This is a genomic window from Halorubrum tebenquichense DSM 14210 (assembly GCF_000337415.1).
In the GTDB taxonomy this organism is placed as follows: Archaea; Halobacteriota; Halobacteria; order Halobacteriales; family Haloferacaceae; genus Halorubrum; species Halorubrum tebenquichense.
Genome location: NZ_AOJD01000021.1, coordinates 1 through 55,494, shown reverse-complemented (window position 1 = coordinate 55,494; position 55,494 = coordinate 1). Strand labels below are relative to the sequence as shown.

At 70.5% G+C, this 55,494-nt stretch carries 57 protein-coding genes and 1 tRNA gene (1 of these 58 only partly in view); 28 read left to right on the top strand and 30 right to left on the bottom strand.

Features of this window, described 5'->3' with window-relative positions:
• The 4 genes from C472_RS02225 to C472_RS02210 all read right to left on the bottom strand — a co-directional run.
• On the bottom strand, nt 1-186 hold the beginning of the coding sequence (locus C472_RS02225) for a succinylglutamate desuccinylase/aspartoacylase domain-containing protein (protein WP_006628156.1). It extends 750 nt beyond the left edge of the window; the window shows 186 of its 936 coding nt (coding positions 1-186); it begins with the start codon at nt 184-186; its stop codon lies beyond the left edge, outside the window.
• A gap of 95 nt (nt 187-281) precedes the next feature.
• Nucleotides 282-1,904: a lipopolysaccharide biosynthesis protein gene (locus C472_RS02220; RefSeq protein WP_006628155.1), complete on the bottom strand. Its 1,623-nt coding sequence runs from the start codon at nt 1,902-1,904 to the stop codon at nt 282-284.
• Between the two features lie 90 nt (nt 1,905-1,994).
• A complete protein-coding gene (locus tag C472_RS02215; protein ID WP_006628154.1) occupies nt 1,995-2,981 on the bottom strand; it encodes an aldo/keto reductase in 987 nt (328 codons plus the stop codon).
• A 497-nt stretch (nt 2,982-3,478) separates the two neighbouring features.
• Complete coding sequence (locus tag C472_RS02210; protein WP_006628153.1) at nt 3,479-4,564, bottom strand: pyridoxal-phosphate-dependent aminotransferase family protein; 1,086 nt, start codon at nt 4,562-4,564, stop codon at nt 3,479-3,481.
• Between the two features lie 124 nt (nt 4,565-4,688).
• On the opposite strand from C472_RS02210, the gene C472_RS02205 reads away from it, so the two are divergent.
• The 3 genes from C472_RS02205 to C472_RS02195 all read left to right on the top strand — a co-directional run bounded on the left by C472_RS02205 (nt 4,689) and on the right by C472_RS02195 (nt 6,984).
• Entirely contained in the window at nt 4,689-5,285 is a 597-nt protein-coding gene (locus C472_RS02205) for a metal-dependent hydrolase (RefSeq protein WP_193788336.1), read from the top strand.
• 101 nt (nt 5,286-5,386) lie between these two features.
• Nucleotides 5,387-6,415, top strand: a complete 1,029-nt coding sequence (gene thyA / locus C472_RS02200) for a thymidylate synthase (RefSeq protein ID WP_006628151.1) — start codon at nt 5,387-5,389, stop codon at nt 6,413-6,415.
• Nucleotides 6,415-6,984, top strand: a complete 570-nt coding sequence (locus C472_RS02195; protein WP_006628150.1) for a dihydrofolate reductase — start codon at nt 6,415-6,417, stop codon at nt 6,982-6,984. The genes thyA and C472_RS02195 overlap by 1 nt, the downstream gene beginning before the upstream one ends.
• Nucleotides 6,985-6,993: 9 nt before the next feature.
• Here C472_RS02195 and C472_RS02190 read toward each other — a convergent pair whose 3' ends face one another.
• Nucleotides 6,994-7,410 (bottom strand): thiol-disulfide oxidoreductase DCC family protein, encoded by a 417-nt coding sequence (locus tag C472_RS02190; protein WP_006628149.1) that lies wholly within the window; start codon nt 7,408-7,410, stop codon nt 6,994-6,996.
• A gap of 148 nt (nt 7,411-7,558) precedes the next feature.
• Here C472_RS02190 and C472_RS02185 point away from each other — a divergent pair, with 148 nt between their 5' ends.
• Nucleotides 7,559-9,190 (top strand): HTTM domain-containing protein, encoded by a 1,632-nt coding sequence (locus tag C472_RS02185; protein ID WP_006628148.1) that lies wholly within the window; start codon nt 7,559-7,561, stop codon nt 9,188-9,190.
• Between the two features lie 82 nt (nt 9,191-9,272).
• Here the strand turns inward: C472_RS02185 and C472_RS02180 are convergent, their stop codons facing one another.
• Together C472_RS02180 and C472_RS02175 are read right to left on the bottom strand one after the other, a co-directional pair.
• A complete protein-coding gene (locus tag C472_RS02180; protein ID WP_006628147.1) occupies nt 9,273-10,154 on the bottom strand; it encodes a homoserine kinase in 882 nt (293 codons plus the stop codon).
• Nucleotides 10,155-10,325: 171 nt separating this feature from the next.
• Nucleotides 10,326-10,577 (bottom strand): hypothetical protein, encoded by a 252-nt coding sequence (locus C472_RS02175; protein WP_006628146.1) that lies wholly within the window; start codon nt 10,575-10,577, stop codon nt 10,326-10,328.
• Between the two features lie 125 nt (nt 10,578-10,702).
• On the opposite strand from C472_RS02175, the gene C472_RS02170 reads away from it, so the two are divergent.
• From C472_RS02170 to C472_RS02160, 3 genes are all read left to right on the top strand, one after another.
• Nucleotides 10,703-11,977: a TIGR00341 family protein gene (locus C472_RS02170; protein ID WP_049906215.1), complete on the top strand. Its 1,275-nt coding sequence runs from the start codon at nt 10,703-10,705 to the stop codon at nt 11,975-11,977.
• A gap of 132 nt (nt 11,978-12,109) precedes the next feature.
• Entirely contained in the window at nt 12,110-14,338 is a 2,229-nt protein-coding gene (locus C472_RS02165; RefSeq protein ID WP_049906206.1) for a formate/nitrite transporter family protein, read from the top strand.
• A 58-nt stretch (nt 14,339-14,396) separates the two neighbouring features.
• Nucleotides 14,397-15,149, top strand: a complete 753-nt coding sequence (locus tag C472_RS02160; RefSeq protein WP_006628143.1) for an SIMPL domain-containing protein — start codon at nt 14,397-14,399, stop codon at nt 15,147-15,149.
• A 74-nt stretch (nt 15,150-15,223) separates the two neighbouring features.
• Here the strand turns inward: C472_RS02160 and C472_RS02155 are convergent, their stop codons facing one another.
• Nucleotides 15,224-16,207, bottom strand: coding sequence for an NOG1 family protein (locus C472_RS02155; RefSeq protein ID WP_006628142.1), 984 nt, complete (start codon nt 16,205-16,207; stop codon nt 15,224-15,226).
• A gap of 199 nt (nt 16,208-16,406) precedes the next feature.
• Here C472_RS02155 and arcD point away from each other — a divergent pair, with 199 nt between their 5' ends.
• From arcD to C472_RS02140, 3 genes are all read left to right on the top strand, one after another.
• Nucleotides 16,407-17,870, top strand: coding sequence for an arginine/ornithine antiporter ArcD (gene arcD / locus C472_RS02150; RefSeq protein ID WP_006628141.1), 1,464 nt, complete (start codon nt 16,407-16,409; stop codon nt 17,868-17,870).
• A gap of 244 nt (nt 17,871-18,114) precedes the next feature.
• Nucleotides 18,115-18,636: a DUF2240 family protein gene (locus tag C472_RS02145; protein WP_006628140.1), complete on the top strand. Its 522-nt coding sequence runs from the start codon at nt 18,115-18,117 to the stop codon at nt 18,634-18,636.
• Nucleotides 18,637-19,068, top strand: a complete 432-nt coding sequence (locus C472_RS02140) for a hypothetical protein (protein ID WP_006628139.1) — start codon at nt 18,637-18,639, stop codon at nt 19,066-19,068. It begins immediately after the preceding gene.
• A gap of 60 nt (nt 19,069-19,128) precedes the next feature.
• Here the strand turns inward: C472_RS02140 and C472_RS02135 are convergent, their stop codons facing one another.
• Entirely contained in the window at nt 19,129-21,036 is a 1,908-nt protein-coding gene (locus C472_RS02135) for a methyl-accepting chemotaxis protein (protein ID WP_006628138.1), read from the bottom strand.
• A 237-nt stretch (nt 21,037-21,273) separates the two neighbouring features.
• On the opposite strand from C472_RS02135, the gene C472_RS02130 reads away from it, so the two are divergent.
• Entirely contained in the window at nt 21,274-22,566 is a 1,293-nt protein-coding gene (locus C472_RS02130) for a DNA double-strand break repair nuclease NurA (RefSeq protein ID WP_006628137.1), read from the top strand.
• A 30-nt stretch (nt 22,567-22,596) separates the two neighbouring features.
• Here C472_RS02130 and C472_RS02125 read toward each other — a convergent pair whose 3' ends face one another.
• From C472_RS02125 to C472_RS02090, 8 genes are all read right to left on the bottom strand, one after another.
• Nucleotides 22,597-23,331 carry a CPBP family intramembrane glutamic endopeptidase gene (locus tag C472_RS02125; RefSeq protein WP_006628136.1) on the bottom strand — a complete coding sequence of 245 codons (735 nt, stop codon included), beginning with the start codon at nt 23,329-23,331 and terminating at the stop codon, nt 22,597-22,599.
• 116 nt (nt 23,332-23,447) lie between these two features.
• Complete coding sequence (locus C472_RS02120) at nt 23,448-24,734, bottom strand: hypothetical protein (RefSeq protein WP_006628135.1); 1,287 nt, start codon at nt 24,732-24,734, stop codon at nt 23,448-23,450.
• 47 nt (nt 24,735-24,781) lie between these two features.
• A complete protein-coding gene (locus C472_RS02115; protein ID WP_006628134.1) occupies nt 24,782-25,891 on the bottom strand; it encodes a DoxX family protein in 1,110 nt (369 codons plus the stop codon).
• A 92-nt stretch (nt 25,892-25,983) separates the two neighbouring features.
• Nucleotides 25,984-26,544: a class I SAM-dependent methyltransferase gene (locus C472_RS02110; RefSeq protein WP_006628133.1), complete on the bottom strand. Its 561-nt coding sequence runs from the start codon at nt 26,542-26,544 to the stop codon at nt 25,984-25,986.
• An 89-nt stretch (nt 26,545-26,633) separates the two neighbouring features.
• On the bottom strand, nt 26,634-27,776 hold the full coding sequence (locus C472_RS02105) for an aminotransferase class V-fold PLP-dependent enzyme (protein ID WP_006628132.1): 1,143 nt from the start codon (nt 27,774-27,776) through the stop codon (nt 26,634-26,636).
• A 151-nt stretch (nt 27,777-27,927) separates the two neighbouring features.
• Nucleotides 27,928-28,212, bottom strand: a complete 285-nt coding sequence (locus C472_RS02100; RefSeq protein ID WP_006628131.1) for a translation initiation factor eIF-1A — start codon at nt 28,210-28,212, stop codon at nt 27,928-27,930.
• A gap of 85 nt (nt 28,213-28,297) precedes the next feature.
• Nucleotides 28,298-29,014 (bottom strand): AAA family ATPase, encoded by a 717-nt coding sequence (locus tag C472_RS02095; protein WP_006628130.1) that lies wholly within the window; start codon nt 29,012-29,014, stop codon nt 28,298-28,300.
• A 389-nt stretch (nt 29,015-29,403) separates the two neighbouring features.
• Nucleotides 29,404-29,478, bottom strand: a tRNA-Val gene (locus tag C472_RS02090).
• 245 nt (nt 29,479-29,723) lie between these two features.
• On the opposite strand from C472_RS02090, the gene C472_RS02085 reads away from it, so the two are divergent.
• The gene (locus C472_RS02085; protein WP_006628129.1) at nt 29,724-30,851 is read left to right on the top strand and encodes a M24 family metallopeptidase; all 1,128 of its coding nucleotides are present in this window, start codon (nt 29,724-29,726) and stop codon (nt 30,849-30,851) included.
• Between the two features lie 39 nt (nt 30,852-30,890).
• Here C472_RS02085 and C472_RS02080 read toward each other — a convergent pair whose 3' ends face one another.
• On the bottom strand, nt 30,891-32,279 hold the full coding sequence (locus C472_RS02080; RefSeq protein ID WP_006628128.1) for an NAD(P)/FAD-dependent oxidoreductase: 1,389 nt from the start codon (nt 32,277-32,279) through the stop codon (nt 30,891-30,893).
• 145 nt (nt 32,280-32,424) lie between these two features.
• On the opposite strand from C472_RS02080, the gene C472_RS02075 reads away from it, so the two are divergent.
• Nucleotides 32,425-33,780: a sodium-dependent transporter gene (locus C472_RS02075; RefSeq protein WP_006628127.1), complete on the top strand. Its 1,356-nt coding sequence runs from the start codon at nt 32,425-32,427 to the stop codon at nt 33,778-33,780.
• A 33-nt stretch (nt 33,781-33,813) separates the two neighbouring features.
• Here C472_RS02075 and C472_RS02070 read toward each other — a convergent pair whose 3' ends face one another.
• The 4 genes from C472_RS02070 to C472_RS02055 form a co-directional block, all read right to left on the bottom strand.
• Nucleotides 33,814-34,470 (bottom strand): AIM24 family protein, encoded by a 657-nt coding sequence (locus C472_RS02070; protein ID WP_006628126.1) that lies wholly within the window; start codon nt 34,468-34,470, stop codon nt 33,814-33,816.
• Nucleotides 34,471-34,597: 127 nt separating this feature from the next.
• A complete protein-coding gene (locus C472_RS02065) occupies nt 34,598-35,263 on the bottom strand; it encodes a cytochrome c biogenesis protein CcdA (protein WP_006628125.1) in 666 nt (221 codons plus the stop codon).
• Between the two features lie 34 nt (nt 35,264-35,297).
• Nucleotides 35,298-35,894 (bottom strand): TlpA family protein disulfide reductase, encoded by a 597-nt coding sequence (locus C472_RS02060; RefSeq protein WP_049906203.1) that lies wholly within the window; start codon nt 35,892-35,894, stop codon nt 35,298-35,300.
• Complete coding sequence (locus C472_RS02055; RefSeq protein ID WP_006628123.1) at nt 35,891-36,616, bottom strand: SCO family protein; 726 nt, start codon at nt 36,614-36,616, stop codon at nt 35,891-35,893. Before C472_RS02055 ends, C472_RS02060 begins: the two co-directional genes overlap by 4 nt.
• A gap of 208 nt (nt 36,617-36,824) precedes the next feature.
• Between C472_RS02055 and C472_RS02050 the strand changes: the two genes are divergently transcribed.
• On the top strand, nt 36,825-37,031 hold the full coding sequence (locus C472_RS02050) for a cold-shock protein (protein WP_004595330.1): 207 nt from the start codon (nt 36,825-36,827) through the stop codon (nt 37,029-37,031).
• A gap of 219 nt (nt 37,032-37,250) precedes the next feature.
• Nucleotides 37,251-37,964: a DNA repair and recombination protein RadB gene (gene radB / locus C472_RS02045; protein ID WP_006628122.1), complete on the top strand. Its 714-nt coding sequence runs from the start codon at nt 37,251-37,253 to the stop codon at nt 37,962-37,964.
• A 166-nt stretch (nt 37,965-38,130) separates the two neighbouring features.
• On the opposite strand, the gene C472_RS02040 is transcribed toward radB, so the two are convergent.
• A complete protein-coding gene (locus C472_RS02040) occupies nt 38,131-39,270 on the bottom strand; it encodes a CBS domain-containing protein (protein WP_006628121.1) in 1,140 nt (379 codons plus the stop codon).
• A gap of 126 nt (nt 39,271-39,396) precedes the next feature.
• Here C472_RS02040 and C472_RS17430 point away from each other — a divergent pair, with 126 nt between their 5' ends.
• The 3 genes from C472_RS17430 to C472_RS02030 all read left to right on the top strand — a co-directional run bounded on the left by C472_RS17430 (nt 39,397) and on the right by C472_RS02030 (nt 41,160).
• Nucleotides 39,397-39,537: a hypothetical protein gene (locus tag C472_RS17430; RefSeq protein WP_162832659.1), complete on the top strand. Its 141-nt coding sequence runs from the start codon at nt 39,397-39,399 to the stop codon at nt 39,535-39,537.
• A gap of 78 nt (nt 39,538-39,615) precedes the next feature.
• The gene (locus C472_RS02035) at nt 39,616-40,308 is read left to right on the top strand and encodes an HAD family hydrolase (protein ID WP_006628120.1); all 693 of its coding nucleotides are present in this window, start codon (nt 39,616-39,618) and stop codon (nt 40,306-40,308) included.
• A 72-nt stretch (nt 40,309-40,380) separates the two neighbouring features.
• Nucleotides 40,381-41,160 (top strand): hypothetical protein, encoded by a 780-nt coding sequence (locus C472_RS02030; protein WP_006628119.1) that lies wholly within the window; start codon nt 40,381-40,383, stop codon nt 41,158-41,160.
• Between the two features lies 1 nt (nt 41,161).
• On the opposite strand, the gene C472_RS02025 is transcribed toward C472_RS02030, so the two are convergent.
• The gene (locus C472_RS02025) at nt 41,162-41,719 is read right to left on the bottom strand and encodes a hypothetical protein (protein ID WP_006628118.1); all 558 of its coding nucleotides are present in this window, start codon (nt 41,717-41,719) and stop codon (nt 41,162-41,164) included.
• 247 nt (nt 41,720-41,966) lie between these two features.
• On the opposite strand from C472_RS02025, the gene C472_RS02020 reads away from it, so the two are divergent.
• Together C472_RS02020 and C472_RS02015 are read left to right on the top strand one after the other, a co-directional pair.
• Entirely contained in the window at nt 41,967-42,758 is a 792-nt protein-coding gene (locus tag C472_RS02020) for an aldo/keto reductase (RefSeq protein ID WP_006628117.1), read from the top strand.
• 107 nt (nt 42,759-42,865) lie between these two features.
• Nucleotides 42,866-43,759, top strand: coding sequence for a bifunctional 5,10-methylene-tetrahydrofolate dehydrogenase/5,10-methylene-tetrahydrofolate cyclohydrolase (locus C472_RS02015; protein WP_006628116.1), 894 nt, complete (start codon nt 42,866-42,868; stop codon nt 43,757-43,759).
• Between the two features lie 451 nt (nt 43,760-44,210).
• On the opposite strand, the gene C472_RS02010 is transcribed toward C472_RS02015, so the two are convergent.
• Nucleotides 44,211-45,620 carry a bifunctional metallophosphatase/5'-nucleotidase gene (locus C472_RS02010; protein ID WP_006628115.1) on the bottom strand — a complete coding sequence of 470 codons (1,410 nt, stop codon included), beginning with the start codon at nt 45,618-45,620 and terminating at the stop codon, nt 44,211-44,213.
• 288 nt (nt 45,621-45,908) lie between these two features.
• Here C472_RS02010 and rpl7ae point away from each other — a divergent pair, with 288 nt between their 5' ends.
• Genes rpl7ae through ndk form a run of 4 tightly spaced genes read left to right on the top strand, consistent with a single transcriptional unit; the run spans nt 45,909 to nt 47,176 of the window.
• Complete coding sequence (gene rpl7ae / locus C472_RS02005) at nt 45,909-46,271, top strand: 50S ribosomal protein L7Ae (protein ID WP_006628114.1); 363 nt, start codon at nt 45,909-45,911, stop codon at nt 46,269-46,271.
• Nucleotides 46,272-46,277: 6 nt separating this feature from the next.
• Nucleotides 46,278-46,502, top strand: a complete 225-nt coding sequence (locus tag C472_RS02000) for a 30S ribosomal protein S28e (protein ID WP_004595321.1) — start codon at nt 46,278-46,280, stop codon at nt 46,500-46,502.
• Nucleotides 46,503-46,505: 3 nt separating this feature from the next.
• Nucleotides 46,506-46,700 (top strand): 50S ribosomal protein L24e, encoded by a 195-nt coding sequence (locus C472_RS01995; protein WP_006628113.1) that lies wholly within the window; start codon nt 46,506-46,508, stop codon nt 46,698-46,700.
• Nucleotides 46,697-47,176: a nucleoside-diphosphate kinase gene (gene ndk / locus C472_RS01990; protein WP_006628112.1), complete on the top strand. Its 480-nt coding sequence runs from the start codon at nt 46,697-46,699 to the stop codon at nt 47,174-47,176. The genes C472_RS01995 and ndk overlap by 4 nt, the downstream gene beginning before the upstream one ends.
• A gap of 160 nt (nt 47,177-47,336) precedes the next feature.
• Here the strand turns inward: ndk and C472_RS01985 are convergent, their stop codons facing one another.
• The 4 genes from C472_RS01985 to C472_RS01975 form a co-directional block, all read right to left on the bottom strand.
• A complete protein-coding gene (locus C472_RS01985; protein ID WP_006628111.1) occupies nt 47,337-48,593 on the bottom strand; it encodes an outer membrane protein assembly factor BamB family protein in 1,257 nt (418 codons plus the stop codon).
• Nucleotides 48,594-48,699: 106 nt separating this feature from the next.
• Complete coding sequence (locus C472_RS01980; protein ID WP_006628110.1) at nt 48,700-49,422, bottom strand: carbonic anhydrase; 723 nt, start codon at nt 49,420-49,422, stop codon at nt 48,700-48,702.
• Nucleotides 49,423-49,530: 108 nt separating this feature from the next.
• Nucleotides 49,531-49,665, bottom strand: a complete 135-nt coding sequence (locus C472_RS17960) for a hypothetical protein (protein ID WP_006628109.1) — start codon at nt 49,663-49,665, stop codon at nt 49,531-49,533.
• A gap of 70 nt (nt 49,666-49,735) precedes the next feature.
• The gene (locus tag C472_RS01975) at nt 49,736-51,367 is read right to left on the bottom strand and encodes an ABC transporter substrate-binding protein (protein WP_006628108.1); all 1,632 of its coding nucleotides are present in this window, start codon (nt 51,365-51,367) and stop codon (nt 49,736-49,738) included.
• A gap of 143 nt (nt 51,368-51,510) precedes the next feature.
• Between C472_RS01975 and phoU the strand changes: the two genes are divergently transcribed.
• Together phoU and C472_RS01965 are read left to right on the top strand one after the other, a co-directional pair.
• Complete coding sequence (phoU, locus tag C472_RS01970; RefSeq protein ID WP_006628107.1) at nt 51,511-52,185, top strand: phosphate signaling complex protein PhoU; 675 nt, start codon at nt 51,511-51,513, stop codon at nt 52,183-52,185.
• Between the two features lie 115 nt (nt 52,186-52,300).
• Nucleotides 52,301-52,645: a hypothetical protein gene (locus C472_RS01965; protein WP_006628106.1), complete on the top strand. Its 345-nt coding sequence runs from the start codon at nt 52,301-52,303 to the stop codon at nt 52,643-52,645.
• Nucleotides 52,646-52,654: 9 nt separating this feature from the next.
• Here the strand turns inward: C472_RS01965 and C472_RS01960 are convergent, their stop codons facing one another.
• On the bottom strand, nt 52,655-53,050 hold the full coding sequence (locus tag C472_RS01960; protein WP_006628105.1) for an ArsR/SmtB family transcription factor: 396 nt from the start codon (nt 53,048-53,050) through the stop codon (nt 52,655-52,657).
• 439 nt (nt 53,051-53,489) lie between these two features.
• On the opposite strand from C472_RS01960, the gene arsD reads away from it, so the two are divergent.
• Both arsD and arsA read left to right on the top strand, forming a co-directional pair.
• On the top strand, nt 53,490-53,819 hold the full coding sequence (gene arsD / locus C472_RS01955) for an arsenite efflux transporter metallochaperone ArsD (protein WP_006628104.1): 330 nt from the start codon (nt 53,490-53,492) through the stop codon (nt 53,817-53,819).
• A gap of 3 nt (nt 53,820-53,822) precedes the next feature.
• A partial coding sequence (arsA, locus tag C472_RS01950) for an arsenical pump-driving ATPase (protein ID WP_006628103.1) occupies nt 53,823-55,494 on the top strand: 1,672 nt, incomplete at its 3' end.

Here is a 55,494-nt window from a genome sequence, read left to right as displayed (position 1 = left end):
CCCCTCCGATTCCGCCTCGCCGTCGGTCGTTCCGTCGCCGGCGGTCCGCTCGTCGCCGCCCTCGACCGGACCGATTTCGTCCGCGAGGCGTCTCACTATCCGCACGCCGGCGGGCTCGTCGCCGTGGATCCCGCCGACGATCGCGACGCGGGCCGACCCCGCCGACCCGCGGTCGATCGTTTGCATACACACCTTACGTCGCGGTCGGCTCATAAATCGTCGCGGTCCGCGGCCGGCGGCCGCTCGCCGCTCACCGGTCGCCGGCGAGCCTCCGGACGACGCTACCCGAACCGCTCCGCGAGTGCGGCCCGGTACCGCCCCGCCAGCCGCCGGGCGACGAACCGGTCGCGGGGGTCGACCCCGAGGACCGCGAGCGACGCCGCGTACGCGGCGAGCCCGACCGGAGCGCCGGCGAGGACCGCGGTCGCCCCGTCGAGCGGCGCGCGGACGGCGTACATCGCGCCGACGGCGACGCCGCCGGCCGCGAGCGGCGGGAGGAAGGTTCGGTCGAACGGCCACAGCCCCTCGAAGTGTCGCAGGAGCACGACCTGAATCCCGTTCTGAACCGCGATGGCGAGCGACGTGCCGAGCGCGGCCCCGACGAGCCCGTACCGGACGACGAACGCGTACGTCAAGCCGACGTTGAGGACCGCGAGCAGCCAGTCGAGCGCCATCCGAGCGTACTGGTGGTCGGTCATCATGAGGAGCCACCCTGTCGCGCCGACCGCGCTCCCGACGAACACGCCGCCGAGGTAGACGACGAGCGGCAGGTAGCCGGCGACGTACGGGTCGCCGAACAGCCCCAGTATCTCTCGGCCGAACACCGCGATCACGGCGATGACGGGGACGACCGCGGTGACGATCTGTCGCGTGACGGAGCCGTACACGGCGTTGAGCGTCTCGGTCCGGTCGCTCGCGTACAGCTCCGAGGCGACCGGCGGGAGGAGTTGGTTGAAGGAGAGCAGGGGGATCCACGCGACCGCGATCACCACGAGGACGACGTTGTACACCCCGGCCGCGGTCGCCGTCAGCAGCGCGCCGACGAGCAGCACGTCGACGCGGTTCTGGAACACCTTGCCGAGGCTGCTCATCGCGACGGGGGCCGCGTGGTCGTAGAACCGCCGCGCCTCCCCCCGAACGCCCCGGATCGACGGTCTGACGCCGGTGACCGACGCGGACAGCGGGACGGCGGCCGCGGCGAGCACCGCGGTCGCGGCGACGATCGCGCCCGCGACGCCGACGACCGAGTAGCCGAGCGCGAGCGCCGCGAGCGCGCCGACGAGCCGGACGCCGGGACGGAGCAGCTTGTTGAAGAGGATCTCGCCGCGGGCCGACCCGACCGCGCGGAACAGCGCGGACGCGACCATCACCACGCCGAGCAGCCCGACGAGGACCCCGAACGCGCGCATCGTGCCCGGGAACGCCGGCTCCGTCACTGTCCGGGCGTTAATCGCCGGCGCTGCGACCCAGACCCCGGCGGCGAACGCGACTCCGAACCCGACCGTCGTCGCGTACGCGAGGCCGGCGACGGCGCTCCGCCGCCCCGGATCGTCCGCGTACTCGGGGAGGTAGCGCTGGATGGCGGGGACGCTCCCGAACGTCACGAGCCGGGAGCACAACTGCGCGATCCGCCACGCCAGCGCGTAGACGCCGTAGGCGGTCGGCCCGAGTCCCCGCGTCAGGACGAACTCGGTCGCGGCCGTCAGCGCCCGCTGGCCCGCGACCCCGCCCGAGGTGAGCACCGCCCCGTGGGCGATGGTCTCCAAGGCCTCGCGCTCGTCGTCGGGGATCGGACCGCTCGCGCGGCTCTCCGAGGCCGAGTCGCCCGCGCGGTCGGCGGACTCCCCGTCGCGCTCGCGCCCCTCGTCGGGATCCGTCGTGCTGTCGTCGCCGTCGCGCTCCACGGTCGTCTCTGCCGATCCGGTCGCGATCGCGCGGAAAAAGGGACGCGTTTCGCCGCCGCGGTCGCCGGGGATCTTCTCCCGGCCCCCGCCTCACCAGCGCTGGTGGACGTGCTCGCGGACGTGTTCGTCGTACACGTCGGCCGCGGCCTCGCGTTCGGCCTCGGAGAGGGGGTCGGCCTCGCTCGCGGCCGCGTTCGACCGGACGTGTTCGGGCGTCGTCGACCCCGGGATCACGGTCGAGACCGCGTCGTGGTCGAGGATCCAGCGCAGCGCGAACTCCGGCAGCGGCCGGTCGTCGGGCAGGCGCTCGCCGAGCGCGTCGACCGCGTCGAGGCCCGCCTCGAAGGGGACGCCGGCGAACGTCTCGCCCACGTCGAACGCCTCGCCCTCGCGGTTGAAGTTCCGGTGGTCGTCCTCGGGGAACTCGTCGTCGCGCGAGAGCGCGCCGGTCAGCAGCCCGGAGGCGAGCGGGACTCGACAGATCACGCCCACGTCGCGGGCGGCGGCCTCCTGCAGGAACAGCTCCGCGGGACGCTGCCGGAAGGGGTTGAAGATGATCTGGACCGTCTCCACGCCGGGGTACTCCATCGCTTTGAGCCCCTCCTCGACGCGCTCGACGCTGACGCCGTAGCTCGCGATCCGCCCCTCGTCGGCGAGCGTCGCCAGCGCGTCGAACGTCTCCGGCCGGTAGTAGACGTCCGTCGGCGGGCAGTGGAGCTGGACGAGATCCAGCGTCTCCATTCCGAGATTCTCGCGCGACCGATTCACGAACCGGCGGAGGTTCTCCTCCGTGTACCGCTCCGCCTCGTGCGGGTCGAGCCGGCGGCCCGCCTTCGTCGCGACCGTCACGTCGCCGGCCGCGACCTCGTCCGCGAGCGTCTCGCCGACGATCCGCTCGGACCGGCCGTCGCCGTACACGTCGGCGGTGTCGAAGAAGTCGATCCCGGCGTCGCGGGCGGCCTCGACCGCCGCGACCGCCTCCGCTTCGGTGACCTCGCCCCAGTCGCCGCCGATCTGCCAGGCCCCGTAGCCGACCTCGCTAACGCCGCCGACGCCGCCGAGTTCTCGGTGGTTCATGCGCCGATCTGACCGGGGTGGGGACAAGGGCGTTCCGGAGGCGGCATCCGAGTTTCGACGCCCACTCCCCGCCTCTCGACACCGTTCTCGATCGCGGTGGCGCGTGCCTGTGAGCGTGCCGCCGAAGGCGGCCGCGAGCAGCACGCGCGAGGGAGTCGCTGGCGGTCGAGCGACGCGAAGACCGCCAGCGACGAGGCTGGGGAGGCGTGAGGCTGTGGTGCTGTGGCGGGGCGGGACTCGAAGGGGCAGTCGCGAGGCGGACAGAGGCGACGCAAGCACCGCAGCGAAGGAGCGGTAGCGACTGAGCGAGGAGCGCAGCGAGCGTCTGTCCGCCTCGCGACTGGGGCTTCGGTAGTCGTGTCCGCGTTGGTAACTACGTATCACCGAGCGACTGGGGCTTCGGTAGTCGTGTCCGCGTTGGTAACTACGTATCACCGAGCGACTGGGGCTTCGGCGGTCTCGCTCGTGTCCTCGGAGAGAGTCGCGTCAACCCAGAGTCACAAAACCGCTTCCAGGGCGTCCATCGTCTCGTCGACGCGGTCGACGCGGGCGTTGTGGCCCATGTGGCCGACCCTGAGGATGTCCTCGGCACCCTCACCCAGCCCCGTCGCGAGCAGCACGCCGTGTTCCTCGCGCAGACGCTCCTGTAGCACCGCGGCCCGCCCCGGGACCTCGAAGGCGGTCACGGTCGGCGAACTGCGCTCCGGGTCCGGCACCGTCTCCAGCCCCAACTCCGCGCCGCGCTCGCGACACCGCCTCGCCGCCGTCTCGTGTCGCTCCTGCACCGCGTCGAGTCCCTCGTCCAGCCACAGGTCGAGCGCCGCGTCGAGCGCGACGACCTCGGTCGTCAGGTGCGTGTACGGGAACCCGTCGCTCACGTCGCGGAACGGGAGGAAGTTCGCGTACAGCGAGTGCGGGTCGCGGGCCTCCATCGCGGCCCACGCGCGGTCGCTCACCGCGGCCGTCGCCAGCCCCGGCGGGGCGCTGAGACACTTCTGTGACGCGCCGAGGCAGACGTCGATCCGGTCGGTCGGCACCGGGACGCCGCCGAGCGAGGAGACGGCGTCGACCACCGTGAGTATCTCTCCGTCCGCGGCCTCCAGACGGTCGAGCGCGGCCCCCACGTCGTTGAGCGTCCCCGTCGGCGTCTCGCAGTGGACCACCGTCGCGAGGTCGAAGTCGGCGTCGTCGGCCGCCAGCGCCTCGTCGAGCGCGTCGAGCGGGAGCGGCTCGTCGCGGGGCGCGTCGACGAGCGTCGCCTCGCCGCCGTACGACTCGACGAAGTCGGCGAACCCCTCGCCGTACAGTCCGTTCGACAGGCACAGCACCTCGGTTCCGGGCTCGACGAGCGAGGCGACCGCCGCCTCCAGTCCGAGGATTCCCTCGCCGCCGAGGACGACCACGTCGCGGCCGCCGTCGGCGGCGGAGACGTCGAGGTCGACGCCGTAGACCGTCGCGAGCCGGTCCGTGACCCGGTCGTAAATCTCCCGGAACCGCGGGTCCACGTCGGGGTTGATCAGCTCGCGGGACATCGCCTCGCGCACCGGTTCGGGGACCGCGGTCGGTCCCGGCGTCATGAGCATACGCCCCCGTTCGGCCGGGCGAACATAAACGGAGCGCGGGGACCGCGCCCGCGACGGCCCCTCTCCGAGGACCGCGTCGCTCGACACCCTCATAAGTTCCTGTCGCCTGCGTTCCGATACGATGATGCTCCCGACCCACGTGCTGGCGGGGATGCTGCTCGCGGCCCCGCTGGTGCGGACGGCACCGGAGCTGGCCCCTGTGGGGTTCGCCGCGGGGTTCCTCGGCGGGCTGCTCCCCGACCTCGACATGTACACCGGCCACCGGCGGACGCTCCACTACCCGGTCTACTACTCCGTCCTCTCGGTCCCGGCGCTCCTCGCGGCCGTGCTGGCCACCTCGGCGGCCACCGTGGCCGCCGCCCTCTTCCTCCTCGGCGCGGCGGTCCACAGCGTCGCCGACATGTACGGCGGCGGGCTGGAGCTGCGGCCGTGGGAGGGGAACTCCGACCGCGCGGTGTACGACCACCATCGCGGGACGTGGATCGCCCCGCGCCGCGGCGTCAGATACGACGGCGCGGTCGAGGACCTCGCGCTCTCCGCCGGGCTGTCGGTCCCCCTCCTCCTCTTAGTCGAGCCGCCGCTCCGCGCGGTCGTGATCGGCACGCTCGCGGTCGCGCTCGTGTACACCGTCCTCCGCCGACGCCTCGCCGAGATCGCGGCGCTCCTGATCCCGGTTCTCCCGGACGCGCTCGACCCGTACCTCCCCGAGCGGTATCGGTGAATCGTCGCCGGCTGGATCAACGTTATTAGGTGTCCCGACTCGTTTCATCCGACAACAGTCCGCGCCGGCGACCGGACCGGTCCCGGCGCGCGCACCCCACCATGCAACAGTACCTCGACCTCGTCGACGACGCGCTCTCGACCGGCACGTACAAGCCGAACCGGACCGGCGTCGACACCGTCGCGACGTTCAGCGGGCAGTACACGATCGACCTCGCGGAGGGCTTCCCGCTCCTGACCACGAAGAAGATGGACGGCTACCGGTGGAACTCGCTCATCCACGAGGTGCTGTGGTACCTCTCCGGCGAGGAGCACATCCGGAACCTCCGCGAGGAGACGAAGATCTGGGACGCGTGGGCCGACGAGGAGGGGAAGCTCGACACCGCGTACGGCCGGTTCTGGCGACGATACCCAGTCCCGGACGAGGACGCCGCGCTCCCCGGCGAGACGTGGCCCGACGACGCGCAGCGCTGGGTCACGGTAGAGGAGGCCGACGACGGGACGGAACGCCGCACGTTCGACCAGATCCAGTACGTCCTCGACACCTTAGCGGAGAACCCGCACTCGCGCCGGATGGTCGTGAACGCGTGGCACCCGGCGAACGCCGCGGTGTCGACGCTGCCGCCCTGTCACTACACCTTCGTGGTGAACGTCCAGGACGGCCGGCTCAACCTCCACCTCACCCAGCGCTCGGGCGACATCGCGCTCGGCGTCCCGTTCAACATCGCGGCGTACGCTCTCCTCGCGAACGCGCTCGCGCAGCGGACCGGCTTCGAGGTCGGCGAGTTCGGCCACACCGTCGTCGACGCCCACGTCTACTGCGGCCGCGGCGACCGCGGGAAGTGGTACGCCAACAACCTCCGATACGTCCAAGAGCGGCTCGCGAACGTCGAGAGCAAGGAGGGGTACCTCGACGTGAAAAGTTGGGTCGAGCGCACCGCGCCCGACGAGCCGAACGGGCAGGAGGGGTACGACCACGTCCCCGGCCTGCTCGAACAGCTCTCGCGGACGCCCCGCGACCGCCCGCGGATCGAGATCGCCGACGAGCCGCTCGACGAGCTGACCTACGACGACGTCGAACTCGTCGACTACGACTCCGCGGACGGCATCTCGTTCGCGGTCGCGGAGTGATGGCGGGCGACGGAGACGACGGGGACGACGCGGTCGACCCGGACGCCGAGTCGGCCCCCGACCTCGTCCTCGTCGCCGCGGTCGCCGAGAACGGCGTCATCGGCGGTGACGACGGGATGCCGTGGCACTACCCCGCGGACCTGGCGCACTTCAAGCGGGTCACGACCGACCACCCGGTGATCGTCGGCCGGACGACCTACGAGGGGATCGCCGAGCGGATCGGCGGCCCGCTCCCCGACCGAACCAGCGTCGTGGTGACGACCCGACCGATGGACGACGCCGACCTCCCGGACGGCGCGGTCGTCGCCAACGACCTCGACGAGGCGCTCGCCCGCGCGACCGCGGACGCCGCCGCCCGCGGCGTCGACGCCGTCTACGTCATCGGCGGCGCGACGGTGTACGAGCAGTTCCTCGATACCGCCGACCGGATGGTGATAACCGAGATCCCCGAACGTCCCGACGGCGACGTTCGCTTCCCCGAGTGGGACGCCGAGTCGTGGACCGAGGTCGACCGCGAGACGGAGGGGGACCTCGCGTTCGTCACCTACGAGCGACGCGGCGCGGACTGACCGCCGCCATCACTCGACGAACCGCGACTCCACGTTCCCCGACGGGATCATACACCGGTCTTTCTTGCCGAACCACTGGTACCGATGCTCGGCGACGAAGTCGTATACGCGGTCGCGGACCGGCGCGGGGACGTATCGGAACGGGGAGAGCAGCCGGTAGCGGCCGCCGAGCCCGGCCGCGATCCGGATGACCGCCGCCGACTTCACGTAGCTCTCGCCGTCCTCGATCAGGACGATCGACTCGATCTCGTCCGTCGGGAGCCCGTGTTCGGCCAGCAGCTCCCGTCCGACATCGGACTGGAGGGAGGCGAACCGGTACTTCCCCTCCGGGTCGCGGGGGACGACGAACTGTACGAACCCGCTACAGAGGTTACAGACGCCGTCGAAGAGGATGACCGCGGCGTCCTCCGGGATGTCCCCGTCCATCACCTGTAACCGTACGCCGCCGCCGCAGTTCAGGATTCCGGTGCGATCGGGCCGCGTCCCGCGCCCGGACGGACCGACTCGGTCCGGCGTGCGGAAAGCTTATTCCGATATCTGTCCGTCCCTCCCTACGAGGCCTCATCACACGCACATGGCTCGAACCCCCTCTCTCGCGACCGTCCGGTCGCGGTTCTCGGCCGTCGTTCGACGGGTCTCGGCGGCGGTCGCCGCGCGGAGTTCGGTCGATCCGCGCGCGCTCGCCGCCTTCCGGACCGGGCTCGGTGCCGTGCTGATCGCCGATCTGCTCCGTCGCTCGCGGTCGCTCTCCGCCTTCTACACCGACTACGGCGTGCTGCCGCGGCGCGCGCTGTTCGCCGACTACTCGGAGGTGTACTCGCTCCACGCGCTCTCGGGCGAACCGTGGGCCGTCGCGTCGCTGTTCGCTGTCGCGGGCGTCGTCGCCCTCGCGCTGGCCGTCGGCTACCGGACGCGGCTCGCGACGGCCGTCTCGTGGCTGCTGCTCCTCTCTCTCCAGGTCCGGAACCCGATGGTGTTGAACGCGGGCGACGCCCTGCTACCGATGCTGCTCTTCTGGGGTATCTTCCTCCCACTCGGAGCGCGCTGGTCGGTCGACGCGGTCAGGCGAGCGGACGCCGACGAGGCGGCGTCGGAACCCGATCCCTCAGCCGGAGGGCGGCGCGGGCCCGCCGTGGCGACGGTCGCCTCGCTTGGACTGCTCCTCCAGATGCTGGTGATGTACGTGACGAACGGCGTCCACAAGCTAGAGGGGGACCTCTGGATGGGCGGCGAGGCGGTCGCGTACGTCATGCAGGCGGACCACTTCACCTACCTCCTCGGCGACCACATCACGGCGTTCCCCGGACTGCTGCGCGCGGCCACGTACGTGTGGGTTGTCCTGCTCTTCGCCTCGCCGCTTCTGATCCTCCTCACGGGCTTTCCGCGCGCCGCGGTCGCATCGCTGTTCGTCGGCACCCACCTCGGGATGGCGGTCACGATGCGGATCGACCTGTTCCCAATCATCGCCGTCGTCGGCTTCGTCCCGTTCTACCAGACGCCGGTCTGGGACGCCGCGGCGCGCGCGGTCGCCCGGTTCGGGCCGTCGGCGGCCCTCGATCGGTGGCGCGCGCGGCTCGAATCCGTCGGGGGGACGGTCGCCTCCCTCGACCGGTCGCTGCTCCGGCCGACGCGGGGCGACCGGCTCGCCGGCCTCTCGGCCGGCGTCCGGGCGGGCGTCGAACGGAGCCGTCCGCTCTTCTCGACGGTCATTCCCGTCTTCTTCGTCGTGTTGATCGTCCTCTCGAGCGCGCAGTCGGTCGGCTACGGCGAGGTTCCGGACCGCGGCGAGGAGGTGTTAGAGGCCGTCGAGATGGACCAGCACTGGAAGATGTTCGCGCCCGAGCCGGTCCGCACGACGCGGTGGTTCGCCGCGCCCGGCGTCCTCGAAAACGGGAGCGAACGCGACGTGCTCCACGACGGCGAGGTCTCCATGGACCGGCCGCCGGACGTCGACGCGACCTACCCCTCCGCGCGCTGGCGCAAGTACCTCTCGAACGTCTACTCGGGGGACAACGAGAAGCACCGCTCGTACCTCGCGAACTACCTCTGTGCCGAGTGGAATCGGACCCACGCGACGGGTGTCGAGAACCTTACGGTCTACCAGCTGTACGAGCGGACCGACCCGTACAACGGGAGCGTTCAGGCCGCCAACGAGTTCGAGATGATCGAGTACGACTGCTCGGGCGAGTTCGTTCAAAACGAGTGAACCGCGGTCGGCCTCGCCCGGGCTCCGCGCGGTCGGCCTCGCCCGGGTTCCGTACGATCGCGCGACGCGTCGCGTCCGCCGACTACTCGTCGAGAATCGTCGAACCGCGGCCGATCCGGCTCTGGTAGGCGCGCGCCTCGATCCCCGCCCCGTCGAAGGCGTCGAGCATCGCGGCGGCGACCCTCCTGCGGTCGCGGTCGCGGCAGGCCGCGATCACCGCGGGCCCGGCCCCGCTGACGGTGACCCCCGTGGCTCCGGCGTCGAAGGCGCGCTCGCGCACCTCGTCGTAGCCCGTGATCAGGCGGGCGCGCTCGGGGGTGACCACGGGGTCGTCCATGCCGAGGCCGACGAGGTCGGGGTCCGACCGGCACATCCCGATCGCCAGCGTCGCCGCGTTGCCGACCGTCTCGACGAGGTCGTCCATCGGGGCGGTCTCGGGGACGACCCGGCGCGCGTCCCGGGTCGAGACCGCGACGTCCGGCAGGCAGACGACGAGGGGAATCGCGGCGTCGACCGACCGCGTCCCCTCGGCGGTCGTCACGGTGAAGCCGCCGAGGATCGAGGGCGCGACGTTGTCCGAGTGCGCGACGCCGGAGACGACCGCCTCGCCCTCCGCGGCGATCGGGACCAGTTCCTTCCGGGAGAGCCCGCGGTCGTACAGCCGGTTGAGCGCGACCGCCGCGCCCGCGGCGCTCGCGGCCGAGGAGCCGAGCCCGGACGCCGGGCGGACGCCCTTGTCGATGTGGATCCGCGCCGGCGCGTCGAGCGCCTCGACGACGGCTCCGACGGTGTTCTTCTCGGGGTCCTCCGGGATGTACTGCGCGCCGACGCCCGTGACCTCGATCGTCGTCTCGGCCGCCTTCTCCACCGTGACGACGTCCGCCGGCCGCGAGAGGGCCGTCCCGAACACGTCGAAGCCGCTGCCGAGGTTCGCGCTCGTCGCGGGGGCCCGTACCGTTACCATGGCGGGGAGTGTCGCCGGGGGCAAAAAAAGAAGCGGGATCGAACAGGAACCGAAACCGCGACGCGACCGATCGCACTCGTCGTCGGAACGACGAGGGTGAGGGACGGGAGCTGGGGGAAAGGGACGGGAACGCCGGAGGAGGGGGCGGGAACGCTCGGAAGAAGACCGGTCTCAGCTGCTGGACATCGTCCACAGCAGCGTGCCGATCAAGATGAGCGGGATACCGACCAGAACGTAGGTCGCCGGCATCGTCGTGTACGGTGCCGCGAGGAAGACGACGCCGAAGACGGCCAAGATCGACGCGAACATCTTCTGCGACTTCAGCGGCGCGGCTCCCAGGAGCGAGGCGACGAGCCCGAACAGTATGACGTGCCCGAGGTGATAATCGAGCAGGAACGTGTCGATGACCAGCGGCGAGATCATTCTTGGCTGGAGGTGCGGGCGATTCGCGCATTAAAGTTCCGTTTCTCGCGGCTCGCGGCGACCGCGCCGTTCCCACCTTATAAGGGCCGCCGGCGCGACCGGCGACCGTGCGACTCGTTCAGGTCATGATTCCGGCAGGCAAGCGCGCGGCGGTCGTCCGCGCGCTCGACGACGAGGGGGTCGACTACGTCGTCACCGACGAGACCAGCGGACGGGAGTACACCGCGGTCGCGACGTTCCCGCTGCCGACGGCCGCGGTCGAACCGGTCCTCGAACGGCTCCGCGAGGCGGGGATCGACGAGAGCACCTACACCGTCATCGTCGCGGCCGAGACGGTCATCTCCCGGCGGTTCGAGGCGCTCGAAGACGCGTACGAGGAGGACGCCGAGCGCGGCGGCGACCGGATCTCCCGCGAGGAGCTTCAGGCCAAGGCGGACGACCTCGCCTCGGGGCTCGGCACGTACGTGCTGATGACCGTCATCTCGGCGGTGATCGCCACCGCGGGCCTGCTGCTCGACTCCCCTGCCACCGTGGTCGGGTCGATGGTGATCGCGCCGCTCATCGGGCCGGCGATGTCCGCCGCCATCGGGACCGTCGTCGACGACGAGGCGCTGTTCCGGCGCGGCGTGCGGATGCAGGTGCTCGGCGTCGGGGTCGCCGTCCTCGCGGCCACGCTGTTCGCGTTCGCGCTGCGCTCGCTCGCCCTGGTCCCGCCGGGGCTCGACCCGCTCGAACTCGCGGAGGTGTCCGAGCGGCTCGCGCCCAACGTCCTCGTGTTGGTCGTCGCGGTCGGCGCTGGCGTGGCGGGCATCGTCTCGCTGATGACCGGCGTCTCGGCGACGCTCGTGGGCGTGATGATCGCGGTGGCGCTGATCCCGCCCGCGGCCGCGGTCGGGATCGGGATCGCCTTCCAGATTCCGCGGCTCGTGGTCGGCGCGGGCGTCATCGTCGCGGTGAACGTCCTCTCCATCAACCTCTCCGCGCTGGTCATGCTGTGGTACGAGGGGTACCGCCCGCAGCGGTGGTTCCGCGAGGACGACGCGCGCGCGGCGTTCCTCAAGCGCGTCGCCGTGCTGGCGGTCGCCATCGCGCTGCTCTCGGTGTTCCTCGGCGGCGTCACCTACGAGTCGTACGTCGCCTCAACCACGGAGAGCGACATCCGGGCCGCCGCGAGCGACGAACTGGCGGCGCTGAACTCGGAGTTCGAACTGCTCGAACTGAGCGTCGAGCGGACCGGGACGGTCCCGCCGCTCGAGACCGACCGCGTCGTGGTCACGGTCGGCGCGCCGCCCGGCGGCACCGTCGAGGGCATCGCGCCCGCGCTCGACGGCCGCATCGAGACCGTGGTCGGCGGCGAGGTCGCCGTCGAGGTCCGCACGGTGACCGTCGAGCGCGCCTGAGTCCGCGGCGACCCCGCACGGCCCTCTACCCCCCGAACGTCGCCGACCGCACACCCCGCCGCAGTCCGGTCGTTCTCCCCCGGGTGAACGGAAGAGCAAGGGCTTTTTATCGGGGCTCCGTGGCCTCCGGCAGTGACCGATTCAGAGCAACCCGACGACGATTCGATGCGTGAGGTCGTCGAGCGGTCCCGGAGCGGCGCGCCCGCGGTCGGCGAGGCGGTCAGGGACCGGTTCTCCTCCGACGAGGTGTTCCAGCGGATCATCGCCGCCGCGGACGAGGAGGTGACCTCGGGGAGCCGCGAGCTGTTCTTCAGCGGTCTCGCGGCCGGGCTGGCGATCACGATCACGTTCATGCTGTACGCCTCGCTGACGGCGGCGACCGATTCCCACCCGATACTCAGCGTTCTCCTCTATCCGCTCGGGTTCATCTACATCATCATCGGCGGCTACCAGCTGTACACCGAGAACACGCTGCCGCCGGTGGCGCTCACGCTCGAACGGCTCGCGAGCCTCCCGACCCTGCTGCGCCACTGGACGATCGTCCTCGCGGGCAACTTCGTCGGCGGCGTGGTCGGCGCGGCCGTCCTCTCGTACGGCGGCGTCTTCACGGGCGACACCGTCGAGGCGGCGCGGTACATCTCCGAGGGCGGCTTCGGCGTCCCGTTCGTCCCGCTGTTCTTCAAGGCCGCGATGGCCGGACTGATCGTCGCCGGCGTCGTCTGGGTCGGCTTCGCCTCCACAGACTCGATGAGCCGGATGCTCGTCGTCTACCTCGCGTTCCTCGCGATCCCGCTCGGCGACCTGTTCCACGTCGTCGTCTCCTTCACCGAGGTCGTGTACCTGTTCTTCCAGTACGGCATCCCGCTGTACGGCGCGGAGATCAGCCTCTACTCCGGCCTCGTCGGCTTCGTCCTCCCGGTGTTGCTCGGGAACACCATCGGCGGCGTCGTCTTGGTCACGCTCGTCAACTACTTCCAGACCAGCGAGGAGCGGCTGGAGGAGGCGCGCTTCGAGGGCGTCAGCCGTCGGCTGACCGTGCCCGAGTGGGTGTTCGGTCGGGCGGCCGGGCGGTCGTACGTCCCCATCCTCGACGCCACCGAGGCGACGCTGTTCGCGGGCGAGGGGTACCGCGTCATGGTGCCGATCACGAACCCGCGGACCGACGGGCCGGTCGTCGAGCTGGCGGCGCGGCTCGCGAGCAGCCACGATGACGGCGTCGTCCACATCGTCCACGTCGTCCAAGCGCCCGAGCGCATGTCGCTGTCCTCCGGCGACGCGGGACAGCGGATCGCGGACGCCTCCGCCGAGGGGATGGCGAACCTCCGGTCGACGGCGGCGGACTACAATGTCGAGGTGTCCACGTCGACGGTGATCTCACACCGCTCGTTCGAGGAGGTGTTCAACATGGCTCGGCGGACGCGTCCGGACTCGGTGCTGATGGGGTGGGGCGACGACCAGCTGTGGAGCGCCGCCCGCGCCGAGCGCCCGATCGACGAGCTGACGAACCAGCTCCCCTGCGACTTCCTCATCCTCAACGAGGAGGACCTCGACACCTCCCGGATCCTCATCCCCACCTCCGGCGGCCCGGACTCGGACCTGAGCGCGGAGGTGGCGCGGGTGCTCGCGGACACCGCCGACGCCGAGGTGACGCTGCTCCACGTGGTCGACGACCCCGCGGACAGGGGGCGGGGCGAGGCGTTCCTCGCGGCGTGGGCGGAGGAACACGGCCTCGACGACGCGGAGCTCGTCGTCGACGACGGCGGCGACGTCGAGGACGGCATCTGCCGGGCGGCCGCAGACAAGACCCTCGTCATCATCGGGGCCACGGAAAAGGGGCTGCTCTCGCGGCTCGTCTCGAACTCGCTCCACCTCGACGTGATCCACGAGGTCGACGCCTCGGTGCTGCTCACCGAGCGGCCGAGCTCTCGATCGCTGCGCGAGCGGCTGTTCGGCTCCGGCCGCCGCGCGACCGACATGTCGGGCGGCGTCGAGCGCGACCCGGAGCGGTCGGAGGGGACCGACGTACGCGCCGTCGAGAGCCGCGTCGTCGACGGCGAGAACGGGGGCGACGCCGGAAACGGCGGGGACGGCGACGACCGTGACGCCGGAAACGGCGACGAGGTGTCCGACGCCGAGGAGTCCGACGCCGCGGACGCGGCCGTCGACGACGCGCTTGACGGCGACGATGCGGGCGGCGACGAGACGCCCGTCGGGGACGAGCCGGAGGACGAACAGCCCCACCTCGACGACACGTACGTGGTGGACCACGACGAGGTCGACGAGGAGGCGGCCGAGGAGGAGGCCGCTGAAGAGGAGGCCGCCGAGGACGCGGCCGACGACCGCGCCCGCGGCGACGAGTAGCGAAAACGGCTCTTTGCGCTATCGGCGTTTTATAGGTCTCCCCCGTCGATCGGTCGGTATGGACAGGCGACTGACGGCACTCATCGGCATCGCGGCGCTCGTCGCGCTCGCCGGCTGCTCGGGGTTCGCGGGGACCGCCGCGCCGGCCGACGGCGACGAGGCGCAACTGGAGCGGAGCATCACCGTGACCGCCGCGGGCGAGGCGACCTCGGCACCCGACCGCGCCACGCTCCGCGTCGCGGTGACCGCGACGGGCGAGGACGCCGCGGCGGTCCGCGACGAGTTGGACGCCGGCGAGGAGGAACTCCGGGGCGCGCTGACGGACTGGGGGCTCGACGACGACGCGATCCGGACCGACGAGTACGACGTCCGCGAGAGCTACGAGACCCGGGAGGACCCGAACCGCACGCGGTACGAGGGCTCCCACCGGTACGTGATCGAACTCGACGACGTCGACGCCGTCGGCGAGGTCATCGACGTGGCGGTCGACGCGGGCGCGGACGAGGTCCAGCGGATCCGGTTCGGCCTGAGCGAGGAGCGCGAGCGCGAGGTCCGCGAGGAGGCGATTCAGACGGCGATGGCGAACGCGGACGACGACGCGGGCGCGCTCGCCAACGCGAGCGGGCTGGAGGTGTCCGGCGTCTACGAGGTGTCGACCGCGCAGTCGCGGTCGCGGCCGTACGTCGCCGAGTCGTACACCGGGGCCGCGGACGGCGCTGACGCGTCCGGGGGCGCTTCGACGGCGGTCGAGACGGGCGACGTGAGCGTGACCGTCTCCGTGAACGTCGTGTACGAGGCGGTCCCGGCCTGACGGGACGCGCCCGGTCGCATCGCTCTTTTCGGTGACTGCGCGACGAAAGGGATAACGAAGAGAAGTCCGCCCGACTACTCCCCGTCGCGGGTGGGGAGGTCCGGCTCGTAGCCGACCGCGTCGACGGCCAGATCGAGGACATCCTCGACGTTCTCGTCCTCCGTGACGCTCATCGTCGCGTCGACGGATTCCGCCTTGACCGCCTCGAAGCGGTCGTGTTTGTTCGCCACCGTGAGCAGCGGCACGTCCGCGCCGAACAGCTCGCGGACCTCCTCGCGGAGCTCCAGCTGGACGTCGAGCGGGTAGCCGCAGTCGCCGGAGGGGTCGATCACGAAGACGACGGCGTCCGCGAGGTGTTCGAGGGCGCTCACCGCCTGCCGCTCGATGTCGTTGCGCTCGTCTTCCGGGCGGTCGAGCAGGCCGGGCGTGTCGACGATCTGGTAGCGGACGTGGTCCCGCTCGAAGTGGCCGACCTGGATCCCCTTCGTGGTGAACGGGTACTCCGCGATCCGGTTCGACGCGCGGGTGACCCGGTTGACGAACGAGGACTTCCCGACGTTCGGGTAGCCGGCGACGACGATGGCCGGCTCGTCGGGCCGGATGTCCGGCAGCACCTTCAGCTGGTCCCGCGAGTCGCCGATGTACCGCAGGTCGTCGCCGATCTGATCCATCACGTCCGCCATGCGGGCGAACGCCTGCTTGCGGTGTTTCCGCGCGGTGTCGACGTCGGAGTCGCGGATCTTCGTCGTGTACTCGTCGCGGAGGTCCTCGATCTGGCGGCTGGCCCACATCACCTGCGAGAGCGCCTGTCGGAGGCGGTCCACGTCGACGATGGCGTCCGCCAGCTCGTAGTAGAACGGGTCGACGTCGAAGCCGAAGTCGGGCCACGAGGTGACGACGTTCTCCAAGTTGTCCGAGAGCACGTTGCCGGCGGTCCGCAGCATCGACTCCTGCGCCTCGTGGCCGCGCTTCGCGCGCCCGGCCCGAGCCGCCCGCGAGAACGCCTTGTCGACGAGTTCCTCCGAGCGGGGGGTCGTCGGGAGGCCCTCAAATATCATGTTGCCCCGACTTGACCGCGGACCCGTATAAGACCGTCCGTTCGCGGACCGCCGCGACACGGCGGCACACGGTCGGACGCGCCGAGTCTCGGAGGAACGGCTCGGGAGTCGACGCCGAGCGGAGACACCGATGAACGATCGTTATACTATTCGCTCATATTTCGAGCCATACTTATGCTTCAAGGAAATATGGCCGTTCATGGCACGCTCGTTCACGCCGACGGCGTACGAGGACCTCGACCCGGACCGCCGCCCCAGCTTCGCGGCGGCGCTGGTCCCGGTCCTCGCCGTCGTGGCGTTCCTCGGCATCGGCTCGGCCGTCCTCGGCCTCGACCCGCACCCGCCGCTCCTCTGGAGTATCGCCTTCGTCGGCGCGTTCGGGCTGTGGCTCGGCTACGACTGGGACGACCTGTTCGACGGCATCGCGAACGGACTCGTGATGGGGCTGCAGGCGATCCTCATCATCTTCACCATCTACGGGCTGATCGCGACGTGGGTCAGCGCCGGCACGATCCCCAGCCTGATGTACTACGGGCTGGAGATCCTCTCGCCGACGACGTTCCTCCCGGCGGCCGCGGTCCTCGCCGCCGTCGTCGCGTTCGCCATCGGCTCCTCGTGGACCACGGTGGGGACGCTCGGCGTCGCCTTCGTCGGCATCGGCGCGGGACTCGGCGTCCCCGCCCCGATGACGGTCGGGGCCGTCCTCTCGGGCGCGTACGCCGGCGACAAGCAGTCGCCGCTCTCCGACACCACGAACCTCGCGGCCGGCGTCACCAACACCGATCTGTACGCGCACATCCGCCGGATGCGGACCGGCACCGCGGTCGCCTTCGGACTCGCCGTGGTCGCGTTCGCCGCGGTCGGACTCCAGATCAGCGGGTCCATCCCGGTGGGCCGGATCACCGACATCCAGAACGGGCTCACCGAGACGTACGCGATCACCGCCGTCGCCTTCGTCCCGCTGGTCGTCACCTTCGGGCTGGCGCTGCGCGGCTACGCCGCGCTCCCGACCCTCGTCGCCGGCGTCTTCGCCGGCGCGCTCACGACGATCTTCCTTCAGGGGGCCGGCTTCGTCGCCGCGTGGGAGACGTTCATGTACGGCACCGCGCCCGAGTCGGCCTCGGAGACGGTGAACGAACTCCTCGCGACCGGCGGGCTCACCGGCTCCGCGTGGACGATCACGGTCGTCGTCGCCGCGCTCTCGCTCGGCGGGATCTTGGAGCGCACGGGCGTCCTCGCGGTGATCGCCCACGCCTTCACGTCGGCGGTGCGCAGTCCGGGGGCGCTCGTCGCCGGGACCGGCATCTCGGCGATCTTCATCAACGCGCTCACGGCCCAGCAGTACATGAGCATCGTCCTCCCGGGCGTCACGCTCCGGAACACCTACGACGAGTTCGGGCTGGACAGCGACCAGCTCTCCCGCGCGGTCGAGGCCGCCGGGACCCCGACCGGCGCGCTGTTCCCGTGGCACGCGGGGGCCGTCTTCATGGCGAGCGCCACCGGCGTGCCGACGGTGGAGTACGCGCCGTACTTCCTGTTCGCGTTCTTCTCGCCGCTCGTGCTGTTCGGCATGGCGCTGACCGGTTTCACCATCGACGTGAACCCGGTCTCGGCCGACGGTCCCGGCGAAACGGCGACCCCGACTCCCGGCGGCGACGACTGACACTCGCTCCTCGCTTCGGTCCGCCGCTCGGCCCGGCTCGGACACCCTTCCTGACCGCGGAACCGCTCGCTTCCCCCTAACCGCGGAACCGTCCGCGTCGTACCTGATCGACAGCATCCCCGCCGTCGCGCTCGCCGTCGGCCGTCGGGTCGACGGGGAGCGCCTCCGCCCGTCGACCTGACCCGCGGCCGGTCGCGACCCCGGGTCCGACACGTTTACGCGCCCGCCGCGCCGTCCGTCTCACATGAGCCTGGAGGTCGCCGTCGCCGCCCCGTTCAAGACCGAGGCCCGGGACCGGCTCGGTCAGGGGGAGTTCGTCGTCGCCCTGTCGCTGGAACGGGAGTGGTTCTCGCCCGATCAGGCGAAGCGGCTCGTCGACGTCGCGCTCGGACGCGGCCTCCTCGCGTCCGAGGACGGCGACCTCGTCCCGCAGTTCGACCCCGCGGAGGTGACCGTCCCGGAGGGGTTCACGCCGGACGAGTCGGTGCTCCGCGAGCAGTCCACCTTCGAGAGCGCGCTCGACGCGGTCGTCGCGACCGGCGTCGAGAAGCAGCGCGCGGTCGCCGCGATCAACGAGCGGCAGCGCGCGCTGGCGATCACCATCGAGGCCGCCGCGGTCCTCTACGCCCGCGAACAGGGGGCCGCCGTCGACCGCCTCGCGGCCGACGTGCGCGAGGAACTCGCGGCCGAGGCGGGCGAGGACGCGGCCGCCGCAGGCGAGACGGACGATGCGGCCGAGACGAGCGACGACCCGGAGGCGGCCTGAATGGTCGCCGACCGCCTCACGGACGGCGTCCGGATCGCACAGCTGCTCGCCTCCGAGGTGACGGGCAACGAGAGCCGACTCCGCGGCCTGACGGTCGTCGACGCCGACCCGGACGTCGAGGCGACGACCGACGGTGCGCTGGCGTACCGGATCGCGGCCGGGGCGCGCGGAGACGACCGCGACGCGGGGGACGCAGACACCCTCCTCGACCCCGTGGCCGAGGTGTTCGTCCAGCCGGACCGCGCGCGGATCGAGGCGATCGCCGCCCCGGAAGCGGCCGCGACCGCGGCGACCGAGGCGGACCTCCGCGTCCGTCCGAAGGCGTCGCGCCCGCCCCGGACGCTGGTGTTCGTCGAGGACGGCGCGCAGGTGAAGCGCGCGCTGCCGGTCCTCGAAACCCTCTGGTCCGAATCGGACGCCGACCGGCCCTGAACCGCCGAAAAGACCCGCACCGAACCGTACCGAACCGTACCGAACCGACCGCCGCCGGACTTACTCCGGCTGTCCGCCGTCGCCGACCGCGACGGTCGCTCCCGGACCGGATCCGGGGTCGGCCTCGTCGCCGGAGACGTCGAACTCGCCGACGAGCGATCCGAGCCGCTCGGCCTGCTCCGCGAGCGACCCGGCCTCCGCCGTCGCGTCGCTCATCGCGGCCAACTGCTCGTCCGCGGCCTCGGCGACCGCGTCGGCCTCGTCCGCGGTCGACTGACTGATCCCCGCGACCTCTTCGGCCATCGACACCGTCTCCTCCGTGCTGGCGGCCTGGTCGTCGGTGGCGCGGCTGATCTCTCGGATCCCCTCGTCGGTCTCTCGCGCGTTGTCCGACACCTGCGAGAACGCGTCCGCGGCGTCCTCGACGGCCTCGGCACCCGCCGCGATGTTCTCCTCGGCGCTCCGGACGGCCGTCACCGTCCCCTCGGTCTGCGCCTGCGTGTCGCCGATCAGCTCTTCGATCTCCGTGGCGGCGTCCTGCGTCTCCTCGGCGAGCTGTTTCACCTCGTCGGCGACGACCGCGAACCCGTCGCTGCCGCCGCCGCTCCCGCCGGCGCGCGCGGCCTCGATGTTCGCGTTCAGGGCGAGCAGGTTCGTCTGCTCGGCGATGTCGCCGATGAGGTCGACGATCTCGCCGATGTCCTCCATCCGCTCGTCGAGCTGCTGGACCGTTCCCGCGGCGGAGTCGAGCGCCTCGCGGGACTCCTCGACGCGCTCGATGGCGGCCTCGGCGGTCTCCTCGCCGTCGTCGGCGATCTCCGCGGTCTGCTCGGCGACGTCGACGACCGTCTGGGTCGAGGAGGCGACCTCCTCGATCGTCGCCGAGAGGTCGTTCATCTCGTCGGACACCTGTCGGAGCATCTCGCGCTGTTCGTCCGCCCCCTCCGCGATCTCGGTGACGGAGTGACTGACGGTCTCGCTCCGGTCGCTCGCCGTCTCGACGCCGCGGACCGTGTTCTCGCTCGCGGTCGACACGTCCCGGGCGAACGACCGGACCTCGCCCATCGCCTCGTCGATGTCGTCCATCATGCCGTTGAACGCCGCGCCGATCTGCGCCATCGCCTCGCTCTCGCTCTCCGTGTCGAGCCGAACCGTGAGGTCGCCGTCGGCCGCGCGGTCCATCGCCGCGCTGTAGTCGTCGGCCTTCGTCTCCAAGTGGCTGTTCAGCCGCTCGACCTCCTCGCGGCGCTCCTCGACCTCGGCCTTCGCCGCCTCGACGTCCTGGATCTCCGACTGCTTCCGCTCCGCCAGTTCGAGCTGTTCGCGGGCCGCCTCCCGCGACTTCTCGATCGAGTACCAGTTGACCATCAGCGCGCCGGCGAGCCCGAGGACGAAGAACGCGTGGATTCCGCCCCAGACGATCGGGTTCTCGATCGCCGCGGTGTGGTTGTAGACGAGACTCGAGTCGATGAGGCTGAACGCCCCGTGGCCGACCGCCACGTACCCGACGCCGACGGCGAACGGGAGCCAGTCCTCGTACAGCGCGAGTATCCCGATAAACACGAAGAAGCTGAAGTGCGCCTCGATGTACCCGCCCGACAGCTTCACCATCGCCATCGAGACGGTCATGAGGCTGAACGCCGTGAGGACCGTCCGCTGGCGGCGGCCGAGCCGCGACCAGCTCGCCAGCGCGGCGGTGGCGAGGATGACGGCGACGAACCCCCCGAGCATCCACAGCGGCGTCGCCGGGATCTGCGCTCCGGTGAACGATTCGGTCCCGTCGTAGAGCCCCAGCCCGATCAGGAACGGGACCTGAACCAGGGTGGCGATCAGGATGTTCCGGTGTCGCGGTGCCCACATCTCCTCGGGCATCGAGGTGCCGTCCGGGATGTACCGGATCACGTCCCGGACGCTCTCCGCCAGCCCGCCCGATCCCTCCGAAGGTACGCCGCTCGCAGTCTCTCCCATAGGCGTCGATTGTCGTATGTAATAAAAGCACATCGCCTCCGAGTATTATCTCTGATACTGCCGTTTGGACGCCGGAGCGTAGCTGAAGACGCAATAACAGGTTCCTCCGATCGGCCACCGGTCGGCGAATAGTCTTGCCGGTTGTTCCACGGTAGTCGAACGGCTTCGTCCGGGCGTTCGTCTCCCCGCGGCCACCGAGCCGACGACTTTTATGTCGGTCCGGCCCGGTCTACGGTCGTGACGCTCGATCCGATCCACGTCGAGAACATCGCGCAGCTCGCGTACGGCATCGGCGGCGACGTGGACGCGACGGACCACGACGACCTCGCCGAGCGCGTCTGGCGCGAGTGGCTCCCCGAGCTCCGCCGCGAGGGTCGGGTCGTGATCGAGGCGCTCGGCGACCACGAGCGCCGCCGGACCGACATCGACGACGTCGCGCTCGCCGAGCGCCCGTTCGAGACGGTCCACGGGCTCGACTCGGGCACGATCAACCCCACGACGTTCAAGAACGGGCTCGTCGTCGACGTCGCGCACGCGGCGATGGCGAGTTCGCCGACGGATCTGGACCTCCACCGCGACCGCACCATCGTCGCCACCGTCCACGCCGGCGACTCGACCGCCGGCTTCGACAGCGAGTGGACGAAGCGAGACGAGGGCCACACCCGCCAGCGGGTGTTCCACGTCCCCCGGGTGAACCGCTACGCGGAGCGGGTCGTCCACGCCCTCGGCTTATACCTCGCGGAGGGGACCCACGCGCTCGACCACGCGGACGAGGTCGACGACCTGCTCGTCCTCGACGGTCCGATCTACCCGAAGGAGCTGTTCACGTGGGCGGACCGCGACCCCGAACTCGGCGAACTCGCACGGGAGGCGAAGCCGCGCGGGGTGATCGAGAAGTACGTCCGCCTCGTCGAGCGGTTCGTCGAGCGCGACGTGCCGCTGGCCGGGTTCGTGAAGAACCCCGCGAGCGGCACCGCGGTCCGGGCGCTGGCGCGCGCCGGCGTCGAGTCGCCGTGGCCCGACGACACCGCGCTGTTCACGCGGCTGCTGGAGCGGCGCGAGCCCGACGGGGGTTCCGCGGGGACGGACGCGGGCGGCGACCGCGCCGCCGACCGCGGCGCGCGGCTCGACGACGACCTCACCTTCACCACGTGGTTCCGGAGCCGCGGCGGCGCGGACGCCCCGATGGCCGCCGACGGGGACGCGCTCGGCGTCGACCGCGAGCTGGACGCCGAGCTGTACGAGGTCACGTTCATGGTCGTCTACGACCCCCGCACCGACGTGACGTACAAGCTGGAGGCCCCGTACGCGTTCACGCGCGACCCGGACCTCCGCGAGCGGCTCACCCGGCAGATCGTCGCCGAGGTGGCGGCGACGCGCGGGCCCCCCGAGCCGGTCGCGAAGGCGGACGAGCTGGCGCGGATCTCGGCCACGGAGAAGGCGGCGCTCCGCCGGAAGTTCGAGGAGCGGCTCGGCAGCGACCAGCAGGCGACCTACGACGACCTCCGGTGGGGGAAAGCGGAGTTTTAGCGGCGTCGGGACCGGGTCGCGTTCCGCCCGTCAGACCACCTGCGCGAGCAGCACCACGTAGGTGACCGCGTTGTACACGCCGTGTACCAGCCCGGGGACCACCACGTTGTCCGTCCACTCGTAGAACGCGCCGAGGACCGCCCCCAACACGACGACGACGCCGACGTACGCCCACTGCTCGCCCGCCGTCCCGGAGACCGCGGGGAGGTGGATCAGCCCGAACGCGACGCTCGCGATGAGTATCGCCGGGACGGCGTCGAACGCGCGCCGGATCCCGCCCTGAACGACGCCGCGGAAGAGCAGTTCCTCGACCGGGCCGACCACCGCGAGCGACACCGCGATCATCGCGAGGTAGTAGGTGACCGGGTCGCCGCCCGGGACGACCGCTTGGTTCTGGCCGGTGGAGAGGCCGACCTGATCGAGCGCGAACAGGGCCCCGTACTGGAATCCGAAGAGGAGGACGCCGCCGCCGACGATGATCCCCGCCTCGCGGGCGGTCGGCCGGGAGACGCGGGCGAGGTCCCACTGATCGGTGACGGCGAGGTACCCGGCGACCGCGACGCCGAACCCGGCGAACTGGAGCAGCGTCTGGAGCAGTCGGTAGCCGTTCGATCCCTCCGACACCAGTCCCGCGGCGGCGGCGAGATCCGTTCCCGGCACGGTGACCGCGTTCGCGACGAGGAACGCGAACACGATCGCGAACAGCGCGCTCGCGACGCGAGTCAGCCGCTCGCCGACCGCCGCCGCGAGGGGGTCGTCGCTCATCGCCGGCGGTACGGCTCGCGGCGGTTTAGTCGCACCGGAAGGGAACGGTCTCGACACGTCGCCGTCGACGAGCGGTCGGCGGCGTCACCCCCGCCGACGCGGTCGTTCCGGCGGCGTCACTCCACTCGCAGTTCGCGCTTCTCCGTGACGGCGTCCGCCTCCGGGAAGTCGCCGCCGCCGAGCAGCCCGCGGGCCGCCTTCTTCCCCCACTCGACCGCGGGCTGGGTGAACGTCGAGACGCTCGCGAGCTCGCCGTACAGCACGCAGGCCGCCTCCATCCCGTAGAGCAGTTCCCCGAGGGAGCGCTCGTCCACCCGGTCGACCTCGACGCGCACGTTCGGCACGTCGGCCGCCGCGAGGCTCGCCTCGGTCGCCTCGAACTCCGCGTCGAGCAGCCCGCCGAGCGACGAGCCGCCGAGGTACGCCAGCCCGTCGAGGTCGGTCTCGGGAATCGGCACGTCGGCGCGCTCGGTCGGGCGCACGAGCGTCACCAGCTTGTCCGGCGGCCCGGCGCGGTACAGCTGAAGCTGGGAGTGCTGGTCGGTCGCGCCGAGCGCCCGGGCGGGGGTCTGGCCCAGCCCGTCCTTCCCGAGGCTCTCGGCCCACAGCTGCGCGAACCACTCCGCGAACGTCTCCAGCGACTCGGCGTACGGCATCACGGCGTTGGTGCGCGCGCCGCGCTCCGCGAGCGCGTACGTCGCCGCGCCGTACGCGTAGGCGGGCGACTCGTACAGCGACCCCGACAGCGACGCCATCCCGTCGCGGCCGCCCGCGAGGACGGCTTCGACGTCGTGGCCCTGGAGCGCCGCGACCGCGAGGCCGACCGTCGACAGCGCCGAGAAGCGGCCGGGGACGCCGCCCGGGACCGGCAGCGACGGCAGGTCGTGGCGGTCGGCCAGCTCCCGGAGGTTCCCGGACTCGCCCGTGGTGACGAGGGTGCGGTCGGTCCAGTCGACGCCCGCGTCGGCCATCGCCTCGCGGACGACGAGGAAGTTCGCGAGCGTCTCCGCGGTCGTCCCCGACTTCGAGACCACGTTGAGGACGGTGTCCGCAAGCGGGAGGTCGGCGAGCAGCGCCCGCGCGTCGTCGGGGTCGACGTTGTCGAGGACGTAGGCGTCCACGTCGCTTTCGAGCGCCGTCGCGAGCGTCGCCGCGCCGAGCGCGCTCCCGCCGATACCGACCGTCAGCACCGCCTCGGGGCGGTCGAACCCGTCGACCGCGGCGTAGATCTCGTCCGGATCGGCGGTCTCCGGCAGGGCCAGCGCCGCGTACCCGAACTCGTCGTCGGCCATGCCGGCCGTGATCCGCTCGTGTGCGGCCGCGACGCGCTCGTCGAGTCTGTCCAGCGTCTCCGTCGTGAGCCCCGGGGTCGTCTCCAGGGCGTTGCCGAGGTCGACGCGCATACCCGTCCCACCGCGCGAGAGCGACTTAAACACCGCCGACCGGACCGTCAGTCCGCCGGCGCGATCGGCTCCTCGTCGTCGCCGAGCGCGGGGCGACCGAACCAGCGGTCGAACGACAGCGGGCCGGCTCCGAGCGTGAACACCGCGGAGGCCATGCCGAACAGCGCGACGTGCGCGAGGACGGGGTCGTCGGGGAGCCCGAACAGCGTCGTGGTGAACAGCACGAACGAGAGCGCGGCCGCGCCGCGGGTGAAAAAGCCCGCGACGAGCGCCAGCCCGACCGCGACCTCGGTCACCCCGGCACCGACGACCCACAGCCCGGCGTCGACCGGCACGAACGAGGTGAGGTCGTACTTCTCGACGACGAGCAGCGCGCTCCCGGGGTCGGCGAGCTTCTGGATCAGCCCGAGGTAGACGAACGAGACGCCCATCCCGACCCGGAGCACCGTCGGCACGTACCGCCGCAAGGGGGCCGTCGACCGGTCGAGGAACGCCTTCAGGTGGTGGACCGGGTCGATCCGCCCGTAGTACGACCCCGGCGTGCTCGCGACCTCCAACAGCATGTCGTCGGCGCTCGGCCGCCCGCCGCCGAGGATCGCGAGCGCCGCGAACACCGGGACGTACTCCACCGCGAGGACGACGGAGGAGTCGACGGCGAGGAACACCCACGCGTACGTCGCCAGCCCGACCGCCGACGCGATCCGCGTCGCGAGCCCGAAGAGGAGGGAGAAGCCGAGGCCGATGAAGAGCACCCGGAGGAGCGGGCTCGTTCCGGGGTCGAACGAGAGCGTCGGCGCGAACAGGTACCCCTGGAAGCCGGCACCGACGAGCGGAAGCCCGACCGCGAGCCGCAGCATCCACGGGACGAGGTCGCCGTAGCCGGCGAGCGTCTCGCGGAGGACGACCACGTCGACGATGGTGGGCCGCACCCACAGGTAGACGGCGAGCCCGACGAGCGCGGCGAGCCCGGATCCGGCGAAGAGGGCCGCGTTGAACGGGTCCGACAGCACGTCGGCGACGAACGTCACCGCGTCGAGCGGGTCGCCGGGCTCCTCGGTGACGTAGTCGACGTGGGCCGCGGCCGGTCGCGCGGCGACCGTCGCGAGCAGGACGAGCGCGGTTGCGGCCGCGGCCGCCGGTCGGGAACGAGCGGACATACCTCGCCTACGGGCCGGACGCACCTAACGGTATTTCTTCACGAACGTTCGAATCGGACGCTGAGCCGCTCGTTTCCCGATTCGACGGTCGCCTACGGTGCCCGGGCGACGACGCCGAACGTCTCCGTGCGCGTCGACGCGGAGTCGACCTCGAACCCAGCCGCCTCCAGCGTCGCGACGGCGTCGTCGGCGGCGAACCGCTCGTCGACCGGCGGCCCGTGCTCGCCGTCGCCGTCGGCCGTCCAGTCGAACACGACGAGCGGTCCTCCGGTCTCGACCACCCTCGCGACCTCCGCGACCGCCTCCGGGCTCGCGAACTCGTGGTAGGTCATCGTCGAGAACGCGCCGTCGAGTTCGCCGTCCGCGAACGGGAGGTCGGCGACGTCGCTCGCGACCAGTTCGACGTTCTCGGGGACGCCCTTCTCGCGGTAGTACTCGTGCATCTCCGGCTGGACGTCGACGCCGTAGACGGTCTCGGCGCGCTCGGCGACGTCGTCGGTGTAGAACCCGGTGCCGCTCCCGAGGTCGGCGAGGACGCCGGACTCGTCGCCCGCGAACGGTCCGACGACCTCCTCAGCGGACACCCAGCGGTACCGCACCGCCGCCCGCTCCAACCGGTCAGCGCCGTCGGCGTCGAACGTGTGAAACCCCATGTGCGATGTCGTGTGCCGAGCGCTAAAACGCGTCCGGTCGCGCTGGGCGTCGCCCGCTCCCGTCGCCGCGACGGCGCACCCCTCTCCGCTCACCACTCCGCGTCGAGCGCGTCGAGGAGCCGGTCGATCTCCGCCTCGGTCGAGACGGCGTGGACCGACGCCCGGATCCCGTCGGGGTGCGGGAGCGAACGGACGATCACGCCCTCGTCGGCGAGCCGGTCGACGGTCGCCTCCGGGTCGTCCACGTCGACCGTGACCAGCCCGGACTCGTGCGCGTCCGGGCTGAGGAGTCGGTCGTCCGGGACGCCCGCCTTCAGCCGGTCGGTGAGGTCGGCGATCCGCGACTCGATCGCGTCGATCCCGACGGCGTCGATCGCGTCGAGCGCCTCGACCAGGCCGACGTGAGCCGCGGCGGTCGTCGTCCCGACCTCGAAGCGCCCCGCGCCGGGCTTGAACTCGATCTCGTCGCCTTCTGGGTCCGTGACGCCCCGGTAGCCGACCGCGCGCGGCGCGAGGTCGGCCGCGGCGTCGCGGTCGACGTAGAGGAAGCCGGCCCCCCACGGGCCGAGCGTCCACTTGTGGCCGGCGGCCGCGACCGCGTCGGCCCCCCACTCGTGTACGTCCATCGCCACCTGTCCGGGCGACTGGACCGCGTCGACGAGGGTGAACGCGCCGGCGTCGTCGGCGATCTCGACGAGGTCCCGCACCGGGAGCCGCGTGCCGTGCGTCCACGTGATCGCGCTGAAACACACCAGCCGGGCGTCGGTCACCGCTTCCGCGTACTCGTCGCGGTCGACGCGCCCCTCGTCGGTCTCCAGCACGCGCACCTCGACGCCCTCGCGTTCGAGCCGCTTCCACGGGAGGACCCCCGCCGGGTGTTCGAGGTCGGTGCGGACGACCACGTCGCCCGGTTCCCAGTCGATCGCGCTCGCGACGCGGGCGATCCCGTCGCTCGTGCTCTCGGTCAGGGCGACCTCCTCGGGGTCGGCCCCGACGAACGCCGCGATCCGCTCGCGCACCTCCTCGTACGTCTCGAAGGCGTGTTCGTAGGGGTCGGTGGTCGCGGAGCCGTACTCGTGGTCCGCGACGAACGAGCCGGCGGCCTCGACCACGTACTCCGGGCTGGGCCCGTGCGCGCCGAAGTTGAAGTACGCCGCGTCGCCGAGGGCCGGGACGTCCGCGCGGAGCTCTCTCGGGGTCATATCGTCGCCGTCGTGTTCGATCGTTCTCACGGTGTCGGTTTCGGCGGCCCGGACGAGAGAGTCGTCGTCGAGACGGCCGCGCGTCGGAAAGCGGATTCACCGCGGACGGAGGGAAACGTCGAAGGGGAGACAGAGAACGCGGCGTGTAGACGGTCGCACGGCGCGACCCGGAGATCTCGGATTACTGGATGTGGCCTTCGCGGCGGAGCTGGTCGGCGTCCTCGTCCTCGTACCGCCACTCGACGTTCGCCTTCTCGTCCTGCCAGTCCCACGGCTCGGCGAGCACGACGTCGCCCTCGCTGATCCACGTGCGGTACTTCATCCGACCGGGGATCCGGCCGAGTCGCTCGACGCCGTCGGCGCAGCGCAGCTGAACGTGGTTGCCGCCGAGGTGCTCCGTCACCACGGCGAACACTTCGTCGTCGTTGGGCATCCGCAGATTCTTGCGCCCGGATTCTTCGCTCATACCTCCCGTTGTGCGTTCGCCCGTATAAGTGATTTGAGACGTGTGCGCCCGCTCGTCACGCCACTCGTTCGCACACCGGACGGCCTCACTCCGCGTCGGTGACCGCGGCGGACCGCTCGTCGGGGTCGGCGTGCGGGTCCCCCGCGTGCGGGTCCTCGACATCGTCGTCCTCGGCCGAGCCGTCGTCGGCGAACGCGGCGTCGACCTGCGCGAACGTCTCCGCCTCCGTCCCGGAGTTGTCGACGACGACGTGGTCGCCGGCGATATCGTCGAACAACTCCTTGAAGTGGAGGTGGATCTCGAAGTCCGCGTCGCTGATCCCGTCCCGCCGCTCGATCCGCCGCTCGACGACGCCCTCGTCGCAGGCGACCTCGACGAGGTCGAACGCCGCCGCGGTCTCGGCGGCCGCCTCGCGGGCCGCCGCTCGGAACCGGTCGTCCGCGAACGTCGCGTCGAGGACGACGGCCTCGCCGGCGTCGACGTCCTCGCGCGCCCGAGCGAGAAGTTCCGTATAGACGGCCTCCGTCTCCGCGTCGGTGTACGCGGGGTCGTCGAACAGTTCCTTCCGTATCACGTCGGTCCGGCGTATCCGGCCGTCGACGTGGTCGGCGATCCGCTCGGCGACGGTCGTCTTGCCGACGCCGGGCAGTCCGCAGACGACGACCAGTCGCCCGGCCGACGCCGCGCCGTCGGCGGTCGGGGCGGCCGATTCCGACGCCGTCGGAGCGAGAGAATCCGCCGCGTCACGGTTCGAAATCGGCGATTCGGACCCGTCCGGCGCTCGACCGCCTCGGTCACTCATCTACCCGGATCCTCCGGGGTGAAGTAAAAGAAACTTCGCATCGATCCGCGCTCAACGGGCGGATCAGTCCTTCGCGTTGAGACGACTCACGCCGATTCCCGTTGAGTTCACAGCGGGAGCGTGCGTCAGCGGTGAGAACGACCGAGAAAGGTCCGATAGTCAACAAATCTGTCCGACCGCCGCGCAGTCCAGACGCTACGACGTTACTCAGATATCTGCGACGCGATGCCGTCATTCGCTGTTGCGAGGACTCGGAGTGGGTTGGGGCGGATTTGAACCTCGGTCACACCGCTCGCTGGCGCTCGCTGTGTTCCCTGCTTCAAATCCGCGGCACCACTTTGTCGACACGGACTGCTCGCTATCGCTCGCAGTTGCGGTGTCGACAAAAGTGGGTTGGGGCGGATTTGAACCGCCGGCCTCCTCCATGTCAAGGAGGTGTCATAACCGGACTAGACTACCAACCCGAGGGGGCTTACTGACGCATCTCGTCGTTTCCGTGGAACGTAATTGAACCTTTCGTTTCGGGCTTCGGGTCGGGGGCGTGGGGCGAACCGATCGGAAGACGGCGCGGTGGCGACGCCCGGCCCACAGGCTTCCCGACTCCGCGCCCGTTACGGTCCGTTGCGGTCCGAGATCCGGCCGATTCCAAGCGCCGACCGACCCTGACCGGTTCCGACCGGTTTTACTGATTCGGCGAGAACCCGTCGGTATGGTCGACCTCTCCGCCCGCACCGACAGGCTCGACGCGTACCTCGCCGAGCGCGGCCTCGAAGCGGTCTGGTTCGCGCGCCCCAACGGGTTCGCGTGGCTCACCGGCGGCGACAACGTCGTCGACGCCGACGCGACGACCGGCGTCGCGGCCGCCGGCTACGACGGCGACCTCCGCGTGATCACCGACTCCATCGAGGCGGAGCGGCTCGCCGACGAGGAGCTCCCGGAGGCGTTCGCGGTCGAGTCGTTCCCGTGGCACGCCGGCTCGCTCGCCGAGGCGGTCGCCGAGCGGTCGCCCGCGCCCGCCGCCGCGGACTTCGACGTCCCCGGCTTCGAGACCGTCGACGGGAGCCGCCTGCGCCAGCCCCTCACCGACGACGACGTCGAGCGGTACCGCGAACTGGGCCGCGAGATCGCCGCCGCCGTCGAGACCGTCTGCCGGAACCTCGAACCGGAGGACCCAGAGTACGAGGTCGCGGCCGGCATCGACATCTCGCTCGCCTCGCGCGACGTGGACACCCCGGTCGTGCTCGTCGGCGGCGCGGAGCGGGCCCAGTCGTACCGCCACTTCACACCGACCGACGCGGCGCTCGGCGACTACGCCCTCGTCTCGGTCACCGGCGAGCGCGCGGGGCTGTACGCCTCGATGACGCGGACCGTCGCCTTCGACGCCCCGGACTGGTTCGAGGAGCGGCACCGCGCCGCGGCGCGCGTCGAGGCGACCGCGATCCGCGCTACCGAGGCCGGCGCGGCCGGGACCCTCACCGACGGCGACGCCGACGGGCCGGACACCGCTGGCGACGTCTTCGCGGCGATTCGGGAGGCGTACGACGCGGTCGGTTTCCCTGACGAGTGGGAGAATCACCATCAGGGCGGCGCGGCCGGGTTCGCCGGTCGGGAGTGGATCGCGACGCCCGACGGCGACGAGCCGGTCCGGCGATCGATGGGCTACGCGTGGAACCCGACGGTTCGGGGGACGAAAAGCGAGGACACGCACCTCGTCGCGGCGGACCTGACGGAGCGGCTCACCAAGACGGGCCGGTGGCCGAGCCACGAGGCCGAGCCGGTCGACGTGGCGGGGATCAAGCCGGAACCGGTGGAGCTCGCGGCTCCCGTGATCCGGTAGTCGAACCGGGCGGGGCGGCGTCGACGCGCACGCGGCGCGTCAGTAGACGTACTCGCTCTCCTCGATGCCGACGTAGTCCCGCTTGACGCGCCGCTTGTTCCACTTGTATCCGAGGAGGAGCTTCGCCGACTCCCAGCCGGAGCGGTACGGCTGCGACAGCAGTCCGTCGCTCGTTCCGGCGGCGAGCATCGCGTCGGCCGCCCCGATGATCCGGTCCCAGTCGTCCGGGTCGTAGTCGGCGACCATGTCGGCCATCGTCACGTTGCGGACGACCTCGTCGCCGATCGCCTCCTTCCAGCGGCGGTTGTACGCGGCTAAATCCCCTTCGGCCGCGAGTTCGCCGGCGATCGCGCCGGTGCGGACCGCCACGTGGTCGCCGCCCTCGTGGAACGCAGAGGTCGTCCCCATCGCGCCGCCGGCGACCGCGACGCCGGCCTCGACCGGCGAGTCGATCGGTCGCGTCGACGAGATCGGATAGGTCTCCGTCCCGTCCCGCTTGCCGGCCTCCTCGACGACGGGGAAGTCCTCCTCGATGTCGTACTCGTCGCCGTACTGCCACTCCAGCAGTCGACGGACGTACTCGCCGCCCTGCGGGATCGACTCGTCGTCCTCGTCGAGCAGCGCGTACGCGTCGCGGTCGAACTCGTCGATGTCGAGCCCGATCGGCATCGTGAGCCCGACCCGGCAGACGCCGTCCGCGTTCGGGAAGATCCACGGGTAGGCGGTCTCGCCGGGCATCACGCCCCACCAGAAGACGAGGGCGTCGTTCACCTCCTCGAAGACCTCGTCGGGGACGCGCCGGTACTCCTGATACGCGATGTGGTTCGCGGTCCGGGAGGCCAGCCGCTCGGAGGCCTGCGCGTCCGCGGGCAGGTACTCGTCGAGGACCCGGTTCGTGACGGTCCGTTGTGGCCCGTCGGCGAGCACCACGAAGTCCGCGCCGACCGTCTCCCCGTCGGCGAGTTCGAGCGTGTGACGGAGGTCGTCGCTCCCGGGCGTCGCCGAGAGGTCGGTGTCGACGCCGCGGACGGACACCCCGGCCCGGTACTCCGCGCCGGCCTCCTCGGCGCGGTCGCGGAGCCAGTCGTCGAAGCGCGCGCGCTGGAAGGTGTAGCCGAACTTGTCGTACGAGGAGTCGATGCCGGTCGACTCGAGCGTCGCCGCCTCCTCCGGACCGCGGAACTCCGCGCGGTTCAGCTCGCGCTGAACGACCCCGTCGTCGAACTCGTCGGGGTGGACCCCCATGATGTCGACCCAGTAGTCGAGGATGCCCGCGGCGTCGGTCGAGTCGGGACCGAGCCGGTCCCGGTCGGCCCGGGGGACCCCCTTCTCGAGTACGAGCGCGTCAGCGCCGCCGGTGGCGGCCGCGTGCGCTGCGGAGGACCCCGCCGGACCGCCACCCACGATCGCGACGTCTACGCGTTCCATACCCCGTGAGGTGGCCGTCCGGCTATTAAATTCACGGTCGCCGCTCGGTACGCAGAGGATTGGACGAACGATCAGGAACGTTCATTATCTGTGTCAGCGCCGGAGAGACACGTTTTTACGCCCCAACGGAATTGCTCCGGTACCAATGGCACGCGAGACATGGGCGACGCGGGCGGGGTTCATCCTCGCCGCGGTCGGCAGCGCGGTCGGACTCGGGAACATCTGGCGGTTCCCGTTCATCACCGGCCAGTACGGCGGATCGTCGTTTCTCATCACCTACCTGGCGTTCGTCGCGCTGATCGGGTTCCCGGCGATCCTCGTCGAGTTCGTCATCGGGCGGCGGACCGACCGGAACCCGGTCGGCGCGCTGCGCGAACTCGGCAGCGGCGCGTGGTCGTACGCCGGTTGGCTGTTCGTCGTCACCGGATTCATCATCCTCTCGTACTACAGCGTCGTCGCTGGCTGGTTCCTGCGGTACACGCTCATCGGGATCACCGAGGGGTTCACCCTCACCGACCCCGCCGAGGCCGAGGCGCTGTTCGGCACGGTGTCGACCGGGCTCGACACCCTCCTCTTCCACGCCGTCTTCATGCTCTGCGTCATCGGCATCATCGCCGCCGGCGTCCGGCGCGGGATCGAACTGAGCGTGAAGGTGATGGTCCCCGCCATCCTCGTCCTCCTGCTCGGCCTCGCCGCCTACGGCTTCACCCTCGACGGCGCGAGCGCGGCGTACGCCTACTACCTCTCGCCCGACTTCGGAACGATCGCGGCCAACTGGACCGAGATCCTGCCGGCCGCCGCCGGACAGGCGTTCTTCACGCTGTCGCTCGGCATGGGCGTGATGATCACCTACGCCTCCTACCTCGGCGAGGACCGGAACCTCGCGGCCGACGCGGGGATCATCGCGACGCTCGACACGCTCGTCGCCGTCCTCGTCGGCTTCGTCGTCTTCCCCGTTCTCTTCTCGGTGGGAATCGAGCCGGGAACGGGCGGTCCCGGTGCGATCTTCGTGAGCCTCACGTCGGCGTTCGCCGGCATCCCCGGCGGCCGGATCCTCGGCGTCGTCTTCTTCGGGATGGTCGGGATCGCGGCGCTCTCCTCCGCGATCAGCATCCTCGAGGTGCTGGTCTCGTACCTGATCGACGAGGTCGGCGTCGCCCGGATCCCGGCGTCCGCCGCGGTCGGCGTGGCGGTCTTCCTGCTCGGCGTGCCCGTCACCGTCGACCTGATATTCCTCGATTTATACGACCTGCTCGCGGACGGCATCCTGCTCGTGCTCGGGTCGCTGCTGCTCGCGCTGTTCGTCGGCTGGGTGATCCCGGACGTCGGCCGCGAGGAACTCCGCAAGGGGATCGGCGACCTCGGGGGGCTCGGCGACGCGTGGATCTGGGCCGTTCGGATCCCGATCGTGATCGTCGTGATCGTCTCGCTGTACCTCGGGATCGTCGACTACGCCGGGTTCCTCACTGGCGACTTCGCCGACTGGCTGGCGGCGCGATAGCGTCGCGCCCCGGGTCGGACCTCTCTGCGGGACTCAGGCGTGCTCCTCGCGCGGCTGGACGACGACGAACCCGTCGTCGCCGTCGAACCGCATCTGGTAGCGCTCGCCCGACTCCTGTCCGATCATGTCCGAGAGGCTCCGGTTCACCTCCACGTCGGGCGAGGTGCCGCCCCACGCGACGGTCGCGCTCGGGTCGGTCGCCACCGGCGGTTCCAAGACGATGGGATCGCCGTGGGTGGTGAGCGCGACGTACCCCGGCCCTTCGAGGTAGACGTTGCTGAACCCGCCGGCGAGCGCGCCGGCGAGGCTGTCGATGGTGTTGATCTCGTAGGAGAGCGACTCATCGAACGCGAGCACGTCCTCGCCGTTGACCGTGATCGACTCGTCGGCACCGAGTTCGATCACCTGTACCTTCTTGCCGTTGTCCGCGAAGTAGACGTGGCCGTCGCCCTCGACGGCCATGATCGGCGTCCCCTCGCCCGTGGCCGCCTCCTTGAGGAAGCCGGTGAGTCCGCCCTCCGCGGAGGCCTTCCCGGTGAACGACACGTCGCCCGTGTACGCCACCATCGACCCGGCCTTCGCCATGACCGTGCCGGCGACCGCGACGTCCAAGGTGTAGCTGTTCTCGCGCTGGAACGGTTCCGCGCTGTCCGTCGGTGCGTTCTCGGCGGTGAACTGATCGAGATTCATCGTGCGGGGACCGAACCGTCGGTTCGGTCGTGGGAGGATTCGACGCTATCGGGTAAGAATCTACGGGAGAGACAACTGTCAGTTCCACGGAGCGTGCGGCGGCTCGTCCCCGGCCCCGCCCACGGACTCAGTACACGACCAGCGAGAGGTACAGCTGTCCGATCCCGGCGGCGACCATCACCGCGCCCGCGATCCGCTTTAACAGGCCGGCGTGAGCCATCACCCGGTTCGCGTTGCTGACGAGGCCGACGCCGGTCGCGACCGTGGTCGCGGCCATCAGGACGGCGACGGTGCCGGCGTAGACGCCGACGACCAGCACGGCCGTCTCCGACGGGAGCGCGATCGCGCGGGCGACGACGCCGAGGAACACGGGCGCGACGCAGCCCGCGCCGGCGAGCGCGTAGCCCGCCCCGAACAGCCCGAATCCGAAGATGCCGGTGCGGCGCTCCGGCAGCGGCACCGAGATCGACGGCGCTCGCCCGGCGACGACGAGCAGCCCGAAGACGACGAGCAGGCCGCCGACGAGCGTCTCGAAGACTGTGATGTTCGACAGCGTCGAGTAGCCGACCCGGACGGTGGCCCCGGCGAGCAGCGCGAACGTCGCCAGCACCCCGATCGCGGCCGCGACGCCGCGCACGCCCGCGCCGACGACGGACGCGGAGTCGGCCTCGACGGAGTTGACATAAAAGCCGACGTACCCCGGTAGGAGGGGGTACGCACACGGCGAGAAGAACGTCGCCACGCCCGCGGTCACGGCGAACGGGACGTTCGTCGCGAGCGAGACGTCGGTCATCGGTCGATCCGTCCGGCCGTCCTCCGAGGCCCCGTCATTGGTCGAGCGCCCGCTCGATGCCCTCGACGAACTCCTCGGCCGTGTGCGTCCCCGAGGTGGCCCAGCGGACCCGTCCGGAGGCGTCGATTGCGCGCGCGCTCGGGTAGCCGCCGACGTTGAGCCGCGCGGCGAGCTCGGCGGCGATGTCGGCGGCGACGAGCCAGTCGCCGTCGTGTTCGTTCCACCACTCGACTATCGTCTCCTCGCTGACGGCCTCGCCGACCGGCTCCGTCGTCACCGAGACGAACAGCACCTCGTCGCCGATCCGCTCGTGGGCCGCGGCGAGGTCGGGCATCTGCTCGGCGCAGGGCGGACACCACGTCCCGAAGAAGTCGACGAACGTCGGGCGGTCGGGAGCCGGGAGCGTCACCTCGCCGTCGCGGCTCCCCGGGGCGTCGACCGTCTGTAGGGTCACCGGCTCGACCGGTCCCGGTTCGTCGTCGCCGCCGCCCCCGTTCTCGTCGGCTACGTCGCCTCTCCCGTCGGGGGCTGAGCCGTCGAGCGAGTCCGGTACCCCGCCGCTCGCGACCACGCCCGCGCCGCCGAGGACCCCCACGCTCGCGACGCCCGCCAACAGGTCCCGTCGCCTCACGCCGTGACCACCCGCTCGAAGTCGCTCACGATCTGCTCGACCTCCGTCGCCGAGCCGCGCGGGTACGCCCGCTCGACGATGCCCCGCTTGTTGACGAGGAGGATCAGGCCGTAGTGTGGGAACGTGTACTCCAGGTTCTCGTACCGGTTCTCCTCGTCCGGGACCTTCTCGATCTCCAGCCCGAAGTTCTCGTCCATCAGCTCGACCCCCGCATCGTAGCTCTCGGGACGGAGGAAATGCCAGTTCCCGGCGTCGAGGTCGACGCCGCGCGGGCCGGCGTACTCCCGGAGGACGTCGGCGGTGTCGCGCTCCGGGTCGAACGTCTGCGCGAGGAACGCCGCCTCGTCGCTCAGGCCCTCCTCGGCGGCGAGCTCCTGCGCTCGTCGGAGCCGGAGGATGAGCGCCGGACAGACGCCGTCCGGGCAGCTCGTGTAAAACGAGGTCCACATGAACGCGCGCTCGCCCTCGAACTGCGCCGTCGATACCTCCCCGCCCGTGATCGGGTCGGGGATGGTGAACTCGGGCATCTCCTCGCCGCGGATCGGATGGACCGGGTCGCCCCGGCTCTGCTCCGGCGGGCCGAGGATCGTTCTCTCGCCGCTTGCGTCGTCGGAGCCGTCGGCGTCGCCGTCGCCGAGGACGCCGGCGCAGCCGGCCGTTGCGGTCGTGCCGGCGACGACGCCGGTCCCGGCGAGCGAGCGGAGGAAGTGGCGGCGGTCCATGTCGTTGTCCGACTTACGTGGTCGCGCGTAAATGAACCCCGCGGCTGGTGGCACGCGGTGAACACGACCGGGCGCGTCGCAACGTCGGCCGGAGCGCCCCGGAACGTGGCGGTATTCGGCGCTTCCCGGATAGACGAACGTCCGGAACCTCCGTGGTACCGTGACCCTCGCAAGGGTTATCCCCGAACGGGCTGTACGTTTATTTGCAATGGCAAACGGTAAGGTTGATTTCTTCAACGACACTGGCGGCTACGGTTTCATCTCGACTGACGACGGCGACCTCGACGACGACGAAGACGTGTTCTTCCACATGGAAGACGTCGGCGGCCCGGACCTCGAGGAGGGTCAGGAAGTGGAATTCGACATCGAATCGTCCCCCAAGGGACCCCGCGCGACGAACCTCGTCCGCAACTAACCCCCACGTAGCGGACGACAGGTCCGCACGCACTACCGGATTTCGGCCGTCGCTCGACGCGATCGACGCCATCTCCGTTTCTCTCACACTTATCACCGCCCGACGAGTGACGGCGCTGCCGTCGGCGAGCGGCGCGTATCACCACGGCGAGCGGCGCGTACCGCGCCGTCGCCGCCGCGATCGACCATTTAAATACGAGCGCGGCCGAACTGCCGTCTAGTGAGCGATCCGATCCCGACCGGCTGTCGCCCGGTCGACGAGCTGCTGGGCGGCGGCTTCGAGCGCGGCGTCGTCACGCAGGTGTACGGCCCGCCGGCCGCGGGGAAGACGAACCTCGCGCTCTCGGCGGCGGTCGAGGTCGCGGCCCGCGGCGACCGCGCCCTCTACATCGACACCGAGGGGCTCTCTATCGACCGCTTCGAGCAGTTGGCCGAGGGCCGGCTCGACCGGGGTGACGGCGACGGCGACGACGCCCTCGAAGCGCTCGCCTCGCGGCTGGTTATCTCCGAGGCGTACGACTTCGACGACCAGCGCGAGGCGGTCCGCGACGCCGAGGAGCTCGCCGAGGAGGTCGAGCTGATCGTGTTGGACTCCGCGACGGGCTTTTACCGACTGGAGCGCGCCGGCGACACCGAGGGCGGCGAGTCGCTCCGGAAGGTCGCGAAGCAGGTGACGCACCTCCTCTCTCTGGCCCGGCGGCACGACGTCGCCGTCGTGATCACGAACCAGGTGTTCACCGACCCCGACGGCGACCGCGACCGCGCGCTGGGCGGCAACACGCTCAACCACTGGACCGGCGCGATCGTCCGCGTCGACCGGTTCCGCGGCGGGAACCGCCGGGCGACACTCGAAAAACACCGATCGAAGCCCGCGGGCGACACCGCCACGTTCCGGATCGTCGCCGACGGGCTCGCCGAGGGCGCGGACGGATAACCGACGGCTGTCGGTGCGGAAAGCGATCCGAGAAACGCCCCGTCCCGGCGACGATGACTTCAGGTGCCGGAACGACCGGGGTCGACGGTCGAAACTCGATCCGTTGCGGTCGACGGACGAGCGCCGAGGGCGGGCCGGCACGCGTCCGCAAATCGGGTGCTACCGGTTACAGCTCGCCGAGCTTCCGCAGGAGCTGACCGCGGTACTCCTCGTCGGCGTTGACGCCCTTGATCTCGAGGACGTTCCGTTCCAGCTTGTCGAGCGCGACGTGGAACGCGTGTTCGGCACCGTACCCCTCGCCGGAGCCGCCGACCTGCCCCTCGTTGGTTCGGAGGCGGATCTGACACTGGATGAGGGGCGTGCCGCGGAGCTTCTCTTTGTGCGCGTGGAGCCGGACGTGCGCGTGGATGACGTGCATGTCCGCGTACTTGTCCGCGGCCTGTTCGATGGACTCGACGATGTGCTCGCGGGAGGTCCCCTCCAGCAGGTCGACGTTCGTGATCTGGACGTCCATCGAGTCCTGCTCGGTGAACGTCAGCGCGCGCAACACGTCCGTCTTCGTCACGATGCCGGCGACGTTGTCGGTGGCCGCGGGCGTGACGACCAGCCCGGAGACCTCGTTGTCGAACATGCGCTCGACGACCGCTCGGGCGGTCTCGTCCTCGGTCGCGGTGACGACGGGGCTCGACATGATGTCGTAGACGGGGATGTCGAGCATCCGGTCGATGTCGCCCGCGCGGTCGCCGCTGCCCTGTCGCTCGTGGTCGCGGACGACGAACTCCACGATGTCGTTCGTCGTGACGACGCCGACGAGGTCGCCGCCCTCGTCGAGGACGGGGAGCCGGGAGACGCCGTTCTCGCGGAGGCGGTTGATCGCGCGGCCGACGCTCTCCGTCTCGCCGATGCCGATCACGTCCTCTGTCGCGATCTGGCCGACGGTGATCGCGTCGAGGCTCTCGATGACGGCCTCTAAGATCTGGTCGACCGTGACGATCCCGTAGAGCTTCTCGCCCTCGTAGACGGGCGCGATCTTCACGTCGCCCTCGACGAGGAGTCGCGCGGTCTCACGGACGTCCTCGTGGCGGTCGACCGAGGGGGCCGGTTTCATCACCGCCGACACCTTCGTGTCGTCCTCCATGCGCGAGCGCATGAGCTGTTTCTCCCCGACGACGCCCGCGTACTCGCCGTCCTCGACGACGACGATCCCCTTGGGGTTCTCTCGCTCGAAGATAGAACGGACCTTGGCGAGCCGCTCATCGACGTCGACCTCGACGTATTCCGACACCGCGATATCAGAGATGTTCATGGTCCAATCTGAGTCTTCGACCGGCCGGGTATTGAAAGTGCGGGGGTCGTGGCGTGTTCCCGGACGCGTCGTCCGACGGTCGGAATCCACCTGAAGATATTTGAGCGTCGCGGACGGTGTTCGCCCGTGAAGCTCTCGACCGCGCTGATCGCGCTCGGCGTCGCGCTGATCGTGATCCCGCTGCCGGTCCCGATCCCGTTCGTCGGCGTGATCGTCGGGACGCTCGTGCTGCTCGCGGGGCTGTTCGTCCACCTGTTCGGGGTCTGAGTGTCCGACAGCCGGCGTTCGGAACGCCGAGTGTCGGGGTGTGAAACCTTTTTGCCCGTTAGCGACGCAGAGTGAGGCGTGTACGACGCCGTCGTCCTCGACAACGACGGGGTGTTGGTCGGGCGGACGCCGTTCGACACGCTCCGCGAGGCCGCCTGGGACGCGTTCGTGAGCCTCGGCGTCGAGGACCCCGACCTCGCGCACGTCGACGACGTGGCGGTCGGCGTCGACCCCGCGACCCTGACCGACATCTGCGAGCGCTACGGCGTGGACCCGACGGAGTTCTGGCGCGTCAGGGACGAGACCGCGGCGGCGGCCCAGATCGACGCCGCCCGGCAGGGGCGCAAGACGCCGTACGACGACGTCGACGCCCTCCGCGCGCTCGACGCCTCGCTCGGCGTCGTCTCCTCGAACCAGCAGGCGACCGTCGACGCGCTCCTCGATCACTTCGGGCTGCGCGGCCACTTCGAGGTCGCGTACGGCCGCGAGCCCTCGGTGGCCAGCCTCTCGCGCAAGAAGCCCTCCCCGTACTACATCGAGCGCGCCCTCGAGGATCTCGGAGCCGAGACGGCGCTTTTCGTCGGCGACAACGAGTCGGACGTCCGCGCGGCCGACAACGCCGGCATCGACTCCGCGTTCGTCCGCCGCCCGCACCGGCGGTCGACGGAACTGGCCTGCCACCCGACCTACGAGATCGACGACCTCCACGACCTCGTGAGCATCTGCGGGCGAGCGCCCGCCGACGAGGACGACGAGCGAGACCGGGCCTGAATGCGGCGGCGATCGGGCGGGCGATCGGTCAGAGACCGAAATTCTGATTTTCCGTCTCCCCGAGTTCGGAGCGTGACCGATCCCTCCAGTCCCTCCGACGCCCGAACGCCGCCGCCGACCGACCGCGACGCGCTCGACGACGCCGTGCGGGGCTACCGCCGCGCCGAGCGCGCCGTCAGTTGGACCCTCGCGCTGCTCGTCGTGGGGGCGTTCCTCGCCGCCGTCGCCGCGCTCTCGTTCTGGCCGGGGATCGCGGTCGGGGCGGTGCTGGTCGTCGCTCTCCGCCTGCCGGTGTACCGCCGGTCCGGGACGACTCGCCTCCGCACGGACGCCTCGCCCGAGGCGGTCGTCCGGCAGTTCGCCTCGGAGAGACCACCGGTCCTCGCGTTCCAGTGGGGGGTCGCCGACGACGTGCGAGCGGATGGAGGTGACGCCCCCGACCGGCCGACCGAGACAGCCACCGCCGCCCCGGACCCCCCGACCGGAACCCGTGCGACCTACGAGTTCTCGTACCTGCTCGGACTCCGGAGCGTCGCGCTCGACTTCGAGACCGAGGTGCGGGCCGCAGGGGACGGAGCCGACGAGGCCGACCCAGACGACGCCTCGCCGGGCGACGCCGTCGCGACCGTCGACGTCGACGGTACGGTCGACGACCGGCCGTGGGGGTCGTACGCCGCGACGGTTCGCGAGGCGGCCGACGGCGGGAGCGTCGTCGACGTCGAACTGCGCCCGACGCGCCGGTTCGACCTCCGCCGGCTCCCGCAGGCGCGGGTCGCCGAGCGGTACTACGCCCCCGCGCTCGCCGCGCAGGGGTACGAGGTCGTCGAGCGGACGGTGTCCGTGACGCGCTGACTCACTCTAATAGCTCCGTCTTCGGCGCGTCGACCGCCGTCCGGGAGACGGCGTCGTCCCCGTCGACGCCGCGGACGTCGACCCCCCGGAGCCGGAACGCGAGCGCGGCGTCGGCGCGCGCGTCCTCCGAGCGCGGCCGGATCTCCGTCTCGGTCGGCTCGTCGTCTTCCCCGTCGTCCGGCTCGTGGACCACGACAACCTCGTCGCCGCCGAACTCGACGCGTTCGACGGCGCGGAGCGGCACCGTCGTGCGGCGGTTCCCCGCGATCGACGCCGCGAGAGTCCCGATCACGGTGACTGCGGCGATCCCGCCCGCCCAGAGGGGCTCGCTCCCGCTGCCGGCCGACAGGAGCCGCGGAACCGCGCCGAGGAGGGTGAACAGTACCCCGACGCCGGTCCAGCCGAACGCGTCCGTGAGCGGGCCGAGCCGCCCCCTCGCGAACGCCTGCCCGGCGTGATCGACGGCGGTCCGCAGCCGCCGCCGGACCCGGATCTCGCCGGGGGCGACCTCGACGTGGCCCGTGGCGGTCGGGAACGACCAGGTCCCGTCCCGACTCATTCGCTCCAGCCGGTGGGGAAGGGGCGGTCGGCGGGGGAGGGGCGGTCGGCGGGGGAGGGGCGGTCGACTGTGAAGGGGCGGTCGGTGGGAGAGGGACGGTCGACTGTGGAGGGGCGGTCGGCCGAAAGGGGATCGGAGGGCGGGGGAGGCACTCGCATAGACATTTCAGTTTCGAACGCCCGACGAGGTAAAATTCCCGCCGCGCGGAGACGGAGGGATTTACTCGCGACCGGACCGACATTCGGGCATGAACTTCCCGCCCGTCGGTCTCGGAACGATGGGAATCGACGACCCCGACGCGGTCGCGACCGCGCTCGCTCTCGGCTACCGCCACCTCGACACCGCGCGGATCTACGACAACGAGGCGGTCGTCGGCCAGGGGCTCGCCGCAGGGCTGGCAGCGGACGACGGCGCGGACGAGCCCCTCGGCCGCGACGACGTGACCGTGGCGACGAAGCTCTGGATCGACGACCTCGCGGCCGACGCCGTCGCGCCCGCCGCCCGCGAGAGCGCGGACCGCCTCGGCGTCGACGCCCTCGACCTGCTGTACGTCCACCGGCCGCGCGGCGACTACGACCCGGACGCGACGCTGCCCGCGCTCGACCGACTCGTCGACGAAGGCCTCGTCCGCAACGTCGGCGTGTCGAACTTCGAACTCGCGGACCTCGACCGCGCGGTCGAACGCCTCGACGCGCCCCTCGCGGCCCATCAGACGGAGCTTCACCCGCTCTTCTATCGGCCGGAGTTGCTCGACCACGCCCGCGACCACGGCTATCCGGTCGTCGCCTACTCGCCGCTCGCCGGCGGCCGGGTGCGGGAGATAGACGCCGTCGTCGAGGTCGCCGAGGCGCACGGGGCGACGCCCGAGGCGGTCGCGATCGCGTGGGCGACCGCGAAAGATCCGGTGGTCGCGATCCCGAAGGCGTCGAGCGAGGCGCACCTGCGCGCGAACCTCGCCGCGGCCGACCTCGAGCTGACCGACGAGGAGGTCGCCGCGATCGACGCCGTCGAGCGCGAAGAAGAGCTGTTCCCCGAGTAGCCCCGTTTCGAAAACCGATCCGTGTTCTCGGATCGAATCGAGTTCGAAACGGCTCCGATGACCACGATCCCGCGTCACTTTTACCTCGGGGCCGCCGACGGTCGCGCATGACCGAGACGATCGACGGCGAGGCGGTCGCGGCGGACGTGCGCGAGACGGTCGCCGACGAGGTGGCGCGGCTGTCCGACGCGGGCGTTGAACCGGGGCTGGCCACGGTGCTGATGAGCGACGACCCGGCCAGCGAGACGTACGTCTCGATGAAACAGCGGGACTGCGAGGAGGTCGGGATCGAAGGGATCCACGTCGAGATCGACGCCGACGCGCCGGCCGAGGAGCTGTACGAGACGATAGACGACCTCAACGCGCGCGACGACGTCCACGGGATCTTGGTCCAGATGCCCGTGCCGGACCACGTCGACAAGCGGACCGTCCTCCGCCGGATCGACCCGGAGAAGGACGTGGACGGCTTCCACCCGGAGAACGTCGGCCGCCTCGTCGCGGGCGACGCCCGGTTCAAGCCCTGTACCCCGCACGGCGTCCAGAAGCTGCTCGACGCCTACGACGTGGAGACGGAGGGCGCGGACGCGGTCGTCGTCGGCCGCTCCGACATCGTCGGCAAGCCGATGGCGAACCTGCTGATCCAGAAGAGTCCCGTCGGGAACGCGACGACCACGGTCTGTCACTCGCGGACCGAGGACCTGGAGGCGAAGTTGGCGGACGCGGACATCGTCGTCGCCGCCGCCGGCATCCCGGAGTTCGTCGACGGCTCGATGCTGAAGGCGGGCGCGACCGTGATCGACGTGGGGATCAACCGCGTCGACGCGGACACGGAGAAGGGGTACGAACTGGTCGGCGACGTGGACTACGAGTCGGCGAGCGAGGTCGCGGGAGCGATCACGCCCGTGCCCGGCGGCGTCGGCCCGATGACGCGCGCGATGCTCCTTTATAACACGGTGAAGGCGGCGGGGATCCAGACCGGCGTCGACGTGAACTTGGACTGAGAGGGAGCGGACTCGAACGGCTCTCTCGCGTTTGATGTTTATAAGTGGTCGAACGGTCGAATATAACTAGCCGATAGTGGGTCGACCGTAAACACCGCCGAAGCCCCAGCCGCTCGGCTGTATGACGCAGTAGTTGTTTATAAACTCTTGATCGACACGAACACCGCCGAAGCCCCAGCCGGGAGGCGGGCGTACACTCGCTGTGGTCCTCACTCGGTCGCTGTCGCTCCCTCGTTGCGGTCCTTGTGTCGTCTACGCCCGCCTCCCGGCTGCCCCTTCGAGTCCCGCCCCCCCACAGCACCGCACCTCGTTCCTCCCCAGCCTCGTCGCTGGCACCCTCCGCTCCGCTCCGGGGCCAGCGACTCCCTCGCGCGTGCGACTCGCGCCCTCTGGGCGCTCGTCGGCACGCGCCACCGCACCTGTTTATAAACAGATGCCGTCGCGGCCGTGCTCAGTCGTCGTCGCTCGCGGCGGCGCGGTTCCGGATCTCGATGCGGCCCTCCACCTCGGGGTCGATGCCGCGTTCGCGGGCGTAGGCGGCGAGTACCTCGTACTGGATGTCGGCCTCGTCGATCCGGTGGCGCTCGGAGAGCGTGGGGAACTCGTGTTCGGAGTGGAGGAGGTACTCGGAGACCGCGACCGTGTAGCGCGCGTCGGGGTCGATCGGCCCGCCGTCGACGGTGGCCTCTAAGATTAGCTCGGCGTCGGCGTCCCAGACGAGGCGAGCGTTCGAGACGTGGCCGTGCCACCAGTCGTCCTCGCCGAAGTCGACCTCCGGCGCGGCCATCTCGCGCAGCACGTCGCGGAGCTCCCCGCCGGTGACCGAGGCGAGGGCCACCGGCTCCTCGAAGGGGATCAGGCTGATCAGGTCCGCCTTCGTCACGTCGCCCTCGAACGGGTCGCCCTGCCGGAGGCCGCCGGCGTTGGAGAGGCCGACGTCGGCGTCGTGGGCCCACCGGAACGCGTCCGCGACGAAGTTGCCGACGCGGCACTCCCCGCCGTGGACCACCTCGCCGGAGCGCTCGATCGGCTCCGCGACCGTATCGACGACCTCGTCCAAGTCGGCCGCGGCCATCCGCTCGGCGAGCGCGTCCGCCAACCCGGGCGCTGGCTCGGCCCCCTCCGGCTCGTGGAGGGTCGCCGTCGGCGGCTCGGCGTCGAGGTCGACGTCGGCCACCGCCTCGCCGTTGACGCCCGGTCGGACCAGCAGCGTGTTCGCGACCCTCTCGTTCCGACGGCTGTGGACGTGGCCGCCGAGGACCGCGTCGACGTCGAGTTCGCGGGCGAGGTCGTCGTCGCCCGCGCCGAGGTGCGAGAGGACGACGACGTGGTCGAGGCCCTCCCCCCCGTCCGCGTCGGCGACCGACGCCCGCATCTCCGCGAGCGCCGCTCCGGCGGCCGCGACGGGCTCGTCGAACGAGAGGTCGGCGGCCATCGGGTTCAGCGAGTCGGTCGCGGGGTCGGTGACGCCGACGAACCCGACGGTCTCGCCGTCCACCTCGCGGACGGCCCACGGGACGACGCCCTCGTCGCGGCCGAACGGCTCGCCGTCCTCGTCGCGCACGTTCGCGGAGACGAACGTCGCCGGCGCGTCCGCGACGAGGTCGCGCAGCGCGTCCGGCCCGTAGTCGAACTCGTGGTTACCGAACGTGTCGAGGAGCGTGTCGGTCGCCTCGTAGAAGTCGAGGACCTGCCTGCCGGTCGCGACGAGCGAGAGGACGCCCGGCGCGGTCGTGTCGCCGGTGGCGACGACCGCGGCGTCGGGGCCGGAGAGCGCCCGGATCCGACCGGCGAGGCGGGCCGCCCGCTCCGGGTCGTCGAAGACGTTCTCGATGTCGGAGTAGTGAACGAGACGGACCATTCGATACGCGAAGGGAGGCGCGAGTCGGGCTTAAAAAGCGCGGAGTCCGATCGCGCACTCTATCGGTTCCGTTCCGGGGGATCCGCACCGGACCGTCGGCTTCTCCATCCGGTCCGCGAGTTCGCCCCGTGATCCCCGCTCGCACACGCGCAGGACATTGAAAGCGCTTTTATGGATGTCCGGACTACGTCGCTTCACAGCCTCTGTGGGGTTGATGATGTGCCGTGCCGTTAGGGACCGACCACGGTGCGAGCACGCGAGCCCGCGCGGAGGATAGGTGAACAACATATGCCCGTTTACGTAGACTACGACACCCCAGCCGACCTCGCCGAGCGATCCCTCGAAGCGCTCGAGGTCGCCCGAGACACCGGTACAGTGAAGAAAGGAACCAACGAGACGACCAAAGCCGTCGAGCGCGGCAACGCCGACCTCGTCATCGTCGCCGAGGACGTCTCCCCCGAAGAGATCGTGATGCACCTCCCCGAACTCGCCGAGGAGAAGGGGATCCCGGTCGTCTTCGTCGACACGCAGGACGAAGTCGGTCAGGCCGCCGGCCTCGAAGTCGGCTCGGCCGCCGCCGCCGTCGTCGACGCCGGCGACGCCGCCGACGACGTCGAGGACATCGGCGAGAAGGTCGCGGAGCTTCGATAACCTCCCATGAGCGCAGAAGAGGGCACCGGCGACTCGACGACCGCGGAGGTCATCGAGGTCGTCGGCAAAACCGGGATGCACGGCGAGGCCATGCAGGTCAAGTGCCGCATCCAGGAGGGATCGAACCAGGGCCGGATCATCACCCGGAACGTTCTGGGTCCCGTCCGCCTGGGCGACGTGCTCCAGCTGCGGGAGACCCAGCGCGACGCCGACTCCATCGGAGGTCGATAACCAATGGTCGAGACACGCACCTGTGACTACACCGGCGAGGAGATCGAGCCCGGCACGGGCACGATGTTCGTGAAGAAGGACGGACAGATCCTCCACTTCGTCGACTCGAAGGCGGAGAAGAACTACCTCCTCGGCCGCGAGGCGCGCGACCTCGAGTGGACCGAGGAAGGCAACCGCGCGGGAGGCGACGACCAGTGAGCCACCACGACGAGCGGACCTTCGTGATGGTCAAGCCCGACGGCGTCCAGCGCGGACTCATCGGCGAGATCGTCTCTCGCTTCGAGGACCGCGGGCTCAAGCTCGTCGCCGGGAAGTTCGTCCAGCTCGACGAGGAGCTCGCGAAAGACCACTACGGTGAACACGAGGACAAGCCGTTCTTCGACGGCCTCGTCGAGTTCATCACCTCCGGCCCCGTCTTCGCGATGGTGTGGGAGGGCGCGGACGCGACCCGACAGGTCCGCGCGATGGTCGGCGAGACCGACCCCGCCGAGTCCGCCCCGGGCACGATCCGCGGCGACTTCGGCTTGGACCTCGGCCACAACGTGATCCACGCGTCGGACCACGAGGACGAGGGCGCGAACGAGCGCGAGATCGACCTGTTCTTCGACGACGAGGAACTCGTCGACTACGACCTCGACACCGCCGCGTGGGTGTACGAGGACGAAGACCACTAACCGCCGTTCCGCGTTCGGATTTTTTCGCCGAGACGCACCGCTCGCCTCCCGGCGTAGCTCTCGCTCAGCCGACACACCGCGTTTCCGGTGAATATCCTCTTCGAAGCGACCGCTGTCTGCCGATTTTTGATCGTACGGCGATTATAAAGTATCCGACGCGTCAGCCGTCGGATCGGGTGTCGAGCGCGACCGCCGTCCCGTCGTCGGCGACCACGATCACCTCGTCGTCGCCGTCGCCGGTGACGTCGGCGAACAGCGGCCCGGCGTAGACGACCGCTTCTGGACCGCCGCGGGCGATCACCTCGCCGCGCTGTGTCATCGCGAGCACCTCGCCGGCGCGGTTGACCACCACGGGAGCGAGTTCCCCGTCCCCGTCGACGTCGCCCACGCCCGGCTCGTTGATCCGGGTCGACGCGCCGTACTGCTGTTTCCAGACGACCTCGCCGTCGAGGAGGTCGACGGCCCACACGCTTCCCGCCCCGCCGACGTACACCGTCCCGGGATCCGCGTCGCCGACCTCGACCGGGAGGTCCTGAAGCCCGACCTCGTAGCGGTTCGACCCGTCGCTGACCTCGATGGTCTCCAAGTCCCCGTTCGCGCCGCCGAGCGCGAGCACGGGGCCGTCGCGGCTGTCCGCGGCGTTCCAACTCAGCGGGTTCACGCTCGGCGTCGTCGTCCAGCGCGCCTCGCCAGTCTCGTCGAGCAGGTGGACCGTCGCCGGGTCGCCGGCGCTCGTCAGCACCGCGAGGCCGCCGCGTTCGCCGGCCTCGGCGTCGGGTTCGACGACGAGCGGTCGGCGGGTGACCTCGCCCGACAGCGAGGCCTCGGCGACGGAGTCGCCCTCGCGGTCGACGGCGCGGACGCGTCCGTCGGTCGCGGCCGCCGCGATCTCTCGATCTCCGTCGCCGGTGAGGTCGCCGATCGCGGGTCGAAGCCCGCCGGGACCGCCGAGGTCGACCGCAAACCGTTGGCTCCCGTCGGTCGCGTCGACGACGACGAGCGACCCCGGAGCCGTCGTGAACGCCACGACGGGGTCGCCGCCGAGGGTCCCGGTGGTGAGTCCGCTGACGCCGATCGGGTCGTCGTTGCTCCCGTTCGCGTCGTCGTCGCCGCCCCCGCGCTCGGCGTCCGGTCCGGAGACCGGGACCGTCCAGGCGGTCTCGTCGGTCCCGACGACCGCCGCGCTGACGACCCGCGAGCCGTTCTCGACCGCCGGTCGGAGGAGCAGCGGGTCGCCGTCGACCGTCGCGATCACCGCGCCGCTACCGTCATCGCCGGCCGCCGGTTCGGACTCCCAGACGACCTCGGTCTCCGCGGTGGCGTCGTCGACGCCGACGAACGCGAACAGCGCCACGCCGACGCCGGTCGCGCCGCCGGCCAGCAGGATCAGCGTCGCGAACAGGACGCGTCGGTCCATTTGAACCCCGTTCGGGCGTCGCGGTGAAACGGTTGTCGGATGCGGTCACCCCGGTCCGCGGAGCGACGGCGGCGTCCGTGACGCGATGTCGCGGGGCGACCCCGCGCTACAGCAGCGACGCCACGTGGTCCGCGCGCGCCTCGCCGACGAGCTCGCGCAGCGCCGCCGGGTCGCGCTCTCCGTCGGCGTTGACGAGGTAGGCGGTTCCGTCGCGGCCGCCGTAGACGCCGTGGAGGTCGTAGACGAAGCCGTACACCGTCGCGTCGGCCGCCTCCTCGCACTCGCGGGCGAACGCCACCTGCTCGTGGACGTTGTACTCGACGAGCCGGTCGCGAACCGAGGTACCGGCATCACTGTCCGGTTCGAGGCCGCTCTCGTCGGCGTCCGGCCCGACGACGGCGGGGTCGTCCAGCCCGCGCTCGACGATAGGAACCAGCGCCTCGACGTCCGCGCGGACGCCCGGTTCGGCCGGATACTCGCCGGTTCGGGCCGCCGTGAGCGCCGCGCCGACCGCGCCGCACCCGGTGTGGCCGACCACGGCGAGGACCTCCGTGTCGGTGTGTCGGAGCGGGTACGCCACGCTCCCGTCGAGGACCCGTTCGCCGTCGACGAGGGCGCTCACGCTGTTCCCGATCGCGCCGGAGGTGAAGAGGAATCCCGGCTCGTCGACGGCGAACATCCCCTCCTGCGAGACGCGCGAGTCGGAACAGCAGACGGAGACCACGCCGGGGCGCTGACCGTCGCGGTGGCGGTCGAAGGCCCCGGGCGCGAGCGCAGCGACGTGGTCGTCGTTGCGGTCGAGGAGGTCCCTGAGCGTCCGGCGGTCCATACCGTCACCACCCCGCGGGGCGTCAAAAACGTCGGGGGCGGAACGGTCGGTTTCGGCTCGGCCCCGTCAGAGCCGCGATACGGTCGGGCGGCGAGTTCGGCGATCCGGTCAGGCGACGAGACCGACGAGCGAGACCAGGACGCCGACGACGAACACCGCGAGGAGCGCGACGGTCGCGATCACCACGGCGGGCGCGAGCGCCTCCTCGTTGTCGTCGAGGACGATGTCTTCCAAGTTCTCCATGTGCGGGCCGTCGTCGCGGCGGGATTTGAACGCTTCGACCGAGTCCGCGCCGCGCGGTGACGGGGGGCCGCTACTGGTCGAGCCAGACGTTGTTGTAGTCGCTCAGGACCCGCGGGTTGTACTGCGAGCGCGGGTGGGCGACGAAGTCGTCGACGTGGTCGCGGACGCCGATGGAGACGCGGAGGCTGTAGCTCGGGAGGTGGACCCGGTCTTCGAGCACCGTCGGGATGATCGACTCGTACAGCTCGCGCCGCTCGTCGATGTCGCTGGCGCGGCGCGCGTCGATGATCTCCTCCATGAGCTCGTCGTTCTCGTAGTAGGTCCCGTTGGTCGCGCCGATCTGCTCGTCGTGGAACAGGTTGTACACGTATGAGTCCGGGTCCGGCCCGCCGAGCCACCCGAGCGCGTACATGTTGTAGTCGTCCTCGCTGCCGGTGTCGTAGGTGTCGAGGAACGTCCCCCAGTCGTACCGGCGGACCTCCGCCTCGTAGCCGGCCTCGTTCAGTCCGTTCGAGACCGAGATGCCGATCTGCTCGCGGAGGTCGTCCGGGGGGACGATGATCCGGAAGTTGTAGTCCTTGGGCACGCCGGCGTCCGCGAGCAGCTCCGCGGCCCGGTCGACGTCGCGGTCGTGACCGATGTCCGCCCACTCGTCGACGGAGAAGTCCCACGAGTCGGCGACCGGAAGCGGGACTGGACCGTAGTTGCGCTCGCCGGCCGGCTCGATGAAGTTCGAGACCGCCTGGTCCATCGAGACGGCGTAGTCTATCGCCTCCCGGACCTGCGGGTCCGCCGTCGGCCCCTCGTTACAGTTGAACGCGATGTAGTAGTAGGAGATGCCCGGCTCCGACTGGAGCGTCATGTTGTCCGCTTCCTCGACCGTCTCCCACGTCTGGGGGGTGATCCCGTCCGCGACGTCCGACTCGCCGGTCTCCAAGGAGACGACGCGCGTCGTGCTCTCCTCGACGGGCTCGAATCGGAGGCGGTCGAGGTACGGCTCCGACTCGCCCCAGTAGTCGTCCCACTTCACCAGGTCCACGTACTCGCCCTCGGTCCAGTCGTCGAACTCGAACGGCCCCGAGCCGACCGGCGCGTCGAGGTTGAACGCCTCCTTGTCCGCCTCGCGGACCGACTCCGGTACCACGTTCCGCGTCAGCGCGAGCGTGTAGAACGGCCCGTAGCCGTACTGGAGGTCGATCTGGACCGTCCGGTCGTCGACGACCGCGACCGCGTCTATCATCTCCACGTCCGGCGCGTTCGCGGTCTCCTCCTCGACCGGCGCGAGCAGCGAGTAGCGGACGTCCTCGGCGGTGACCGGGTCGCCGTTCTGGAAGCGCGGTCCGTCGCGCAGCTCGACGACGTACCGGGTCCCGTCGCGCTCGACGGTCGGCTCGCCGCGCGCGAGGTGCGGGACCGGGTTCGTGCTCTCGTCGTAGGCGTACAGCGGCTCGAACACCTGCGAACACACCTGCTGGGAGTAGATGTCGTTGACGACGATCGGGTCGAACTCGATCGGCGACACCTGCTGTGAGTACACCAGTTCCCCGCCGGCGACCGGCTCGCCGCCGCCCGCTCCGCCGTCGGTCCCGTTGGCCGTGCCGTCGGAGCCGCCGCCGGTACACCCGGCGACGGTCCCGGCCGTCACCCCGGCGGCGACGCCGCGCAGCACCCGCCGTCGCGACGGGTCGAGCTCTCGTGACATGACCCGCCGTTTCGTCTCGACGTATAAGACACCGAACTCACGGGCAGCGTTCGACCGTACGCCGGACAACCGGAGATACTGTCTGGCTTCTCGGCGTCGCCGACGTGTTTTTGTGCGTCCGGCGTGGCGGATACGCCAACACGATGCCACGCGAACAGTACCAGACGAAACTGGAGGGGCTCCGCGACGACGTCCTCTACATGAGCGAGGTGGTCGCCGAGCGCCTCCGCATGGGACTCGACGCCCTCGAACGGCAGGACGAGGAACTGGGCGAGGAAGTGATCACCGGCGACGCGGAGATCAACGACCTCTACCTCGAACTGGAGGGGCAGTGTACCGACCTCATCGCGCTCCAGCAGCCGGTCGCCGGCGACCTGCGGTTCATCGCGGCGTCGTTCAAGATCATCACCGACCTCGAACGGATCGCGGACCTCGCGACGAACCTCGGCGAGTACGCCAAGCGGGCGGACCGCGAGGTGTTCCCCGACGTGGACGTCCAGCGCATCGGCGACGACACGCTGGACATGTTGGAGGACGCGATGGCGGCGTACGCGGAGTCGGACCCCGACCGCTGTTACGCCGTCGCCGAGGCCGACGACGACCTCGACGCCGCCTGCGAGGCCGCGAGCGAGCTGGTCGTCCGCGACCTCATCGAGCGCGACGAACTGCGCGACGACGAGGACGTGGAGGGGACGATGCGGAACGTCTCGCGGCTTCTCCTCACGATCCGCGACCTCGAACGCGTCGGCGACCACGCGGTCAACATCGCCGCCCGGTCGCTGTACATGATCGAGAACGACGACGAACTGCTGTACTGACCGGCTCGGGGCGATCCGGGGCCGAACGCCCGTCGCGCGGGCGCTCCGTCTCAACGTGTCACCCGCGGTGACTCTGCCCCCGCGTTATATCCCCCTGAACCGAGAGGGGACACGCATGGTACTGGGAGCGATCGTCTCGTTCGTCGTCGCGCTGTTGGTCGGTGGACTGGGAATCTACGTCAGCGGCCGCGTCGTCGCGGACGTCGACGACTACTCGCACGCGGTGGTCACGGCGCTCATCGGGGCCGTCGCTTGGGCGGTCGGGTCGCTGATCCCGCTGATCGGCTCGCTCGTCGCGCTGGTCGCGTGGGTGTGGGTCATCAAGTGGCGCTACCCGGGCGGCTGGGTGAAGGCCGCGATCATGGGCGTGGTCGCGTGGGCCGCCGCGCTCGCCGCCATCTTCGTGTTGAACGGCGTCTTGGACCTCGGAATCACGGCGCTCGGCGTCCCGGGCGTCTGAACACCGACCTCAGAGCGACCGCGAGCCGTCGAGCGCGACGAGGACGGCGTTCGCGCGCGGCGTGGCGCGGTACATCCGCCACTTCCCCTCTTTCCGGCGCGTGACGAGGCCGGCGTCGGTGAGCTTCGAGAGCGCGTGGCTGATCGCGCTGTCGCTCACGTCCAACAGCGGCGAGAACTCGCAGACGCACAGCTCGTCGTCGTCGGCCGCGTGGAGCATGCGGACGATCTTGTACCGCGTCTCGTTCGCGAGCGCCGACAGCAGGTCGACGTCGGTCTCCAAGTCGGAACCGCCGACGCTCTCGTTCAGCTCCTCAAGCTCCGCGAGCCGCTTAGAGAGGTCCTCATCCGTACAAGAACCGCACTCGTCGGCCACGTACCGCTGGAGCCGATCGGTCGATGACATGCGGCACAGTTGAACCGATACGAGATTAAGCGTTGTGAACCGCGGTCTCATCGAGCACCCTTGTCGACAAGACGATATAGAAAACGTTCATCTGTAACGTCGTGCGAGGAGCGTTCGAGCGAAGGCGACGAACGCGGCCGCTGTCGCGGCCGACTTCACCGGAACGAACGCCGACCCTCCGGCCGAACCGTCACGGGCGAACGGTACAACGGGATGGAGCGACTTCCGAATGACCGAATCGTCGAACGTCGACGGATTCGTCGGCCGAGCGTACCGCTCGACCGCTCCGGGCCTCCAGTCGCGCGACCGCCGCGAGCGGCCCGACCGAAGGACTTATATTTACTTGAGAGATCGTTCAGACGAATTGGTCGCGGGCGGCGCATCCTCGATGCGCGTTCCCGTGAACGACGGCTCAGACGACAGCAGATCCGACCCACTCATGACCGAACTCACTCTGTACGAAGAAGCGATGTGTTGCTCCACCGGCGTCTGTGGTCCCGACCCCGATGACGAACTCGTCGAGGTCAGCGCGGCGCTTGACCAGCTCGAAGACGCGTTCGACGACCTCGAGGTCAATCGGGCGAACATGCAGCACAACATCGACCAGTTCCTCGAAACCCAGCGGATCTACGACCGCGTTCAGGAGGATGGTCCGTCGATCCTTCCGATAACGGTCGTCGATGACCAGATCATCGCCGAGGGCGAGTACCTCTCGTACGACGAACTGACCGCGGCTATCGACGGAAGCGCGACGCCACAGGAGGTCTAATAAATGGCACAATCACAGTCAACGGCGACGAGCGCGCGTGAGGTCGTCGAACCGAGCAGTGACGAGACAGAGTTCGTCTTCTTCAGTGGGAAAGGCGGTGTCGGCAAGAGCACGGTGAGCTGTGCGACCGCGACGTGGCTCGCCGACAACGACTACGAGACGCTCCTCGTCACGACCGACCCCGCACCGAACCTCTCGGACATCTTCGGGCAGTCGATCGGCCACGAGGTCACCGCGATCGACGGGATAGAGAACCTCTCGGCGATCGAGATCGACCCGGACGCTGCCGCCGAGGAGTACCGCCAGGAGACGATCGAGCCGATGCGGGAGCTGCTCGGCGACGATGAGATCCGGACGGTCGAAGAGCAGCTCAACAGCCCCTGCGTCGACGAGATCGCCGCCTTCGACAACTTCGTCGACTTCATGGACAGCCCGGAGTACGACGTCGTCGTCTTCGACACGGCACCGACGGGCCACACCATCCGGCTGATGGAGCTCCCCTCCGACTGGAACGCCGAACTGGAGAAGGGCGGATCGACCTGTATCGGCCCCGCCGCGTCGATGGGAGAGCGCAAGCAGGACTACGAGCGCGCCATCGACGCGCTTCAGGACGGCGAGCGCACCTCGTTCGCGTTCGTCGGCAAGCCCGAGGACTCCTCGATCGACGAGATCGAGCGCAGCGCGGGCGACCTCGGCGACCTCGGCATCGAGTCGCAGCTGTTGATCCTCAACGGCTACCTCCCCGAGTCGGTGTGCGAGGACCCGTTCTTCGAGGGGAAGCGCGCGGACGAGCAGGCCGTCATCGAGCGCGCCCGCGAGGAGTTCGACGCCGACGCGACCGCGACGTACCCGCTCCAGCCCGGCGAGATCGCGGGGCTCGACCTGCTCGCCGACGTGGCCGGCGTCCTCTACGACGGCGACGAGGCGACGGTCGACGTCGGCGCGGCGACCGACGCGGACGCCGACGGGACGGTCGACTTCGACGGGACCGCGGACACCGACGCAGTCGTCGAACAGCTGACGCCCGGCGAGGAGACGCAGTACCTCTTCTTCACCGGGAAGGGCGGCGTCGGCAAGAGCACGGTCGCCGCGACGGCGGCGACGAAGCTCGCCGAGGCGGGCCACGAGACGCTCGTGGTGACGACCGACCCGGCCGCGCACTTGGAGGACATCTTCGGCGAGCCCGTAAGCCACGAGCCCACCTCGGTCGGCCAGGCCAACCTCGACGCGGCGCGGATCGATCAGGAGAAAGCGCTTGCGGAGTACCGCGAGCAGGTCCTCAACCACGTCACCGAGATGTACGAGAACAAGGAGGACACCCAGATAGACGTCGACGCCGCGATCGCGAACGTCGAGGAGGAGCTGGAGTCGCCGTGCGCCGAGGAGATGGCCGCCTTAGAGAAGTTCGTGAGCTACTTCGACGAGGANGTCGAGGAGGAGCTGGAGTCGCCGTGCGCCGAGGAGATGGCCGCCTTAGAGAAGTTCGTGAGCTACTTCGACGAGGACGGCTACGACGTCGTCGTCTTCGACACGGCACCCACGGGTCACACCCTCCGCTTGCTCGAACTCCCCTCCGACTGGAAAGGATTCATGGACCTCGGCTCGCTGACGAAAGGTGCCGCGCCTGCGAAGGGCGACCAGTACGACGAAGTCATCGAGACGATGAAAGACCCCG

Bases quoted from the DNA above. Each gene is read 5' to 3' on its own strand.
- C472_RS02215 (WP_006628154.1), bottom strand. From the start codon at position 2,981: ATGAACCACCGAGAACTCGGCGGCGTCGGCGGCGTTAGCGAGGTCGGC.
- C472_RS02210 (WP_006628153.1), bottom strand. From the start codon at position 4,564: ATGCTCATGACGCCGGGACCGACCGCGGTCCCCGAACCGGTGCGCGAG.
- C472_RS02205 (WP_193788336.1), top strand. From the start codon at position 4,689: ATGCTCCCGACCCACGTGCTGGCGGGGATGCTGCTCGCGGCCCCGCTG.
- thyA (WP_006628151.1), top strand. From the start codon at position 5,387: ATGCAACAGTACCTCGACCTCGTCGACGACGCGCTCTCGACCGGCACG.
- C472_RS02195 (WP_006628150.1), top strand. From the start codon at position 6,415: ATGGCGGGCGACGGAGACGACGGGGACGACGCGGTCGACCCGGACGCC.
- C472_RS02190 (WP_006628149.1), bottom strand. From the start codon at position 7,410: ATGGACGGGGACATCCCGGAGGACGCCGCGGTCATCCTCTTCGACGGC.
- C472_RS02185 (WP_006628148.1), top strand. From the start codon at position 7,559: ATGGCTCGAACCCCCTCTCTCGCGACCGTCCGGTCGCGGTTCTCGGCC.
- C472_RS02180 (WP_006628147.1), bottom strand. From the start codon at position 10,154: ATGGTAACGGTACGGGCCCCCGCGACGAGCGCGAACCTCGGCAGCGGC.
- C472_RS02175 (WP_006628146.1), bottom strand. From the start codon at position 10,577: ATGATCTCGCCGCTGGTCATCGACACGTTCCTGCTCGATTATCACCTC.
- C472_RS02170 (WP_049906215.1), top strand. From the start codon at position 10,703: ATGATTCCGGCAGGCAAGCGCGCGGCGGTCGTCCGCGCGCTCGACGAC.
- C472_RS02160 (WP_006628143.1), top strand. From the start codon at position 14,397: ATGGACAGGCGACTGACGGCACTCATCGGCATCGCGGCGCTCGTCGCG.
- C472_RS02155 (WP_006628142.1), bottom strand. From the start codon at position 16,207: ATGATATTTGAGGGCCTCCCGACGACCCCCCGCTCGGAGGAACTCGTC.
- arcD (WP_006628141.1), top strand. From the start codon at position 16,407: ATGGCACGCTCGTTCACGCCGACGGCGTACGAGGACCTCGACCCGGAC.
- C472_RS02145 (WP_006628140.1), top strand. From the start codon at position 18,115: ATGAGCCTGGAGGTCGCCGTCGCCGCCCCGTTCAAGACCGAGGCCCGG.
- C472_RS02140 (WP_006628139.1), top strand. From the start codon at position 18,637: ATGGTCGCCGACCGCCTCACGGACGGCGTCCGGATCGCACAGCTGCTC.
- C472_RS02135 (WP_006628138.1), bottom strand. From the start codon at position 21,036: ATGGGAGAGACTGCGAGCGGCGTACCTTCGGAGGGATCGGGCGGGCTG.
- C472_RS02125 (WP_006628136.1), bottom strand. From the start codon at position 23,331: ATGAGCGACGACCCCCTCGCGGCGGCGGTCGGCGAGCGGCTGACTCGC.
- C472_RS02120 (WP_006628135.1), bottom strand. From the start codon at position 24,734: ATGCGCGTCGACCTCGGCAACGCCCTGGAGACGACCCCGGGGCTCACG.
- C472_RS02115 (WP_006628134.1), bottom strand. From the start codon at position 25,891: ATGTCCGCTCGTTCCCGACCGGCGGCCGCGGCCGCAACCGCGCTCGTC.
- C472_RS02110 (WP_006628133.1), bottom strand. From the start codon at position 26,544: ATGGGGTTTCACACGTTCGACGCCGACGGCGCTGACCGGTTGGAGCGG.
- C472_RS02100 (WP_006628131.1), bottom strand. From the start codon at position 28,212: ATGAGCGAAGAATCCGGGCGCAAGAATCTGCGGATGCCCAACGACGAC.
- C472_RS02095 (WP_006628130.1), bottom strand. From the start codon at position 29,014: ATGAGTGACCGAGGCGGTCGAGCGCCGGACGGGTCCGAATCGCCGATT.
- C472_RS02085 (WP_006628129.1), top strand. From the start codon at position 29,724: ATGGTCGACCTCTCCGCCCGCACCGACAGGCTCGACGCGTACCTCGCC.
- C472_RS02080 (WP_006628128.1), bottom strand. From the start codon at position 32,279: ATGGAACGCGTAGACGTCGCGATCGTGGGTGGCGGTCCGGCGGGGTCC.
- C472_RS02075 (WP_006628127.1), top strand. From the start codon at position 32,425: ATGGCACGCGAGACATGGGCGACGCGGGCGGGGTTCATCCTCGCCGCG.
- C472_RS02070 (WP_006628126.1), bottom strand. From the start codon at position 34,470: ATGAATCTCGATCAGTTCACCGCCGAGAACGCACCGACGGACAGCGCG.
- C472_RS02065 (WP_006628125.1), bottom strand. From the start codon at position 35,263: ATGACCGACGTCTCGCTCGCGACGAACGTCCCGTTCGCCGTGACCGCG.
- C472_RS02055 (WP_006628123.1), bottom strand. From the start codon at position 36,616: ATGGACCGCCGCCACTTCCTCCGCTCGCTCGCCGGGACCGGCGTCGTC.
- C472_RS02050 (WP_004595330.1), top strand. From the start codon at position 36,825: ATGGCAAACGGTAAGGTTGATTTCTTCAACGACACTGGCGGCTACGGT.
- C472_RS02040 (WP_006628121.1), bottom strand. From the start codon at position 39,270: ATGAACATCTCTGATATCGCGGTGTCGGAATACGTCGAGGTCGACGTC.
- C472_RS02025 (WP_006628118.1), bottom strand. From the start codon at position 41,719: ATGAGTCGGGACGGGACCTGGTCGTTCCCGACCGCCACGGGCCACGTC.
- C472_RS02020 (WP_006628117.1), top strand. From the start codon at position 41,967: ATGAACTTCCCGCCCGTCGGTCTCGGAACGATGGGAATCGACGACCCC.
- C472_RS02015 (WP_006628116.1), top strand. From the start codon at position 42,866: ATGACCGAGACGATCGACGGCGAGGCGGTCGCGGCGGACGTGCGCGAG.
- C472_RS02010 (WP_006628115.1), bottom strand. From the start codon at position 45,620: ATGGTCCGTCTCGTTCACTACTCCGACATCGAGAACGTCTTCGACGAC.
- rpl7ae (WP_006628114.1), top strand. From the start codon at position 45,909: ATGCCCGTTTACGTAGACTACGACACCCCAGCCGACCTCGCCGAGCGA.
- C472_RS02000 (WP_004595321.1), top strand. From the start codon at position 46,278: ATGAGCGCAGAAGAGGGCACCGGCGACTCGACGACCGCGGAGGTCATC.
- C472_RS01995 (WP_006628113.1), top strand. From the start codon at position 46,506: ATGGTCGAGACACGCACCTGTGACTACACCGGCGAGGAGATCGAGCCC.
- C472_RS01985 (WP_006628111.1), bottom strand. From the start codon at position 48,593: ATGGACCGACGCGTCCTGTTCGCGACGCTGATCCTGCTGGCCGGCGGC.
- C472_RS01980 (WP_006628110.1), bottom strand. From the start codon at position 49,422: ATGGACCGCCGGACGCTCAGGGACCTCCTCGACCGCAACGACGACCAC.
- C472_RS17960 (WP_006628109.1), bottom strand. From the start codon at position 49,665: ATGGAGAACTTGGAAGACATCGTCCTCGACGACAACGAGGAGGCGCTC.
- C472_RS01975 (WP_006628108.1), bottom strand. From the start codon at position 51,367: ATGTCACGAGAGCTCGACCCGTCGCGACGGCGGGTGCTGCGCGGCGTC.
- phoU (WP_006628107.1), top strand. From the start codon at position 51,511: ATGCCACGCGAACAGTACCAGACGAAACTGGAGGGGCTCCGCGACGAC.
- C472_RS01965 (WP_006628106.1), top strand. From the start codon at position 52,301: ATGGTACTGGGAGCGATCGTCTCGTTCGTCGTCGCGCTGTTGGTCGGT.
- C472_RS01960 (WP_006628105.1), bottom strand. From the start codon at position 53,050: ATGTCATCGACCGATCGGCTCCAGCGGTACGTGGCCGACGAGTGCGGT.
- arsD (WP_006628104.1), top strand. From the start codon at position 53,490: ATGACCGAACTCACTCTGTACGAAGAAGCGATGTGTTGCTCCACCGGC.